General features: G+C 73.4%; 46 protein-coding genes and 5 tRNA genes (2 of these 51 only partly in view). 25 read left to right on the top strand and 26 right to left on the bottom strand.

Annotated elements, in window-relative coordinates; all coding sequences use genetic code 11:
* A protein-coding gene (locus ACFQ6N_RS03225) for a class I SAM-dependent methyltransferase (RefSeq protein WP_380646520.1) crosses the window boundary here: on the top strand, positions 1–36 show its 3' portion. 864 nt of this gene lie to the left of the window's left edge; the window shows 36 of its 900 coding nt (coding positions 865–900); the start codon falls outside the window, past its left edge; the stop codon is at positions 34–36.
* 79 nt (positions 37–115) lie between these two features.
* On the opposite strand, the gene ACFQ6N_RS03230 is transcribed toward ACFQ6N_RS03225, so the two are convergent.
* Positions 116–766 carry a response regulator gene (locus ACFQ6N_RS03230; RefSeq protein WP_380646521.1) on the bottom strand — a complete coding sequence of 217 codons (651 nt, stop codon included), beginning with the start codon at positions 764–766 and terminating at the stop codon, positions 116–118.
* The gene (locus tag ACFQ6N_RS03235; RefSeq protein ID WP_380646522.1) at positions 730–2,073 is read right to left on the bottom strand and encodes a sensor histidine kinase; all 1,344 of its coding nucleotides are present in this window, start codon (positions 2,071–2,073) and stop codon (positions 730–732) included. The genes ACFQ6N_RS03230 and ACFQ6N_RS03235 overlap by 37 nt, the downstream gene beginning before the upstream one ends.
* Positions 2,074–2,326: 253 nt before the next feature.
* On the opposite strand from ACFQ6N_RS03235, the gene ACFQ6N_RS03240 reads away from it, so the two are divergent.
* Complete coding sequence (locus ACFQ6N_RS03240; RefSeq protein WP_380646523.1) at positions 2,327–4,498, top strand: serine hydrolase domain-containing protein; 2,172 nt, start codon at positions 2,327–2,329, stop codon at positions 4,496–4,498.
* Positions 4,499–4,582: 84 nt separating this feature from the next.
* Here ACFQ6N_RS03240 and metG read toward each other — a convergent pair whose 3' ends face one another.
* From metG to ACFQ6N_RS03255, 3 genes are all read right to left on the bottom strand, one after another.
* The gene (gene metG, locus ACFQ6N_RS03245; RefSeq protein ID WP_380646524.1) at positions 4,583–6,316 is read right to left on the bottom strand and encodes a methionine--tRNA ligase; all 1,734 of its coding nucleotides are present in this window, start codon (positions 6,314–6,316) and stop codon (positions 4,583–4,585) included.
* 138 nt (positions 6,317–6,454) lie between these two features.
* The gene (locus tag ACFQ6N_RS03250) at positions 6,455–6,655 is read right to left on the bottom strand and encodes a DUF397 domain-containing protein (RefSeq protein ID WP_380646525.1); all 201 of its coding nucleotides are present in this window, start codon (positions 6,653–6,655) and stop codon (positions 6,455–6,457) included.
* Positions 6,652–7,500: a helix-turn-helix domain-containing protein gene (locus ACFQ6N_RS03255; protein WP_380646526.1), complete on the bottom strand. Its 849-nt coding sequence runs from the start codon at positions 7,498–7,500 to the stop codon at positions 6,652–6,654. The genes ACFQ6N_RS03250 and ACFQ6N_RS03255 overlap by 4 nt, the downstream gene beginning before the upstream one ends.
* 687 nt (positions 7,501–8,187) lie before the next feature.
* On the opposite strand from ACFQ6N_RS03255, the gene ACFQ6N_RS03260 reads away from it, so the two are divergent.
* Positions 8,188–10,380: a PQQ-binding-like beta-propeller repeat protein gene (locus ACFQ6N_RS03260; protein WP_380646527.1), complete on the top strand. Its 2,193-nt coding sequence runs from the start codon at positions 8,188–8,190 to the stop codon at positions 10,378–10,380.
* A 7-nt stretch (positions 10,381–10,387) separates the two neighbouring features.
* Here the strand turns inward: ACFQ6N_RS03260 and ACFQ6N_RS03265 are convergent, their stop codons facing one another.
* Both ACFQ6N_RS03265 and ACFQ6N_RS03270 read right to left on the bottom strand, forming a co-directional pair.
* Complete coding sequence (locus tag ACFQ6N_RS03265) at positions 10,388–10,990, bottom strand: GNAT family N-acetyltransferase (RefSeq protein ID WP_380646528.1); 603 nt, start codon at positions 10,988–10,990, stop codon at positions 10,388–10,390.
* Between the two features lie 146 nt (positions 10,991–11,136).
* Entirely contained in the window at positions 11,137–12,420 is a 1,284-nt protein-coding gene (locus ACFQ6N_RS03270; protein WP_380646529.1) for an adenylosuccinate synthase, read from the bottom strand.
* Positions 12,421–12,546: 126 nt separating this feature from the next.
* On the opposite strand from ACFQ6N_RS03270, the gene ACFQ6N_RS03275 reads away from it, so the two are divergent.
* From ACFQ6N_RS03275 to purM, 3 genes are all read left to right on the top strand, one after another.
* Positions 12,547–13,419, top strand: coding sequence for a diacylglycerol kinase (locus ACFQ6N_RS03275; protein WP_380646530.1), 873 nt, complete (start codon positions 12,547–12,549; stop codon positions 13,417–13,419).
* A gap of 235 nt (positions 13,420–13,654) precedes the next feature.
* The gene (gene purF / locus ACFQ6N_RS03280; RefSeq protein ID WP_380646532.1) at positions 13,655–15,238 is read left to right on the top strand and encodes an amidophosphoribosyltransferase; all 1,584 of its coding nucleotides are present in this window, start codon (positions 13,655–13,657) and stop codon (positions 15,236–15,238) included.
* Between the two features lie 100 nt (positions 15,239–15,338).
* Positions 15,339–16,421: a phosphoribosylformylglycinamidine cyclo-ligase gene (gene purM / locus ACFQ6N_RS03285; protein WP_380646533.1), complete on the top strand. Its 1,083-nt coding sequence runs from the start codon at positions 15,339–15,341 to the stop codon at positions 16,419–16,421.
* A gap of 156 nt (positions 16,422–16,577) precedes the next feature.
* Here purM and ACFQ6N_RS03290 read toward each other — a convergent pair whose 3' ends face one another.
* On the bottom strand, positions 16,578–16,838 hold the full coding sequence (locus tag ACFQ6N_RS03290; RefSeq protein ID WP_380646534.1) for a DUF3073 domain-containing protein: 261 nt from the start codon (positions 16,836–16,838) through the stop codon (positions 16,578–16,580).
* A gap of 386 nt (positions 16,839–17,224) precedes the next feature.
* The gene (locus ACFQ6N_RS03295) at positions 17,225–18,379 is read right to left on the bottom strand and encodes a Glu/Leu/Phe/Val dehydrogenase dimerization domain-containing protein (RefSeq protein ID WP_380646535.1); all 1,155 of its coding nucleotides are present in this window, start codon (positions 18,377–18,379) and stop codon (positions 17,225–17,227) included.
* 208 nt (positions 18,380–18,587) lie between these two features.
* Between ACFQ6N_RS03295 and ACFQ6N_RS03300 the strand changes: the two genes are divergently transcribed.
* A complete protein-coding gene (locus ACFQ6N_RS03300; protein WP_380646536.1) occupies positions 18,588–19,517 on the top strand; it encodes a hypothetical protein in 930 nt (309 codons plus the stop codon).
* 486 nt (positions 19,518–20,003) lie between these two features.
* Entirely contained in the window at positions 20,004–20,210 is a 207-nt protein-coding gene (gene bldC / locus ACFQ6N_RS03305; RefSeq protein ID WP_014137253.1) for a developmental transcriptional regulator BldC, read from the top strand.
* A 357-nt stretch (positions 20,211–20,567) separates the two neighbouring features.
* Here the strand turns inward: bldC and ACFQ6N_RS03310 are convergent.
* A tRNA-Asp gene (locus ACFQ6N_RS03310) sits at positions 20,568–20,641 on the bottom strand.
* 156 nt (positions 20,642–20,797) lie between these two features.
* Complete coding sequence (gene hrpA / locus ACFQ6N_RS03315; RefSeq protein ID WP_380646537.1) at positions 20,798–24,778, bottom strand: ATP-dependent RNA helicase HrpA; 3,981 nt, start codon at positions 24,776–24,778, stop codon at positions 20,798–20,800.
* Between the two features lie 486 nt (positions 24,779–25,264).
* Between hrpA and ACFQ6N_RS03320 the strand changes: the two genes are divergently transcribed.
* Complete coding sequence (locus ACFQ6N_RS03320; RefSeq protein WP_350636871.1) at positions 25,265–25,468, top strand: cold-shock protein; 204 nt, start codon at positions 25,265–25,267, stop codon at positions 25,466–25,468.
* Between the two features lie 201 nt (positions 25,469–25,669).
* On the opposite strand, the gene ACFQ6N_RS03325 is transcribed toward ACFQ6N_RS03320, so the two are convergent.
* The 4 genes from ACFQ6N_RS03325 to ACFQ6N_RS03340 all read right to left on the bottom strand — a co-directional run bounded on the left by ACFQ6N_RS03325 (position 25,670) and on the right by ACFQ6N_RS03340 (position 26,447).
* Positions 25,670–25,743: transfer RNA gene (locus tag ACFQ6N_RS03325), tRNA-Phe, on the bottom strand.
* Positions 25,744–25,770: 27 nt separating this feature from the next.
* Positions 25,771–25,844, bottom strand: a tRNA-Asp gene (locus ACFQ6N_RS03330).
* Between the two features lie 72 nt (positions 25,845–25,916).
* Positions 25,917–25,989 (bottom strand) — tRNA-Glu (locus ACFQ6N_RS03335).
* Positions 25,990–26,105: 116 nt separating this feature from the next.
* Positions 26,106–26,447: a metallopeptidase family protein gene (locus ACFQ6N_RS03340; protein ID WP_380646538.1), complete on the bottom strand. Its 342-nt coding sequence runs from the start codon at positions 26,445–26,447 to the stop codon at positions 26,106–26,108.
* Positions 26,448–26,517: 70 nt separating this feature from the next.
* Here ACFQ6N_RS03340 and crcB (ACFQ6N_RS03345) point away from each other — a divergent pair, with 70 nt between their 5' ends.
* From crcB (ACFQ6N_RS03345) to ACFQ6N_RS03370, 6 genes are all read left to right on the top strand, one after another.
* The gene (gene crcB / locus ACFQ6N_RS03345; RefSeq protein WP_380646539.1) at positions 26,518–27,057 is read left to right on the top strand and encodes a fluoride efflux transporter CrcB; all 540 of its coding nucleotides are present in this window, start codon (positions 26,518–26,520) and stop codon (positions 27,055–27,057) included.
* Complete coding sequence (locus ACFQ6N_RS03350) at positions 27,054–27,404, top strand: DUF190 domain-containing protein (protein ID WP_380646540.1); 351 nt, start codon at positions 27,054–27,056, stop codon at positions 27,402–27,404. Before crcB (ACFQ6N_RS03345) ends, ACFQ6N_RS03350 begins: the two co-directional genes overlap by 4 nt.
* The gene (gene crcB, locus ACFQ6N_RS03355) at positions 27,401–27,775 is read left to right on the top strand and encodes a fluoride efflux transporter CrcB (protein WP_380646541.1); all 375 of its coding nucleotides are present in this window, start codon (positions 27,401–27,403) and stop codon (positions 27,773–27,775) included. Before ACFQ6N_RS03350 ends, crcB (ACFQ6N_RS03355) begins: the two co-directional genes overlap by 4 nt.
* A 277-nt stretch (positions 27,776–28,052) precedes the next feature.
* A complete protein-coding gene (locus ACFQ6N_RS03360) occupies positions 28,053–28,715 on the top strand; it encodes a hypothetical protein (protein ID WP_380646542.1) in 663 nt (220 codons plus the stop codon).
* 196 nt (positions 28,716–28,911) lie between these two features.
* Positions 28,912–31,122 (top strand): DEAD/DEAH box helicase, encoded by a 2,211-nt coding sequence (locus ACFQ6N_RS03365; protein ID WP_380646543.1) that lies wholly within the window; start codon positions 28,912–28,914, stop codon positions 31,120–31,122.
* A 195-nt stretch (positions 31,123–31,317) separates the two neighbouring features.
* Positions 31,318–32,151, top strand: a complete 834-nt coding sequence (locus ACFQ6N_RS03370; RefSeq protein WP_380646545.1) for a TIGR02452 family protein — start codon at positions 31,318–31,320, stop codon at positions 32,149–32,151.
* A gap of 36 nt (positions 32,152–32,187) precedes the next feature.
* Here the strand turns inward: ACFQ6N_RS03370 and ACFQ6N_RS03375 are convergent, their stop codons facing one another.
* On the bottom strand, positions 32,188–32,526 hold the full coding sequence (locus ACFQ6N_RS03375; protein WP_380646547.1) for a hypothetical protein: 339 nt from the start codon (positions 32,524–32,526) through the stop codon (positions 32,188–32,190).
* A 21-nt stretch (positions 32,527–32,547) separates the two neighbouring features.
* On the opposite strand from ACFQ6N_RS03375, the gene ACFQ6N_RS03380 reads away from it, so the two are divergent.
* On the top strand, positions 32,548–33,117 hold the full coding sequence (locus tag ACFQ6N_RS03380; protein WP_380646627.1) for an RICIN domain-containing protein: 570 nt from the start codon (positions 32,548–32,550) through the stop codon (positions 33,115–33,117).
* A 36-nt stretch (positions 33,118–33,153) separates the two neighbouring features.
* Here ACFQ6N_RS03380 and ACFQ6N_RS03385 read toward each other — a convergent pair whose 3' ends face one another.
* On the bottom strand, positions 33,154–33,858 hold the full coding sequence (locus ACFQ6N_RS03385; RefSeq protein WP_380646548.1) for a tyrosine-protein phosphatase: 705 nt from the start codon (positions 33,856–33,858) through the stop codon (positions 33,154–33,156).
* A 107-nt stretch (positions 33,859–33,965) separates the two neighbouring features.
* Positions 33,966–34,727 carry an SDR family oxidoreductase gene (locus ACFQ6N_RS03390; RefSeq protein ID WP_380646549.1) on the bottom strand — a complete coding sequence of 254 codons (762 nt, stop codon included), beginning with the start codon at positions 34,725–34,727 and terminating at the stop codon, positions 33,966–33,968.
* Positions 34,728–34,886: 159 nt separating this feature from the next.
* On the opposite strand from ACFQ6N_RS03390, the gene ACFQ6N_RS03395 reads away from it, so the two are divergent.
* Positions 34,887–35,642: a DNA polymerase beta superfamily protein gene (locus ACFQ6N_RS03395; protein WP_380646550.1), complete on the top strand. Its 756-nt coding sequence runs from the start codon at positions 34,887–34,889 to the stop codon at positions 35,640–35,642.
* A gap of 47 nt (positions 35,643–35,689) precedes the next feature.
* Positions 35,690–35,762: transfer RNA gene (locus ACFQ6N_RS03400), tRNA-Lys, on the top strand.
* 111 nt (positions 35,763–35,873) lie between these two features.
* On the opposite strand, the gene ACFQ6N_RS03405 is transcribed toward ACFQ6N_RS03400, so the two are convergent.
* From ACFQ6N_RS03405 to ACFQ6N_RS03440, 8 genes are all read right to left on the bottom strand, one after another.
* Positions 35,874–36,620, bottom strand: a complete 747-nt coding sequence (locus ACFQ6N_RS03405) for a nucleotidyltransferase domain-containing protein (RefSeq protein WP_380646551.1) — start codon at positions 36,618–36,620, stop codon at positions 35,874–35,876.
* 31 nt (positions 36,621–36,651) lie between these two features.
* Positions 36,652–37,914, bottom strand: coding sequence for a cytochrome P450 (locus tag ACFQ6N_RS03410; protein ID WP_380646552.1), 1,263 nt, complete (start codon positions 37,912–37,914; stop codon positions 36,652–36,654).
* A gap of 103 nt (positions 37,915–38,017) precedes the next feature.
* Positions 38,018–39,031, bottom strand: coding sequence for an LD-carboxypeptidase (locus ACFQ6N_RS03415; RefSeq protein WP_380646553.1), 1,014 nt, complete (start codon positions 39,029–39,031; stop codon positions 38,018–38,020).
* 1 nt (position 39,032) lies between these two features.
* The gene (gene thrS / locus ACFQ6N_RS03420; RefSeq protein ID WP_380646554.1) at positions 39,033–41,042 is read right to left on the bottom strand and encodes a threonine--tRNA ligase; all 2,010 of its coding nucleotides are present in this window, start codon (positions 41,040–41,042) and stop codon (positions 39,033–39,035) included.
* 37 nt (positions 41,043–41,079) lie between these two features.
* The gene (locus ACFQ6N_RS03425) at positions 41,080–41,847 is read right to left on the bottom strand and encodes a class I SAM-dependent methyltransferase (protein ID WP_380646555.1); all 768 of its coding nucleotides are present in this window, start codon (positions 41,845–41,847) and stop codon (positions 41,080–41,082) included.
* Positions 41,838–42,866, bottom strand: a complete 1,029-nt coding sequence (locus tag ACFQ6N_RS03430) for a hypothetical protein (RefSeq protein WP_380646556.1) — start codon at positions 42,864–42,866, stop codon at positions 41,838–41,840. Before ACFQ6N_RS03430 ends, ACFQ6N_RS03425 begins: the two co-directional genes overlap by 10 nt.
* 2 nt (positions 42,867–42,868) lie before the next feature.
* On the bottom strand, positions 42,869–43,870 hold the full coding sequence (locus ACFQ6N_RS03435; protein WP_380646557.1) for an amino acid--tRNA ligase-related protein: 1,002 nt from the start codon (positions 43,868–43,870) through the stop codon (positions 42,869–42,871).
* Between the two features lie 74 nt (positions 43,871–43,944).
* Positions 43,945–46,257 carry a lantibiotic dehydratase gene (locus ACFQ6N_RS03440; protein ID WP_380646558.1) on the bottom strand — a complete coding sequence of 771 codons (2,313 nt, stop codon included), beginning with the start codon at positions 46,255–46,257 and terminating at the stop codon, positions 43,945–43,947.
* Between the two features lie 205 nt (positions 46,258–46,462).
* Here ACFQ6N_RS03440 and ACFQ6N_RS03445 point away from each other — a divergent pair, with 205 nt between their 5' ends.
* The 7 genes from ACFQ6N_RS03445 to ACFQ6N_RS03475 all read left to right on the top strand — a co-directional run.
* Positions 46,463–47,533 carry a serine hydrolase domain-containing protein gene (locus ACFQ6N_RS03445; RefSeq protein WP_380646559.1) on the top strand — a complete coding sequence of 357 codons (1,071 nt, stop codon included), beginning with the start codon at positions 46,463–46,465 and terminating at the stop codon, positions 47,531–47,533.
* Between the two features lie 83 nt (positions 47,534–47,616).
* Positions 47,617–48,474: an SDR family oxidoreductase gene (locus ACFQ6N_RS03450; RefSeq protein ID WP_380646560.1), complete on the top strand. Its 858-nt coding sequence runs from the start codon at positions 47,617–47,619 to the stop codon at positions 48,472–48,474.
* On the top strand, positions 48,467–49,429 hold the full coding sequence (locus ACFQ6N_RS03455) for an ABC transporter ATP-binding protein (protein ID WP_380646562.1): 963 nt from the start codon (positions 48,467–48,469) through the stop codon (positions 49,427–49,429). Before ACFQ6N_RS03450 ends, ACFQ6N_RS03455 begins: the two co-directional genes overlap by 8 nt.
* The gene (locus ACFQ6N_RS03460; protein WP_380646563.1) at positions 49,426–50,193 is read left to right on the top strand and encodes an ABC transporter permease; all 768 of its coding nucleotides are present in this window, start codon (positions 49,426–49,428) and stop codon (positions 50,191–50,193) included. Before ACFQ6N_RS03455 ends, ACFQ6N_RS03460 begins: the two co-directional genes overlap by 4 nt.
* Positions 50,190–50,993 (top strand): ABC transporter permease, encoded by an 804-nt coding sequence (locus tag ACFQ6N_RS03465; RefSeq protein ID WP_380646564.1) that lies wholly within the window; start codon positions 50,190–50,192, stop codon positions 50,991–50,993. The genes ACFQ6N_RS03460 and ACFQ6N_RS03465 overlap by 4 nt, the downstream gene beginning before the upstream one ends.
* Positions 50,990–51,820: a thioesterase II family protein gene (locus ACFQ6N_RS03470; RefSeq protein ID WP_380646565.1), complete on the top strand. Its 831-nt coding sequence runs from the start codon at positions 50,990–50,992 to the stop codon at positions 51,818–51,820. The genes ACFQ6N_RS03465 and ACFQ6N_RS03470 overlap by 4 nt, the downstream gene beginning before the upstream one ends.
* Positions 51,817–56,710 carry the 5' portion of an SDR family NAD(P)-dependent oxidoreductase gene (locus ACFQ6N_RS03475; protein WP_380646566.1) on the top strand. Its footprint extends 512 nt past the window's final position, so the window shows 4,894 of its 5,406 coding nt (coding positions 1–4,894); its start codon is at positions 51,817–51,819; its stop codon lies off the right edge, out of view. The genes ACFQ6N_RS03470 and ACFQ6N_RS03475 overlap by 4 nt, the downstream gene beginning before the upstream one ends.

The raw sequence follows: 56,710 nt of genomic DNA on the forward strand, positions 1-56,710 counted from the left end.
TCCGCCATGACCGTCCACACCGCCCGCAAGGCCTGAGCCCCCTGGTCCCCTTGGGCCCCCTGAGCCCCTGAGCCCCCTGATCCCCCGGGTCCCCGCTTCCACGGGGCCCGGGGGATCAGGGCGCGACCTCCAGGAAGGCCAGCACCGCGAGCACCCGGCGGTGGTCCTCCTCGGAGGGCGGCAGGTCGAGCTTGAGGAAGATGTTGGCGGTGTGCTTCTTCACCGCCCGCTCGGTGACCACCATCCGTTCGGCGATCGCCGCGTTCGAGCGCCCCTCCGCCATCAGGCCCAGCACCTCGCGCTCGCGCGGGGTCAGGCGGTCCAGCGGCTTGCTGCGCGCGGTGTTCCCGACCAGCATCGCGATCACCTGCGGGTCGAGCGCGGTGCCGCCGGCCGCCACCCGGCGGACCGTCTCCACGAACTCGTCGGGGTCGAAGACCCGGTCCTTCAGCAGGTAGCCGATCGCGCCGGTGCCGTCGGCGAGCAACTCCTTGGCGTAGAGCTGCTCGACGTACTGGGAGAGCACCAGCACCGGCAGTCCGGGGATCCGCCGGCGCGCCTCCAGGGCGGCCTGGAGGCCCTCGTCGGTGAACGTCGGGGGCAGTCGCACGTCGACGACGGCCACGTCCGGGCGCTCGGTGAGGAGGGCCTCCAGGAGGTCCGGTCCGGTGTCCACCGCGGCCACGACCTCGAAGTCGTAGGCCTGCAGCATCCGGACCAGCCCGTCCCTCAGGAGGAAGAGGTCCTCGGCGAGGACAACTCGCACGGCAGCTCCATCGTCAGGGTCGTGGGGCCGCCGAGCGGGCTGCGGACGGCCAGGACGCCGTCGAAGGTAGCAAGCCGCCGTTCCAGGCCGCGCAGCCCGGTGCCGCGCGAGGGGTCGGCGCCGCCGGTGCCGTCGTCGGTGACCTGGGCCTTCAGCATGCCGTTCTCGTACCAGAGTTGGACGTCCACGGCGGCGGCGCCGGAGTGCTTGGCCGCGTTGGTGAGGGCCTCGGAGACGGCGAAGTAGAAGGCGGACTCGACGGGGGCCTCGGCGCGGCCGGGCAGGTCGGCCGAGACGCTGACCTTCAGCGGGCTGTCCAGGCCCAACGCCCGGACGGCGTCGGCGAGTCCGCGGTCCGCCAGGACCGGCGGGTGGATGCCCCGGACCAGGTCCCGCAGCTCGTTGAGGGCGGTGGCGGAGGCGTTGCGGGTCTCGGCGAGCAGCTGCTTGGCGGCCTGCGGGTCCCGCTCGACCAGCCGCTCGGCGACGCCCAGGTTCATCCCCATGGCGACCAGCCGGGCCTGCGCGCCGTCGTGCAGGTCCCGCTCGATGCGGCGCAGTTCGGCGGCCTGGGCGGTCAGCGCGTCGCGCCGGGTCTCGGTCAGGTGGACGACCTTGCGCTCGGCCGCCAGCGTCTCGGCCCGCGCGGTCGGGCCGAGCAGTGACGCGGCGAACCGGGTGTGGCCGCGCAGCACGGCGGGGGCGACGGCCAGGCCGACCAGCGCGACCGGCACGGCGAGCAGCGCGCAGTACCGGGCGCTCTCGGCGTCGGTCACGTGGATCCACAGGTACCAGTTGTTGCCGCCGTGGGAGACGATCGGCTCCCAGAGCCACGGCAGCAGCAGGCCGAACACGCCCCACAGGACCATGCCCAGCGGGACCAGCGCCAGGCCCGCGCCGACGACCGGGTCGACGGACAGCCAGACCACGTCCCGCCAGGTGGCCGGGTCGGCGATCAGCGCCTGGCAGTGCAGCCACGTGCCCCGGAAGCCCGGCTCGACCGGCGGCTGCGGCAGGTACGGGTCGGCGATCCGGACACCGGACCAGCGGCCGGCCAGCTCGCGCCGCCGGTCGGCCAGCCGGCGGACCGCCATCACGGTCGGCACCACCAGCAGCGCGCCCACCCCGATGCCCAGCAGGCCGACGGCGAAGGAGGCGGCGACGAGCAGCAGCATCTGCGGCACCGCCAGCCCGGACAGTGCCGTGCTGCGCAGCAGGTCCCGGACGGACCGCCTCAGCAGGAGCGACGGGCTCCGCCCCGCGCCGCGCCCCTCGTTCCCGACCGTGGTGCCGGTGTCGCTGTCCATGACCGTTCCTCCCCCTTCGTGACGGCCTCGCGGCCGCCGTCCCGACCCTGCGGCAACCAGCCTGCCGCACCGGGGCCCGCCCGACACTGGGCCCTGGACCCCTCCCGGGGGTACCTGGGTACACCCCCCGGTCGACGCCCAGGGGCCATGCCGCGACCCCCGGCCACCGGCCTAGGGTCCGTGGTGTCCGGAAGCCGCCCGCCACGGGGCGCCCGGGCTTCCACAACCATCGCCGCTGTCAGGGGAGTTCGTCATGCCCAAGCGCTCCGCCCGCCGTCCGCTGATCCGCCTGCTCCTGGTCCTGGCCGCCATCGGACTGTTCCTCTACGGCCTCACCCCGGCCCGTGCCGCCGGCCGGCCGGACGCCGCCCCCACCGCTGTCCCCGCCGCCTCCGCCGCTGTCCCCGCCGCCCCCGTGGTCGCGGCCAACGGGTCTCCCCCCGACCGGACTTCGGCGACACCGCCGGACCCGGCCGAGGTCGGGGCACTGTTCGACCGGCTCCTCCCCGAGTTGCTCGCCGCCCACCGGATCCCGGGAGCCGCGGTGACCGTGGTGGCCGACGGGCGCGCGGTCTTCACCGGCGGCTACGGCGTCGCGGACGTCCGCACCCGCAGACCTGTGGACCCGGCCCGGACCGCGTTCTTCATGGGCTCCGACGCCAAGGTGTTCACCGCGATCGCCGTCCTCCAGCAGGTGGGTGCCGGGACCCTGGACCTGCGCGGCGACGTCAACCGGTACCTGACCTCCTTCAAGGTCCGGGACAGCTACCCGGGCCGCCCGGTCACCGTGGAGAACCTGCTCACCCACACCGGCGGCTTCGACGACGCCTTCATGGGCCTCGCGGAGGAGGGCCCCGGGCACGTCGGGAGCCTCGGCGCCTCGCTCGCCGCCCACCAGCCCGACCGGGTCCGGGCCCCGGGCACCGCCGCCTCGTACGACAACTACGGTGTGGCGCTGGCTGGTTACCTGGTCGAGACGGTCTCCGGACAACCCTTCGACCAGTACGTGGCCCAGCACATCCTGCAGCCGCTCGGCATGGACCGGACCACCTTCAGCCAGCCGCACCCGGTAGCCGTGGACGCCGAACTCGCCCACGGCTACCGCCCCGAGGGCGACGGCCAGACCGAGACCAAGGGCCTCTACGGTCCCTGGACCCCGACCGGCGCCGCCGCCGTCACCACCGCCGCCGACATGGCGAAGCTGCTGCTCTCCCAGCTCCCCCAGGGCGGGCCGGGCGGCCAGGGCGGGCCCGCCGGCCAGGCAACCCAGGCAACCCAAGGAGCCCAAGGAACCCAAGGAGCCCAAGGAGCCCAGGGAACCCAGTGGGCTCAGGACGGCCGAGCCGTCGGGCGGATCCTCGACCCGGCGCTGACCGCACAGCTGCTCGCCCGCCACTACGGCCCCGACCCGCGACTGCCCGGCATGGCCTACCTGCTGGAACAGCGCACCCGCAACGGCGAGCACCTGCTGGTCAAGGACGGCGACGTGCCCGGATTCCACAGCAACCTCGCGCTGCTGCCCGAGCGCGGCGTCGGCCTCTACGTGACCTTCAACGGCGACGGCACCGACGCGACCGGCGGCTGGGCCACCCAGCAGGTGCTGAACGCCTTCCTCGACCGCTTCTACCCGGCCGCCCCGCCCGCCGCGTCCGCGCCGATCACCGGCGGCCTGGACGCCTACACCGGCGACTACCGCTCCACCCGCACCGGCCACGCCGACCTGACCAGGGCCGCCGCCCTGCTGGCCTCCGTGCACGTCACCGCCGAGCACGGCCGGCTCACCGTCACCGGCCCGGTCGGCCGCGACCCGGAGGCCGGTGAGACGCACTGGGAGCAGGTCCAGCCCGGGCTGTTCCAGGAGGTCGGCGGCACCGCCCGGATCGCCTTCCACCGGGGCGCCGACGGCGAAGCGCTCTCCCTGCTCACCGACAGCGACCCGACCATCGCCTTCCAGCGGCTCGCCTGGTACCAGGCGCCCGGCCTGCACCGCCTGGTCGCCGCCGGCAGCCTGGTGGTCCTCGCCCTGACCCTGCTCGGCTGGCCGGTGGGCGCGCTGGTGCGCCGGGTGCGCCGCAGGGGCCTGGCCGACCGCCCCGCCGTCCGGCTGCTCGGCTGGACCACCGGCGCGCTGCTGTTCGCCGCCACCGGCTGCTTCGCCCTGCTGACGGCCGACCCCAACGCGCTCAACCAGACGCTGTTCCTCGGTGATTCGCCGCTGCTGACCGTGGTCCCGGTGCTGGTCGTGACCGCCCTGGTGCTCAGCCCGGCGATGGCGGTCTGCGCGGTGCTGGCGTGGCGCGGGCGCTGGTGGACCCTGTTCGGCCGGCTGCACTACACCGGGCTGACGCTGGCGGTGCTGCTCTTCCTGGTCCTCGCCGGGGCGTACGACCTGGCCGGGACGGGCGCGCTGGACCTGATCGGCTGACCTGATCGGCTGACCGGAGCGGGACGGGCGCGGGCGAGGGCGCGGGGCCGGGGCACCACCCCCGGCCCCGCGCCCGTCGGCGGCTCAGCCCTCCGAGCCGCCGAAGCGCGCCGACCAAGCCGCCAGGTCCTCGTCCGTGATCTTGGCGAACAGCACCGGAGGCACCGTGAACGCCGTCCCGGCCGGCACCTGGTCGAGTGCCCGCGCCTCCTGGGGGCCCACCCAGGCGCGGGTGGCGGCCGGGGAGTCCGCGGGCAGCGTGAAGGCCCCGCGCATCGCCGCCGCCGTGCTGGGGATGAACGGCTCGGACACCACCGCGTACAGGTGGATCAGGTTCATCGCCGTGCGCAGGGTCAGCGCCGCGGCCTCCGGGTCGGTCTTCACCTGGGTCCAGGGCGCCTTCTCGTCCAGGTACGCGTTGCCCGCGCTCCACAGCGCGCGCAGGGCCTGCGCCGCCTTGCGGAAGTTGAGCGCGTCCAGCTGGGCCTCGTACTCGGCGAGCAGCCCGGCGACCTGCTCGCCGAGGCGCTGCTCGGCCCCGCCCGCCGGGTGGCCGCCGGGGACGTCGTCGCCGAAGCGCTTGCGGCTGAAGGTCAGCACCCGGTTGACGAAGTTGCCGAGGGTGTCGGCGAGGTCCTTGTTGACCACCGAGGCGAAGAGGTCCCAGGTGAAGCTGGAGTCGTCCGACTCGGGGGCGTGCGCCATCAGGAAGTAGCGCCAGTAGTCGGCCGGCAGCAGCTCCAGCGCGACGTCGGTGAAGATGCCGCGCTTCTGGCTGGTGGAGAACTTCCCGCCGTAGTACGTCAGCCAGTTGAAGGCCTTGACGTAGTCGACCTTCTTCCACGGGCGGCGCGAGCCGAGGATGGTGGCCGGGAACATCACGGTGTGGAACGGGACGTTGTCCTTGGCCATGAACTCGGTGTAGCGGACGGTCGCGTCCGCCTCGTACCACCAGGACTTCCAGTCCCGCAGCTGCCCGGCGGGGGCGGCGTCCGCCCACTCCTTGGTGGCGCCGATGTACTCGATCGGGGCGTCGAACCAGACGTAGAACACCTTGCCGTCGGCGGCCAGTTCGGGCCAGACGTCGGCCGGCACCGGGACGCCCCACTCCAGGTCGCGGGTGATCGAGCGGTCGTGCAGGCCTTCGGCCAGCCACTTGCGGGCGATCGAGGAGGCCAGCACCGGCCAGGCGTCGGCGTGGGCGGCGATCCAGTCCTCGACCTCCTCGGTCAGCTTCGACTGGAGCAGGAACAGGTGCCTGGTCTCCCGGACTTCGAGGTCGGAGCTGCCGCTGATGGCCGAGCGCGGCTCCAGCAGGTCGGTCGGGTCGAGCACCCGGGTGCAGTTCTCGCACTGGTCGCCGCGCGCCTTGTCGTAGCCGCAGTGCGGGCAGGTGCCGACGATGTAGCGGTCCGGCAGGAAGCGGCCGTCGGTGTCGGAGTACACCTGGCGGACCGGGCGCTCCTCGATGAAGCCGTTGCGCTGGAGCTCGCGGGCGATTTCCTGGGTGATCTCCCGGTTCTGCGGCGAGGAGCTGCGGCCGAAGTGGTCGAAGGAGAGCCCGAAGCCGTCGTAGACCGCCTTCTGGGCGTCGTGCGCCCGGGCGCAGAACTCGGCGACGGGAAGTCCGGCCTCCTGGGCGGCCAGTTCGGCGGGGGTGCCGTGCTCGTCGGTGGCGCAGATGAACAGCACCTCGTGGCCGCGCTGTCGCAGGTAGCGGGAGTAGACGTCCGCCGGGAGCATGGACCCGACCATGTTGCCCAGGTGCTTGATCCCGTTGATGTACGGAAGGGCGCTGGTGACCAGGTGCCGAGCCATCCTCGGATGCTCCGATTTCTCCCGCACGCGCACCCCACCCGGAGTGCTGTGCCAGGCGCAGGGGTCCACTGTGGGCTGCCAAGCCTACCGCCGCGCCCTGCCCCGGACGGCTGTCGTCCGGCCGCGTCCCGGTGGTTCTCAGGGCCGGGTGAGGTCGCCGTACCGGTCGAACTCCCCGTCCTTCACGCCCCGGACGAAGGCGGCCCACTTGCGCGGCGTGGTCTGCACGATGACCTCGGGCCGGTCCGACTCCCGGATCTCCACCAGCCCGCCCGCCGCTCTGACCTCGACGCAGTCGGTGCTCTCTCCGCTGGCCGACGCCTTGCGCCACGTTGTCATGAGAAGTCTTTCAGTAAGGTCCGGATGAAGTCCCGGGACTCGTCCGGCCCGAGCGCGATCGCCGCAGTCTTCTCCTTGATCAGGCGGTAGGAGGCCAATTCCGCTTCGGAGTGCACGAACTTCGGCCCGTGGGAGAGGTCGATCTGGACGGTGTCGAGCTCCGGGACCGGCCCGCGGGCGAGATAGAGGCTCTCCCCGGAGCCCGTGTAGGTGGGGACGCTGAACGGGATCACCCGGATCTCCACCCCGGGCCGCTCGGAATTCTCCAGCAGGTTCCGCAACTGCTCGCGCAGCACTTCGGGACCGCCGAACTGCATGCGCAGCGCGGACTCGTGCAGGAATGCGCTGTACGGCTTCGGATGGTCGACGAAGATCTGCTGGCGCCGAATCCGGAATGCCTTCCGGACCTCCGCCTCCTGCCGGTACTGCGGGGGGAGGCGCTCGAACACCGCGGCGGCGTACGCCGGGGTCTGCAGCAGGCCGGGGATGAAGGTGCTGTTCAGGATGGACAGGGAGGCCGCGTGGTGCTCCATCTCCGCGATGTCGATGATCGCGTTGGGCAGCCGGCCGCGGTAGCTGTCCCACCAGTACTTGCGCCGGTCCTGTGTCATCGAGATCAGCGCGTCGAGGTAGGGTCCGTCCTCCCAGCCGCAGGTGCGGGCCCAGGTCCGGAGCCGCTCGGCGCTGATGCCCGACTTCCCGTTCTCCATCTGGGAGATCTTGGGCAGGTCGGTGCCGATGGTGGCGGCCAGGCTCTTGGGCGTCACGCCCACGCGTTCGCGCATCTTGCGCAACTCGATCCCGAGGCGCTGCTGGCGCACGGTCGGCGACAAGCGGGGTGGCATGACTCTCTTCTCCGGGTCACGGCTGCGGGCGATGCTTCCGGTGAAGTGTGCCGCGCATACCGGGCCCTAGCTACCGAATTGGGGGATACCCCACGATGGAGTGAACGTTCTCCGGCTCGGTAGCAACTCTGGCACCCTGACCCTATGGTCGTCGTGTCACTCGCTGACTTGTTGTCGTCTAAACAGTCGTCAATCAGCCGTAATTACACACCAGATGCATGGTCACGGCACCCGACATCACCGACCGGAGACAGCCATGCCCCTTCACTCGCCTCTCCGTCTTCCCCACCCTCCCCATCCTCCCCGCCGCATTTCCGTATCCCGGTGAATGCGCTTCTCGTCGCCGCATTGTCCGCGCTCCTCCTCGCCGTCCTTTTCGTCGGCTGGCTGGTCTGGCTGGTGAACCTCCAGCCCAGGGAGCCCCGTCCGGCGAAGCGCGGGTTGGCGACCGGTCATTCCGTCGGCGGCAAACGGGAATAGCGGCCGGTCCGGAGCACCGCCGGCGACCATGGCGGTGACCACGAAGGCGGCCGGTCCGGAGCACCGCCGGCGACCGCGGCGGCGACCACGGCGGCGACCGGCCACGGCCTCGGCACCCCACCGGGGTGGTCCGGCCGCGGGCTCTCGTAGCATCACGGGCGATACCGCCCGGCGTCCCAGCCGGCGGACGTTTGCCGGGGGGACGACATGGAGCCGCTGCACACCGACGACCCGGAGACCGTCGGGCCGTACCGGCTCTTCGCCCGGCTCGGGTCGGGCGGGATGGGCGTGGTGTACCTCGCCCGCTCGGCCGGCGGCCGCACCGTCGCGGTCAAGGTGGTCCGGTCCGACCTCGCCCGGGACGAGGTGTTCCGCGGCCGCTTCCGCCGGGAGGTGGCCGCCGCCCGGGCCGTGGAGGCCGCCCACACCGCCCCGGTGGCCGACGCCGACCCGGACGGCCCGGTGCCCTGGCTCGCCACCGCGTACGTCCTCGGCCCCTCGCTGGCCCTGGCCGTCCGCGAGCACGGCCCGCTGCCGGAGGCCTCGGCGCGCACCCTCGGGGTCTCGCTGGCCGAGGCGCTGGAGTCGATCCACGGCGCCGGGCTGGTGCACCGCGACCTCAAGCCCTCCAACGTCCTGCTCGCCGCCGACGGCCCGCGGGTGATCGACTTCGGCATCGCCCGGGCCCTGGACGACGACGACATGACCAGGACCGGCGGCGTGGTCGGCTCGCCCGGCTTCATGTCCCCCGAGCAGGCCGGGGGCCTGACGACCGGCGCCCCGGGGGACGTCTTCTCGCTCGCCTCCGTGCTGGTCTTCGCGGTGAGCGGGCACGGCCCGTTCGAGAGCTCCGCCGGTGTCGCCGCCCAGATCTACAAGGTGGTGCACGCGGAGCCCGACCTCACCGGCGTCCCGGCCGGGCTGCGCGGGATCCTGACGCGGTGCCTGGACAAGGACCCGGCCCGGCGCCCGCTCCCGGCCGAGCTGCGCGCCGAGCTCGCCGCCGGCGCCGCCGGTGCCGAGTGGCTGCCCGCGCCGGTGGCCGCCGGTCTGGCCCGCCACGCGGCGGGGGTGATGAACCTGGAGGTCCCGCTCCGCTCCGACGGGGGGCCGTCGGAGGCCCCGACGATCGTCCACAACCGGACCCGGGTGGACCTGACGGGCCCGCCGGCGACGTTGGCGACGCCGGCCGAGCAGACCCCGCAGGCCCCGGCAGACGGGGCCGCAACCCGCCCGGGCGCCTTCTCCCGCCGCCGGCTGCTGCTGTCCGGCGGCGCCCTGGCCGCCACCGCCGCGGCGGGCGCCGCAGCCTGGGCCCTGACCCGCTCGGACGGTGCGGGCAGCAGGCCCGGGGCCTCGCCCAAGCCGCTCTGGACCGTCACCACCGAGGGCGCCGACGCGGGCCTGCGCCCGGGGCTGGTGGTCGACGACCTGCTCCTGCTGCACGCCGACACCCTGCTCGCGGTGGACGCCGGCTCCGGCGAGGGCCGCTGGGAGCACAAGGTCGCCGGTACCAGCACGTACCTGGCGGACGGCGGCGACTTGTACGAGCTCTCCGGCGGGCTGCGGGTGCTCGCCACCGGGAACGGTTCCACCAGCCGGACCGCGTTCGGCATGCTGGGCGACGACCGGAAGGTCACCTTCGAGTGCCTGCTGGCCGCCGCCGACCAGCGGGTCTACGCCAAGGTCACCGCGGCGCCGCCGAGCGGCGCCGCCACCACCGGGATCCTGGCCCTCGGCCGGGACCTGGCCACCCGGTACTGGTTCCAGGAGGACGCGGACTCCTCCGACCTGGCCGTGCCCGGCGCGGTCGGCGGCGGCGTCCTGCTGCACCTCGACAACAGGAACGGGGTGGTCGCCCGCAGCATCGAGGAACGCGGCCGGGAGCTGTGGCGGGTGGAGACCGGCAGCTCGGCGCCCTGGCCGGTCCGGTGCGACGAGCAGCGGGCCTACTGCGCGGTGGACGGCACGAGCCTCCAGGCGGTCGACCTGGAGGACGGCAAGCAGCTGTGGCGGCTCGACCCGCAGACCGGCCGGGTCGGCAGCGTCGCGGTGGGCGACGGCACCCTGTACCTGAACCTCGGCACCCAGTCGGTCTCCGCCGTCGACGCCGAGACCGGGAAGGTCCGCTGGACCTGCGCGCTGCCGGGCTACCCGGTCGCGTCCGAGGCCCCGGTGCTGGCCGGGGGCACCGTCTTCGTGCCCGCCGGCATCCCGCACGATCCGCGGGCGGTGCCCAGCGTCCATGCCGTGGACGCCGCCACCGGGCGGTTGAAGTGGACCTTCACCGACCCGGCCCACCAGTCGGGCGACGAGCAGGTCAGCTGCCGGCTGAGCACCGACGGCAAGGCCGTGTTCGCCCGGATCGGGACCACGCTGTCCGCGCTGCCCATATCCTGACGGTCCGTCAGGCGCGCGAGAGCCGTTCCGCCAGGCGGGCCTTGGCGGGCGGCCACTCGTCGGCGAGCATCGAGAAGTAGGCGCTGTCCCGCCAGGTGCCGTCGGCGCGGCACTTGTGCCGGCGGTGGATGCCCTCGAACCGGGTGCCGAGGCGCAGGATCGCGGCGCGGGAGCGCTCGTTGAGCGCGTCCGTCTTCCAGAAGACCCGGCCCATGCCGAGGTCTTCGAAGGCGTGGGTGAGCAGCAGCAGCTTGGCCTCGGTGTTGACCGCCGTGCGCCAGGCCGAGCGGGCGTACCAGGTGCCGCCGATCTCCACGGACTCGTCGCGCGCGCTGAAGTCGTGGTAGCCGGTGACGCCGACGGCCCGGCCGCTCGCGAGGTCGACGACGGCGAAGTTCACCGACTCCCCCGCCTCCTCGTCGGCGATGCGGACGTCGAGGACGGCGCCCATCTCCTCCTCCGACGCGGGCGGGAAGGAGGGGAGCCAGCGCCAGACCTCCGGGTCGGGGCCGACGGTGGCCCAGAGGTCGGCGCGGTGGCGGCGTTCCAGCGGCTCCAGGCGGATGTGGCGGCCGGTGAGGGTGAGGGGCGTGGGCAGCTTCGCGGTCATGATCCGAACGTAGCGGCGCTCTGCACTAGATGCAAGAGGTGTATGCACTAGTACAAAACTCGGAACGGAGAGCGGACGAAGGGCCCCGCGGGACGGATCCCACGGGGCCCTTCAGGTCCGGTCGAGGCCGGAGCGCTCTACCGGCCTCAGACGAAGGAGTTGATCTCGATCGTCTCGTTGCGGCCCGGGCCGACGCCGATGGCGGAGATCGGGGCGCCCGACATCTCCTCCAGGGCCTTCACGTACGCCTGGGCGTTCTTCGGCAGGTCGGCGAAGGTCTTCGCCTTGCTGATGTCCTCGGTCCAGCCCGGCAGCGTCTCGTAGATCGGCTTGGCGTGGTGGAAGTCGGACTGGTTGTACGGGAGTTCCTCGACGCGCTTGCCGTCGATCTCGTACGCGACGCAGACCGGGATCTGCTCCCAGCCGGTCAGCACGTCCAGCTTGGTGAGGAAGAAGTCGGTGAGGCCGTTGACCCGGGTCGCGTAGCGCGCGATGACCGCGTCGAACCAGCCGCAGCGGCGGTCGCGACCGGTGGTGACACCGCGCTCGCCGCCGATCCGGCGCAGGGCCTCGCCGTCCGCGTCGAGCAGCTCGGTCGGGAACGGGCCGGAGCCGACGCGGGTGGTGTAGGCCTTGAGGATGCCGATGACCCGGTCGATCTTGGTCGGGCCGATGCCGGCGCCGGTGCAGGCGCCGCCCGCCGTCGGGTTCGACGAGGTCACGAAGGGGTACGTGCCGTGGTCGACGTCGAGCAGGGTGCCCTGGCCGCCCTCCAGCAGGACGACCTTGTCGGCCTTCAGCGCCTGGTCCAGGACGAGGGTGGTGTCGGCGAGGAAGGGCTTGATCTTCTCCGCGTAGCCCAGGTACTCCTCGACCACCAGGTCGGCCGGGATGGTGCGGCGGTTGTAGAGCTTGACCAGGATCTGGTTCTTGTCGTGCAGCGCCGCCTCGATCTTCTGGCGCAGGATCGACTCGTCGAACAGGTCCTGGACCCGGATGCCGACGCGGTTGATCTTGTCCGCGTAGGTCGGGCCGATGCCGCGGCCGGTGGTGCCGATCCGACGCTTGCCGAGGAAACGCTCGGTGACCTTGTCCAGGGTGCGGTGGTACGGCGTGATCAGGTGGGCGTTGCCCGAGATCAGCAGCTTGGAGGTGTCGATGCCGCGGTCGTTCAGACCGGCCAGCTCGGAGAGCAGCACGGCCGGGTCGATCACGACGCCGTTGCCGATCACCGGCGTGACGTTCGGGCTGAGGATTCCGGAGGGGAGCAGGTGCAGGGCGTACTTCTGGTCGCCGATGACCACCGTGTGACCGGCGTTGTTGCCGCCCTGGTAGCGGACGACGTAGTCGACGGAGCCGCCGAGGAGGTCGGTGGCCTTCCCCTTGCCCTCGTCCCCCCACTGAGCGCCAACGAGCACGAGTGCCGGCACAGGCGTACACCCCTTCCGGTTGGGGCATCCTGCGTAGGCCGCAGTCTGCCCCGAGATAGACGAAGCCCCTGGCGCAATGGCGCAAGGGGCTCTTGCACCGAGAGATTACCTGAGGAAGGACCGGTCGTGTCGTCCCTGTCCACGCCCGCAACCGGCGGCCCCGAGCCGCTTCTGCTGCTCCTCGACCCGGTGGCCCGGCGGACCGACGGGGAGTCGGTGCGGATCGCGAAGGACGTGCTCTGCGGGGGAGCGGACGTCAAGGTGGTCTTTCCGGAGAGTCCTTCCGAGCTCGACCGGGTGCTTTCGCACCGGGGTCGGCGGCGACCGGTGGTGATCGGTTCCGACCTCGCCCTGCAACGGGTGCTCCAGGCGCTGCATCGGCAGCGTGAGCTGGGCTCGGAACCGGTGGGGATGGTTCCGGTCGGCCGCGCGGGGGAGCTGGCGACGGCCCGCGCGCTGGGCGTGCCGGTGGAGCCGGTCCGGGCCGCGCGGGCGGTGCTGTCGGGTGCGCCGCGCCGGCTGGACCTGCTGGTGGACGACGGTGGCGGAGTGGCGCTGGGCGGGGTGCGGATCACGGGCGGCGGCACCCGCGGGCCGGCGGGCCGCTCGGGCGGCTGGCGTTCGCTATGGGCGAAACTGGCTGCGGCTGAGCAGGCGAACACACTCACTCCCGAGGGGGCCGACCACAGCCCCCGGGTCCGGGTCGAGGCCGACGGCCGGCTGCTCGCGGACGTCCACCGGCCGGTCCGGCTGGTCCAGGTCACCCTGCCGTCCGGCGCGTCCGACGGCACCGGCGAGATGGAGGTCGTGGTCCGGGCCTCCGGCGCCCTGGTGCGCGCCCGGGCCGCCAGCGTCTCGGTGGCCGGCCGGGGCTTCGGCTACGAGGCGGACGGCCACCCGGTCGGCCCGGTCCGGGCCCGGACCTGGACGGTGCACCCGGCCGCCTGGGGCCTGCTGCTGCCCGTCACGTGGAGCGCGGAGCCCGCCGTACCGGCCTAGGTGAACGCCGGGTGAGCAGGCTCACGTTCGGCGGCCCCCCGGCACCCGCCGCTCCGTACACGGAATTCCCCAACAGGCGCGAACCGCAAGGCCAACCGCCGCCCGCCGGAATTCCGGCGACCCGAAATGCCCACCCCGTAAGGGGTTTTGTCTACGCGCGTTACTCGCCGACTGTCCGACAAACCCGGGATCCCGCGTTCCGGAAGCGTGTGCCAACTGCCCTAGACTCGAAGGCGTGCCACGTGGTGACGGAAGACTCAACCACGATCTTCTTCCCGGCGAGAAAGGCCCCCAGGACGCTTGCGGCGTCTTCGGTGTCTGGGCTCCCGGCGAGGAGGTCGCCAAGCTCACGTTCTTCGGCCTTTACGCCCTGCAGCACCGCGGTCAGGAATCCGCGGGCATCGCAGTGAGCAACGGCTCCCAGATTCTCGTCTTCAAGGACATGGGGCTCGTGTCCCAGGTCTTCGACGAGGCCTCCCTGGGGTCGTTGCACGGGCATATCGCCGTCGGACACGCCCGCTACTCGACCACCGGTTCCTCGGTCTGGGAGAACGCCCAGCCGACCTTCCGGGCGACCGTCCACGGTTCGCTGGCCCTCGGGCACAACGGAAACCTGGTGAACACCGCCGAACTGGCGGCCATGGTCGCCGAACTGCCCGGTGAGGAGCACGTCTCCCGCTCGGGCCGGACCGCCGCGACCAACGACACCGACCTGGTGACGGCGCTGCTCGCCGGCCACCCGGACCTCTCCATCGAGGAGACGGCCAAGGTCGTGCTGCCCAAGGTCAAGGGCGCGTTCTCGCTCGTCTTCATGGACGAGCACACCCTCTACGCCGCCCGTGACCCGCAGGGCATCCGCCCGCTGGTGCTCGGCCGGCTGGAGCGCGGCTGGGTGGTCGCCTCCGAGACGGCGGCGCTGGACATCTGCGGCGCCTCCTTCATCCGCGAGGTCGAGCCCGGCGAGCTCATCGCCATCGACGAGAACGGCATGCGCACCTCCCGCTTCGCCGAGGCGAAGCCCAAGGGCTGCGTGTTCGAGTACGTCTACCTGGCCCGCCCCGACACCTCCATCGCCGGTCGCAACGTGCACCTCTCCCGCGTGGAGATGGGCCGCCGCCTGGCGAAGGAGGCGCCCGTCGAGGCCGACCTGGTGATAGCGACGCCCGAGTCCGGCACCCCCGCCGCGATCGGCTACGCCGAGGCCAGCGGCATCCCGTACGGCTCCGGCCTGGTGAAGAACGCCTACGTGGGCCGCACCTTCATCCAGCCCAGCCAGACCATCCGTCAGCTCGGCATCCGGCTCAAGCTGAACCCGCTGCGCGAGGTCATCCAGGGCAAGCGCCTGGTCGTGGTCGACGACTCGATCGTCCGCGGCAACACCCAGCGGGCGCTGGTCAAGATGCTCCGCGAGGCGGGCGCCGCCGAGGTCCACATCCGGATCTCCTCGCCGCCGGTCAAGTGGCCGTGCTTCTTCGGGATCGACTTCGCCACCCGCGCGGAGCTGATCGCCAACGGCATGACCATCGAGGAGATCGGCCGCACCCTCGGCGCGGACTCGCTCTCCTACATCTCGATCGACGGCATGATCGAGGCCACCAAGCAGCCCAAGGACCGGCTCTGCCGGGCCTGCTTCGACGGCGAGTACCCGATGGAGCTGCCGGACCCGGCGCTGCTCGGCAAGCTCCTGCTGGAGGCCGAGATCAAGGGCGGGCAGCAGCAGCCGGCCGTCCGCGGCAAGCCGACCAGCGGCAGCGACCTGGACGGCGTCCAGTCGCTGCTCGGCGGGGCCGGCGCGGCCGACGCGCTGCGCCGCCCGTAGCGACACCGTGGTGGGGTCCCGCGAACCGGGGCCCCACCGCTGTTCCACCCCTCGCTGTTCCGAGGAACCACCCCCACCTGACCCGAAAGGGCCGCACGCAGTGACCACGAACCAGAACGGCGCCACCTACGCCGCCGCCGGTGTCGACATCGAGGCGGGCGACCGCGCCGTCGAGCTCATGAAGCAGTGGGTGAAGAAGGCCAACCGTCCCGAGGTGGTCGGCGGTCTCGGCGGCTTCGCCGGCCTCTTCGACGTGTCCGCCTTCAAGGACTACGAGCGGCCGCTGCTGGCCTCGGCCACCGACGGCGTGGGGACCAAGGTGGCCATCGCCGCCGCCATGGACAAGCACGACACCATCGGCCACGACCTGGTCGGCATGGTCGTCGACGACCTGGTGGTCTGCGGCGCCGAGCCGCTGTTCATGACCGACTACATCTGCGTCGGCAAGGTCGTCCCGGAGCGGGTCGCCGCGATCGTCAAGGGCATCGCGGAGGGCTGCGCGCTGGCCGGCTGCGCCCTGGTCGGCGGCGAGACCGCCGAGCACCCCGGCCTGCTGGGCCCGGACGAGTACGACGTGGCGGGCGCCGGCACCGGTGTCGTGGAGGCCGACGCGCTGCTCGGCGCGGACCGGGTCCGGGCCGGCGACGTGGTGATCGCGATGGCCGCCTCCGGCCTGCACTCCAACGGCTACTCGCTGGTCCGCCACGTGCTGCTGAACGAGGCCGGCTGGAAGCTGGACCGCAAGGTCGAGGAGTTCGGCCGCACCCTCGGCGAGGAGCTGCTGGAGCCGACCCGGATCTACTCGCTGGACTGCCTGGCGCTCACCCGGGCCACCGAGGTCCACGCCTTCTCGCACGTGACCGGCGGCGGCCTGGCGGCCAACCTGGCCCGGGTGATCCCGGACGGCCTGCACGCCCGCCTGGACCGCGGCACCTGGACCCCGCTGCCGGTCTTCCGGACCGTCGCCGAGGTCGGCAACGTGGCCACCCTGGAGATCGAGAAGACGCTCAACATGGGCGTCGGCATGGTCGCGGTCGTCCCGCCGCACTCGGTGGACGCCGTGCTGTCGATCCTGGAGGACCGCGGCGTCGAGGCCTGGCTGCTCGGTGACATCGTCGAGCGCGCGGACGGGCACGAGGGCGGCGCGGCCCTCTACAACGCCTACGAGGGCTTCCGGGCCTGACCCGGTCCCGACGGACGAGAGGGCCCCTCCGGCGCGCCGGAGGGGCCCTCTCGCGTCCCACGGGCGGCACCGGCCCCACCGGTCCCACCCGCCCGGGGGAACGCCGAAGACCGGCCCGGCGCCCTGGGCGCCCGGACCGGTCCGGTGGAGCTGCTGTTACGAGCGGCGGGAGGCCTGCGAGGCCCCGGGCCCCGGCTCGCTGTCGTCCTCGTCGTCGAGGTCGGCGTAGCGGGCGGCGTACTCCGCGTACGGGTCGTCGTCCTCCTCCTCCTCTTCGATCGGCTCCGGCTCGATCGGAGAGGTGGACGGCGATACGCCCAGCTCGTTGGACAGACGGTTAGCGTCGAACCCGCCGCTGTTGTACTTCAGCTCGCGGGCGACCTTCGTCTGCTTGGCCTTGGCCCGGCCGCGCCCCATGGGTCGACCCCCTCAACGATGGGGCTCACGGCCCCGAGTCTGACACGTGTTCATGATCAGGTGCGGCCTGTCCGAATGGGAGAGGCCGTCCCTTGGAGCATTAACGGTACCTGTTTCCGCCGCTGGACGGTACGTCGTCGGTGTGACGTGGCGCGCACCGACTGCACCCGAGACCAGGTCTTTCCAGGTCAAGGGAGGTTTTGCGGCGATTTTCGCGCTGTCCGGAGATGTCTGGGGTCCGTCGTTCCAGGACCGATTATCCCCCCTAGGGGGGCCTCGGATCACCCGTTCGGGCGGAGAAGTGAGAATCCGGTTCCACATCGTGATGCGCGAGGGGCCGTGGTGACGGCCCCCCGCGCATCCGGGGTCGGGCGGCGGCGGCCGGATCAGCCGCGGCGGGCGCCCGGCAGCAGGACCGTGCGCAGCGCGCTGATCTCGCGCATCCGCTTCTCGGCCAGGCGGTCGGCGGCGACCGCCGGGGGGACGCCGTCGACGGCGGCCCGGGTGAAGATCTCCAGGGTGGTGTCGAAGATCTTGGTGGCCTTGTTCTTGGCCCGCTCGAAGTTGAAGCCGTCGATCTCGTCGGCGACCTGGATGACGCCGCCGGAGTTCACCAGGTAGTCCGGCGCGTAGAGGATGCCGCGGTCGGCCAGGTCCTTCTCGACGCCCGGGTGGGCCAGCTGGTTGTTGGCCGCGCCGCAGACGATCGAGGTGCCGGACTCGCCCAGCGCGGCGACGACGCCGTCGGTCAGCGCGCCGCCGAGGGCGCAGGGGGCGTAGACGTCCAGCTTGGCCTGGAGCAGGGCGGCGGTGTCGGCGACCACCTCGACCTCCGGGTGGGCCGCGCGCACGCGGTTGACGGCGGCCTCGAAGGGGTCGGTGACGATGACGGTGGCGCCGTCCGCGACCAGGTGGCCGACCAGGTAGTGGCCGACCTTGCCGACGCCCGCGACGCCGACGCGCTTGCCGCGCAGGGTCGGCTGGCCCCAGCGGGCCTGGGCGGTGGCGCGCATGCCCTGGAAGACGCCGAAGGCGGTCAGGATGGACGAGTCGCCGGCGCCGCCGTGCTCGGGGGAGCGGCCGGTCACGAACTCGGTCTCGCGCGCGATGACGTCCATGTCCTGGACGTAGGTGCCCACGTCGCAGGCGGTGATGTAGCGGCCGCGCAGGGACTCGACGAAGCGGCCGTAGGCCCGGAGCATCGCCTCGTTCTTGTCCTTGTTCGGGTCGCCGATGATGACGGCCTTGCCGCCGCCGAGGTCCAGGCCGGCCAGCGCGTTCTTGTAGGACATCCCGCGGGACAGGTTCAGCGCGTCCTCCAGCGCCGCCTCCTCCGAGGCGTACGGGAAGAAGCGGGTGCCGCCGAGGGCCGGGCCGAGGGCGGTCGAGTGGATGGCGATGATCGCCTTCAGACCCGAGCTGCGGTCGTGGCAGAGGACGACCTGCTCGTGGCCGTCGCCGGCGCCGTCCTGCTCGGTGCGGAAGATCCTGCTGAGCACGCCGGGTGCGGGGTGCGTGGCGGGGGTCTGTACGTCGGTCACTGTGGTGACTCCAGTATCGAAGGCCCGCTGCTGTGGTGCGGGCGCCTGAGGGGAAGCGTAGTCGCGCGGGTGCCGCCGGTCGGCCCTCTTGTCCGAGCTTGTGCCGGTTGTCCGAGGAGTGAGACGGGACGGGTGCGCGCGGTACGGGCGCGAACGGTTCGGGGTCGCGCTCTCCCGGGCCCGGACGGTGCGTGCGACCATGCAGGACGTGACCGTCGTACGCACTTCCGTACAGCCGCCCTACGCCGCCCACCTGCGGGTCTACGAGCCCCTGGCGGCCTACCCGGAGCCCGAGCGGGCACGCTGGCAGGCCTACGCGGCGGAGCACGGCCCGGACGCCGGGGAGGCGGCCCGGCCGGTCGCGGCGGCGGTGCTGGAGGAGCAGCGGGCGGCGCTCGCGGAGCTGGCGGCCCGCACGCCCCGGGCGCTGCCCGAGCGGGAGAGCGGACGGGCGTACCTGCGGGTGGTGGACGGCGTCCTGTACGTCTGCCCGTGGGCGACCAGGCTGCGCAGCTGGCAGGCGCTGGAGGAGCTGCGGGCCGGGGCTCCGGTGGCGCTGGTGGACACCGCGCTGCCGCCGGCCGCCCGGGAGGCCGCGGAGGCGGACCGGGAGCGCTGGCGGGCCGAGCACCCGGACGCCCGGCCGTGGATCCTGACCAGCCGGTGGGAGGTGCCGGTGCGCTGGTTCCTGCCCTTCGGGGACGAGGACCGCTGCTTCGTGCCCGGCGGCGGCCTGCCGGACGGCGGAGGAGGGGAAGGGGAAGGGGGCGGCGGGGAGCGGCGGGACGGCCGCCCGGCGGCCCTGTTCTACCTGGTGCCGATGGCGCAGGCGCGCCGGCGGGTGGCGCGCGCCTACCGGGCGCTGCGCGAGGCGGTCCCGGACGGGGACCTGACGCGGGGGGCGGAGCGGGTCGGGCGGTGGCTGGAGGAGTTCCATCCGCGTTCGCTGGTGGAACTGGACTACGGGGGGCTGGTGCATCTGCTGGGGCCGGAACGGTTGTTGGCGGACCGTTCGGCGGGGGAGCTGGAGGAGGGGCTGCGCGCGCTGCGGGCGGGGGACACCGCGGAGGCGCTGCGGGTGCACGGGGAACTGACGGCGCGATGGCGCCGGGTGCTGGCGCTGCGGCACGCGAACTGATGTCCGACGGCCCGTGTATGACTGTAAGAGGTCCAAGGGCCGCACCTGCGATGACCAAGGTCCCGGTTCGGGTCAATAGCTGCCGAACGTGACACTACTCACCGTTGACGCGAACTTACCCCTATGTGCAAAAATGGGACAACCAGCCCAACTTCACGTGAGCGTGCCCACTTTTGGGTGGTTCTGGAGTCGATGCGTGCTTTGCGGGGAAACGGAGGGTCTGGTCCCCTCGTAACCGGATGTCATCGTCGTGTGACTGTCCGCTATGGGGTGGTCCATCGCCATCCGTCGGCCTTGAACCCGTGAGGGGTCAATTTTGGCGGTTTGGTCGATAGGGCTGGACGGATGGTGTAGTTGTAGACACCAGGACAAGCCGTTCGTCCTATAACCGACTCGGCCCGTCTATGCCATTTCGGGCATCGCGGGCCAAGGTGCAGAATTTGAAGGATAGAACCGCCCTGGTTCGGTTCTCCGAGGAGGCCGCTCATGACCGCTCGTACCCCTGATGCTGAGCCCCTGCTGACGCCGGCAGAGGTAGCCACCATGTTCCGCGTGGACCCGAAGACGGTCACCCGCTGGGCCAAGGCGGGCAAGCTGACGTCGATTCGCACGCTCGGCGGTCACCGCCGTTACCGTGAGGCGGAGGTGCGCGCCCTGCTGGCCGGGATTCCGGCTCAGCGCACTGAGGCCTGATAGGCCAAAGGCTCTTTAAAGGGGCTGCTTACCGGACTCCGCCGGGTCCGGTAAGCAGCCCCTTTGTCGTACCCCCGGCCGGGCTTCCGGTGCGGGCGGAACGGTCGGAATGTTGAACTCCGGATAACGATTTGATGCGTGTGGGGTGGGGGGGATTTACAGTGAATAGCTGTACAATTTTACATATTAAATTAATGGGGTTCGGGCGAGCCCGCGTCGGGGCGGGCTTCCGGGGAAGATGAGTGACGACCGTCACGCGGGCCGGCGGTTGTGGTCCGGACCGGGCCGGAGTAGGGACTCGACGGCCAAAAACGGAGAGGCCCGGAACCTGGCGGTTCCGGGCCTCTCACACTGCGGCGATCCTGACGGGACTTGAACCCGCGACCTCCACCTTGACAGGGTGGCGAGCTAACCAACTGCTCCACAGGACCAGAGTTTTCCGATCTCGTTCACTCGCTTGCCGCGCTGCGAACAAGACAGACTGTAGCCCATGGTGGGCCCCCAGGTCGAACTGGCTCCTGAAGGCCCACCCGCAGCTCAGACGGCGGGCGGGCCCGAGGCCGGGCGCCCGGGGCGGAGCGCCCGGGTCAGAGCGCCGCCCGGGCCGCCTCCATCGCCTTCATGATCCGCTTCTCCGACACCGGGCTCGGCGTGCCCAGCCCCTGGGCGAAGAAGCTGACCCGCAGCTCCTCGATCATCCAGCGGATCGCCAGCACCTCCCCGGAGGGCTGCTGCCCGGCCGGCACCGCCGCCAGCAGCTCCCCGTACGCCTGCTGCACCTGCTGCACCTTCAGCAGCTGCTGGGCGTCCCGCTGAGGGTGGTTGGGCAGGGCCTCCAGGCGGCGGTCCACCGCCAGCAGGTAGCGCTTGAGGTCCGGCAGCCGCTGCCAGCCGGTGGCCGTCACGAAGCCCGGGTGCACCAGCGAGGCCAGGTGCAGCCGGACGTCGTTCACCGCGTTCAGCAGCACCGGGCTGCTCACCGACTTCAACCGGGTCGACGCCTTGTGGAAGGCGATCAGCGCGGTGGCCGTCTTCAGCGTGGTGTCCGCGGACAGGTCGTACAGGTCCGCGCGCACCTTGTCGTGCAGCTTGCCGAAGGCCGTCGCGTCCCAGGCGGGGCCGCCCGCCAGGGTCATCAGCCGGTCCGTGGCGGCGGCCACGACGTCCTCGAAGAGGGCGGCGATCGAGCCGTGCGGGCTGTGCGAGAGCGCCAGCTTCGCCTGGTTGCCCAGCCGGCCCTGGATCGATTTGGCCGGGGAGGTGGTGGTCAGCGCCAGCAGCCGCCGGGTGCCCTCCCACATCGCCAGCTCCTGCGCCTGCGGGGTGTCGAACAGCTTGACGCCGACCGCGTCGCCCTCGTCCACCAGGGCCGGGTAGGCGCGCAGCGAGTGGCCCCGCGAGCGCTGCTCGAAGGTGCGCTGCAGGACCGGCAGGGACTCCGGCCAGGCGGTCAGCCCGCTCTGCTCGATGCCCTGGCCGGAGGCGGCCGAGGACAACGTCTCCTTGAGCTTCGGCTTGAGCTTCAGCCGCAGCTCCTCCAGGTCCTTGGACTCGGCGAGGTTGCGCTTCCCGTCCACCACCCGGAAGGTCACCCTGAGGTGGTCGGGCACCCGTTCGTCGTCCCAGGCCTCCGGCGGCACCGTGACGGCCGTCAGGCGCTTCAGGGCGTGCTCCAGGGACGGCAGCAGGGGCTCCTGGCGGTCCTTCACCGCGCGCAGCGCCGCCCTGGCGAAGTCCGGGGCCGGCACGAAGTTGCGCCGGACCGCCTTCGGCAGCGACTTGATGTACGCGGTGACCAGCTCCTCCCGCAGACCGGGGATCTGCCAGTCGAAGCCCTCCGCGGTGACCTGGTTGAGCACCGGCAGCGGGATGTGCACGGTCACGCCGTCCGCGTCGCTGCCCGGCTCGAACTGGTAGGTCAGCCTGAACCGCAGCTTGCCCTGCTGCCAGTGGTCCGGGTAGTCGGCCTCGGTGACGCCGCCGGCGGCGTCGTTGATCAGCATCGACTTCTCGAAGTTCAGCAGGTCCGGCTGCTCGTGCCGGGCCTTCTTCCACCAGGAGTCGAAGTGCCGGGTGGAGACGACCTCCTCGGGCAGCCGGGCGTCGTAGAAGTCGAACAGGGTCTGGTCGTCGACCATGATGTCCCGGCGGCGGGCCCGGTTCTCCAGCTCCTCGACCTCGCCGAGCAGCTTGCGGTTCTCCGCGAAGAACCTGTGGTGGGTCTCCCAGTCGCCCTCGACCAGCGCGTTGCGGATGAACAGCTCGCGACAGAGCTCCGGGTCGATCCGGCCGTAGTTGACCTTGCGCTGGGCGACGACCGGCATCCCGTAGAGGGTGACCTTCTCGTACGCCAGCACCGCGCCGGCCTTCTTCTCCCAGTGCGGCTCGCTGTAGCTGCGCTTGATCAGGTGGCCGGCCAGCGGCTCGACCCACTCCGGCTCGATCCTGGCGTTGATCCGGGCCCAGAGCCGGGAGGTCTCCACCAGCTCGGCCGACATCACCCAGCGCGGCGGCTTCTTGAACAGCCCCGAGCCGGGGAAGACCGCGAAGCGGGCGCCGCGCGCGCCGCCGTACTCGCGCTTCTCCACGTCGAACAGGCCGATGTGGGAGAGCAGGCCGGCCAGCAGCGACTGGTGGATCCGGTCCGCGTCCGGCTCGGCGTCGGGGTGGGGCTCCTCCATCGTCACGCCCAACTGCTTGGCCACGGTGCGCAGCTGGGTGTAGATGTCCTGCCACTCCCGTATCCGCAGGTAGTTGAGGAACTCCGCCTTGCACATCCGGCGGAACGCCGAGGAGGAGAGCTCCTTCTGCTGCTCGCGGACGTAGCGCCACATCGACAGGTAGGAGAGGAAGTCCGAGGTCTCCGAGGTGAACCGGCGGTGCCGTTCGTCGGCGGCCTGGCGCTTCTCGGCGGGGCGTTCGCGCGGGTCCTGGATGGAGAGCGCGGCGGCGATCACCATGACGTCGCGGACGCAGCCGTTGCGGTCCGCCTCCAGCACCATGCGGGCCATCCGCGGGTCCACCGGCAGCTGGGCGAGCTTGCGGCCCAGCTGGGTCAGGCGTTTGCGCGGGTCCTTCTCGTCCGGGTCCAGCGCGCCCAGCTCGTGCAGCAGGTGGACGCCGTCCTTGATGTTGCGCGAGTCCGGCGGGTCCAGGAACGGGAAGGCGGCGATGTCGCCGAGGCCGGCCGCGGTCATCTGGAGGATCACCGAGGCCAGGTTGGTGCGCAGGATCTCGGCGTCGGTGAACTCGGGCCGGGAGAGGAAGTCCTCCTCCGAGTACAGCCGGATGCAGATGCCGTCCGAGGTGCGGCCGCAGCGGCCCTTGCGCTGGTTGGCGCTGGCCTGGCTGACCGCCTCGATCGGCAGCCGCTGCACCTTGGTGCGGTGGCTGTAGCGGGAGATCCGGGCGGTGCCCGGGTCGATCACGTACTTGATGCCGGGGACGGTCAGCGAGGTCTCGGCGACGTTGGTGGCCAGGACGATCCGGCGGCTGTTCGACCGCTGGAAGACCCGGTGCTGCTCGGCCGAGCTGAGCCGGGCGTACAGCGGCAGGACCTCGGTGTTGCGCAGCCCCAGCCGGTTCAGCGCGTCGGCGGTGTCGCGGATCTCGCGCTCGCCGGAGAGGAAGACCAGGATGTCGCCCGGGCCCTCGGCCTGGAGCTCCTGGGAGGCCTCGCAGATCGCCTGGACCTGGTCGCGGTCGCGGTCGACCTCGTCCGGGTCCTCGTCGTTCTCGTCGAGGATCGGACGGTAGCGGACCTCGACCGGGTACGTCCGGCCGGAGACCTCGATGATCGGGGCGTCGCCGAAGTGCCGGGAGAAGCGCTCCGGGTCGATGGTCGCGGAGGTGATCACGACCTTGAGGTCAGGGCGCCGGGGGAGCAGCTGCTTGACGTAGCCGAGGATGAAGTCGATGTTGAGGCTGCGTTCGTGCGCCTCGTCGATGATCAGGGTGTCGTACTGGTGCAGATCGCGGTCGGTCTGGATCTCGGCGAGCAGGATGCCGTCCGTCATCAGCTTGACCAGGGTGTCCTGGCCGACCTGGTCGGTGAACCGGACCTTCCAGCCGACCGCCTCGCCCAGCGGACTGCGCAACTCCTCCGCGACCCGCTCGGCCACCGTGCGGGCGGCGATCCGGCGCGGCTGGGTGTGGCCGACCAGACCGCGCACCCCGCGGCCCAGCTCCAGGCAGATCTTCGGGATCTGGGTGGTCTTCCCGGAGCCGGTCTCACCCGCGACGATCACCACCTGGTGGTCCCGGATCGCCGCCAGGATCTCGTCCTTCTTCTGGCTGACCGGAAGCTCGGCGGGATACGTGATCGGGGGGACGGCTCCCCGGCGCCGCTCGACCAGCAGCTCGGCGCGGTCGATGTCGGCGGCGATCTCGGCGGCGACCTTCTGCCGGGCCTCGGGCTTGCGGACCCGGCGGGCGCCCTCCAGCCGGCGCCCGATCCGCACCTGGTCGCGCAGGGTCAGTTCGGGCAGGCGGGCGGCCAGCTCACCGATTCCGGGACCCTCGGCAGGCACAGGAGCGGACTGGACTGCGGGAGAACTCACTGCGGGCATCCCTCTAGGTTCGCAAGGAGGCACGGCGGAGCGCACCTCGGTTTTCGAGCCCCTCCAGTGTCACAGCCGCCGGTGGCGAATCGCGAACGGCTCCGGACGGCCCGGGGACGACCGGGACGGTACCCCCACGGGCCCGTGGCGCACCGGCGGGGAGCGGGGAAAGGGCCCGGAAGGAGGCGTCCCGCGCCGCCGCCGCCGGCGTGCCGGAACCGCCGCCCGGCGCCCCGGCACCGCCGCCGGCCCGCCCGACGGCCGGCCGTCGGCGCGTGGGTGAACGGACCGGGCCGAACTCCCCCGCTGTGGTTAGGCCCCTGCTACAGTTGTGGTAGTTGCAGTTGTGGTTCCCATGAACTTGTGTGCGCCTGCTGGTTGTGACGGCAGGCGCATTTTGTTTCCCGGCCATTTCCCCGGGTGGGTCATCATCGCGGCGACGCGGAACCTACGACCTGTGGGTTCTCGGAACGTCCCATTCGAAGGATAGTTTTCATGGCTAACGGCACCGTGAAGTGGTTCAACTCGGAAAAGGGCTTCGGCTTCATCGAGCAGGAGGGTGGCGGCCCGGACGTCTTCGCCCACTACTCGAACATCAACGCCAGCGGCTTCCGCGAGCTGCTTGAGGGCCAGAAGGTCGAGTTCGACGTCACGCAGGGCCAGAAGGGCCCGCAGGCGGAGAACATCCGTCCGCTCTAGTCTTTTCCGCTGCACGGCACCTGTCGAGCGGCACCGGGGCCCGCACCGCGCGCACGCGCACGGTGCGGGCCCTTCGCTTTGCCTTGGGGCCGGCTCCCGGCTCCTGCGGCTGGGGGAGGTGGCCGGGGCTTGGGTCCCGGGGACACGAAAACGCCCCCGAAGCTGACTGCTTCGGGGGCGTCGTGCCTTTTCAGGCGGTTGTGGCCAGGGCCGGGGTCGAACCGGCGACCTTCCGCTTTTCAGGCGGACGCTCGTACCAACTGAGCTACCTGGCCGTACTACACCGTCTCTTGCGAGACGAGCGATCCCGACGGGACTTGAACCCGCGACCTCCACCTTGACAGGGTGGCGAGCTAACCAACTGCTCCACGGGACCTGGTAGTGGCGAACCACTAAGGTCTTGCGGCACTGCACTTTACTACGGGTACTGCGTTCCTGCGGTACTGCGTGCCCCCAACGGGATTCGAACCCGTGCTACCGCCTTGAAAGGGCGGCGTCCTGGGCCACTAGACGATGAGGGCTTGCGGCCTGTCCTGCTGTTCCCAGCGTTCGGGGACGTCGAGAAGCATATGGGATGTCGGGCGGATCGCCAAAACGGGTTCCGGGCCGGCCGACCGGGCGGGCCCGCGCAAGGGCGTCAGGACCAGCCGAGCTCGTCCAGCTCGTGGTCGTCGAAGCCGAAGTGGTGGGCGACCTCGTGGATCACCGTGGTGCGGACCTCCGCGACCACCTCGTCGTGGGTCTCGCAGTGGCGGAGGGTGGGGCCGCGGTAGATCAGGATGCGGTCGGGCAGGACGCCCGCGTACCACTCGCCGCGTTCGGTGAGCGGGGTGCCCTCGTAGAGGCCGAGGAGTTCGGGGTCGCCCGGGTCGGGCTCGTCCTCGACGAAGACCGCGACGTTGTCCATCATGGCCGCGAGCCGCGGCGGGATCTGGTCGAGCGCGTCGCCGACCAGCGTCTCGAACTCTTCCCGGGTCATCTCCACCGGATCATTGTCGGGTCTGGGGTGACGGGGTGCCAGGTGGCGGAGGCCGGTGTTTGATGGCGCTATGACGACCTCGGAGGGCACGGTGGACGACCCGGTGGACGACCCGCCCCGGGCGCCGCAGGCCGCGGCGCGGGTGCGGCAGCGGCCGCCGGTGCTGCGCGGGCAGGGCCCGGCGGTGGCGGTGGTCGCCGTCGGCGGGGCGATCGGGGCGGTGGCCCGGTACGCGGCCGGGCTCGGCTGGGAGACCGGGCCGTCGGCCTTCCCGTGGACGACGCTGCTGATCAACGTGGTCGGCTGCGCGGTGATCGGGGTCTTCCTGGTGGTGATCACCGAGGGCCGGCAGGCGCACCCGCTGGTGCGGCCGTTCTTCGGCACCGGCGTGCTCGGCGGGTTCACCACCTTCTCGACGTACGCGGTGGACGTCCGGCGGCTACTGGAGGAGGGCCGGCCCGGGCCCGCGCTGGCGTACCTGGGGCTGACGCTGCTGGGCGCGCTGCTCGCGGTGTGGGCGGCGGCCGGACTGACCCGGCGGCTGGTCCACCGGGCGGTCCGCCGGGGTGCCGCCGAGGGCGGCGCCACGGCGGGCGGGGGTGCGCGGTGAGCCGGCTGGGCGGGCCCGCGCTGCGGCTGACGGTGCTGGTCGGCGAGAGCGACCGCTGGCACCACCGCCCGCTGTACAGCGAGGTCGTGCACCGGGCGCGGGCGGCCGGGCTGGCCGGGGCGAGCGTGTTCCGGGGGATCGAGGGCTTCGGGGCCTCGTCGCTGGTGCACACGACGCGGCTGCTGTCGCTGAGCGAGGACCTGCCGGTGGCGGTGGTGATCGTGGACGGGGAGGAGCGGGTGCGGGCCTTCCTGCCGCAGCTGGACGGGCTGGTGGCGGAGGGCCTGGTGCTGCTGGACCGGTGCGAGGTCGTGACCTACGCGGGGCGGGGAGGGGCGGCGGAGTGAACTGGCTGCTGGTGGTGGTGGGCGCGGTGGTCGGCGCGCCGTTGCGGTACCTGACCGACCGGGCGGTGCAGTCCCGGCACGACTCGGTGTTCCCGTGGGGGACGTTCACGGTGAACGTGGTCGGCTGCCTGATCCTCGGCACGGTGACCGGGGCGGTGACGGCCGGCGCGGCGTCCTCACAGGTCCAACTGCTGCTGGGGACCGGGCTGTGCGGAGCGCTGACCACCTATTCGACCTTCTCGTACGAGACGCTGCGGCTGGCCGAGACCGGTGCCGGGCGGTACGCGCTGGCCAACGTGGCCGGCAGCCTGGCGGCCGGGCTGGCGGCGGTGTACGCGGGGGCGGAGCTGGCCGCGGCGCTCTGGGGCTGACGGTGCCGGGGCCGATGACTCCGAGGACTCCGGGGCCGAGGGTCCGGGGCTGACGGTGCCGGGGTCGAGGGTTCCGGGGCCGGTGGGGTGCCCCTGACGGCCGGGGCCGGGGGAACTGGTGTGCTGCCCGTGTCCCGCCGGGGCGGGCGCGCGTTGGGCACCGAAAGCGGCCGCGCGCGCGTGGGCGGCCCGGGTGGGGCGGTAGAGAGGGACCTCGGTGGCTTCGGTGCGGGCGGTACGAGCGGTTCGGGCAGTGCGGGCGGTCCGGTCGGCGCGGATGCGGGATGCGGCGGTCCTGCGCTCGCGCGCGGTCCGGGCGGCGGCGGTGCTGACGGTGGCCGGCCTCGGGCTGACCGGGTGCATGTCGGTCGGCCCGGCGGCGGAGGAGAAGCACGGCGGGGTGGCGCCGGTCGGGCAGGCCGGTCCGGCGGGCAAGCCGGGGGCGCCGGTCGGGGCCTCGGCCTCGCCGGGAGCCGGGCACCCGGGGGGCGCGTCGGGGCACCCGGAGCGGCCCGGGGGGCTCCAGGCGGAGAGCGGGGCGGGCGGGGCCACGGCGATGGCGCCCGGTGAGGCGGCACCCGGCGCGAACGGCGCGGTGGCCGGCGTGGTGCCGGTGCCGGGGGCGGGAGCCGCGGACGGCGCGCCCGGCGGGGGCGCGGCGGGCGGCGTGAACACCAGCCCCGCGCCGCACCCGGGCGGTGGCGCCCCGGGCGGTCCCGGCGGCACGGCGGGCTCCGGTGGTACGGGCGGGGCGGGCGGCACCGGCGAGGGCCGCTCCGGCGGCTCGGCGGGCACTCCCTCGTCGACCCCGAGCGGCCGCCCGTCGAGCACCCCCGAGCCCGAGCACAGCTCGCCCGCCGCGACCGTCCCGCCGGGCCCGGAGCCCTCCAACGGCAGCTCCGGTTCGTCGGCCCCCAGCCCCCGGGCGGGCGCCCACTAGGGGGTTGGCCTGGGTATTTGCCTCTGATCCCCAGGTTCCTCTATGGTGGTAGATCGTTCGTTTGATTCATTTGATTGGCGCCCTATTCCCATCTGGCGCCCTTGGCGCGTTCCGGCGATCCGTGGCTGACCGCATAGAGGCGGTTGTGAAACAGAACCCCCGGACTTTGGCGCGTGCCACTTCCGGAAGGTTTTGCATGTCTCTCGTTGACGACGCCCGCTTCGCCATGCCCGCGAACGAGGCCGCCGCCGATGTCACCGACACCGTCGACACCGACACCACCGTCGACACCCTCGGTACCGCCCCCGACACCGCCCCGGACGAGGTGATCGCCGAGGCCGAGGAGGCCACCGAGGAGGCGGCCGCCGAGCCGACCATCACCTTCGGCGACCTGGGCCTGCACGACGACGTCGTGCGCGCCCTCGCCAAGCGCGGCGTCACCACCCCGTTCCCGATCCAGGCCGCGACCATCCCGGACGCCCTGGCCGGCAAGGACGTGCTGGGCCGTGGCCGCACCGGCTCCGGCAAGACCCTCAGCTTCGGCCTGCCGCTGCTGACCCGCCTCGCCGACGGCGAGCGCACCAAGCCCAAGCACCCGCGCGGCCTGATCCTGGTCCCGACCCGCGAGCTGGCCATGCAGGTCGCCGACGCCCTGGAGCCGTTCGGCTCGGTGCTCGGCCTCAAGCTCAAGGTCGTCTGCGGCGGCACCTCGATGTCGAACCAGATCTACGCGCTGGAGCGCGGCGTCGACGTCCTCGTCGCCACCCCCGGCCGTCTGCGCGACCTGCTGAACCGCGGCAGCGCCAAGCTCGGCGACGTCCGCACCGTCGTGCTCGACGAGGCCGACCAGATGGCCGACATGGGCTTCCTGCCCGAGGTCACCGAGATCCTCGACCAGGTGCCGGCCGGCGGCCAGCGCCTGCTGTTCTCCGCCACCCTGGAGAACGAGATCGACACCCTGGTGAAGCGCTACCTGAAGAACCCGGTCACCCACGAGGTCGACCCGTCGGCCGGCGCCGTCACCACCATGACCCACCACATCCTCGTGGTGAAGCCCAAGGACAAGGCGCCGATCACCAACGCGATCGCCGCCCGCAAGGGCCGCACGATCATCTTCGTCCGCACCCAGATGGGCGCCGACCGCGTCGCCGAGCAGCTCATCGAGGCCGGCGTGAAGGCCGACGCGCTGCACGGCGGCATGACCCAGGGCGCCCGTACCCGCGTCCTCGGCGACTTCAAGGACGGCTACGTCAACGTCGTCGTCGCCACCGACGTCGCCGCCCGCGGCATCCACGTCGACGGCATCGACCTGGTCCTCAACGTGGACCCGGCCGGCGACCACAAGGACTACCTGCACCGCTCCGGCCGCACCGCGCGTGCCGGCCGCTCCGGCGCCGTCGTCACCCTGGTGCTGCCGCACCAGCGCCGCGGCGTGTTCCGCCTGATGGAGGACGCGGGCGTCGACGCCAGCCGCCACATCCTCGACCACGCCTTCGACGCGGAGGTCGCCCGGATCACCGGCGCCCGCTCGCTGACCGAGGTCCAGGCCGAGAGCGCCGCCAACATCGCCGGTGCCGCCGAGCGCGAGCTCGCCGACATGACCCGCCAGCTGGAGCGCGCGCAGCGCCGCGCCACCGAGCTGCGCGAGGAGGCCGACCGCCTCTCCGCCCGTGCGGCGCGCGAGCGGGCCGACCTGGGCATCGAGGACGAGGAGCCGGCCGCCGCCGAGGAGACCGCCGAGTCGACCGAGGCCGCCCCGGCCGCCTCCGAGGCCCCGGCCGCCGCCCCGCAGGCCGAGGAGCGCACCCCCTCGTACCGCGAGGCGCGCACCGAGCGTCCGGCCTTCGGCCGTGACCGTGACCGTGACGACCGTCGCTCGGGCGGCTTCGACCGCGACCGTGGCGGCGACCGCGGTGGCGACCGTGGCGGCTTCAACCGTGACCGCGGTGGCGAGCGCGGCGGCTTCAACCGTGACCGTGACGACCGTCGTTCGGGCGGCTTCGACCGCGACCGTGGCGGCGACCGTGGCGGCTTCAACCGCGACCGCGGTGGCGAGCGCGGCGGCTTCGGCGGCCGTGACGACCGTCGCTCGGGTGGCTTCGACCGTGACCGTGGCGGCGACCGCGGTGGCGACCGTGGCGGCTTCAACCGCGACCGCGGCGGCGAGCGCGGCGGCTTCGGTGACCGTCCGGCCCGCTCCTTCGGTGACCGTCCGGCCTTCGGCCGCGACCGTGACGAGCGCGGTGCCAGCACCAGCCGTCCGTTCTCGCGCCGCGACGACCACCGCTCCGGCGGCCGTCCGCAGTCCGGTGGCTTCAACCGTGACCGTGGCGGCGAGCGCGGCGGCTTCGGCGGCGAGCGTGGCGGCTTCAACCGCGACGACCGCAAGCCGCGCTGGAAGAACTGACGCCGCACCGGTAGGCCGTAGGCCGCCGGACCGGCTGAACCGTACGTAACGAAGGGCCCGCTCCGTCCCCCGGAGCGGGCCCTTCGCGTTCCCCCGATACCCCCCGACACCTCGTCGTGCTCCCCCCGAGGTGTTGTTCTGGAAGTGAGAATAACCTGTGGCGGTCGGGCGCGGTAGTCCCGTAGCGTCCCGGACATGAGCAGCAGACTGCACGAAGTGGCACGGGTGAACGAGGAGATCGCCGGGCGGGGGGAGTACCGGACGGCCGGTGGTGAACTCGTCCGGGTGGGGCCGGAGTCGACGGCGGCGCGGGCCGGCACGGTCTCGTACCCGCCGCAGGCGCTGGACGCGCTGGTGGCGGCCGGCGGGCCGGGGGCGGGGCCCCGTGCGGGCGTCGAGGTCACGGCCGAGGGCAGCATCGGGGCCGCCCGGCGGCTGGTCGAGGCCGGGGCCGGACCGGTCGGGGTGCTGAACTTCGCCTCCGCGCGCAACCCCGGCGGCGGCTACCTGCGCGGCGCCCGCGCCCAGGAGGAGGACCTGTGCCGCAGCGCGCTGCTGTACAGCTGCCTGCTGGAGGCGCCGGACTACTACGAGGCGCACCGCGCCTCCACCGACCTCCGGTACAGCCACCGGGTGATCGTCTCGCCGGACGTGCCGGTGATCCGGGACGGCCGCGGGGACCTGCTGGCGCGCCCCTACCCGGTCACCTTCCTGACCTCGCCCGCGCCCAACGCCGGTCAGCTGGACCGGCGTTCGGCCGGTACGGACGTCCGGGGCGTGCTCGCCGAGCGGGCCGAACGGGTGCTCGCGGCGGCGGCCCGGCACGAGGTGCGCGCCCTGGTGCTCGGCGCCTGGGGCTGCGGGGTGTTCCGCAACGACCCGGCGCAGGTCGCCGAGGCCTTCGAGGGCGCGCTGGCCCGGTACGGGGCGGCCTTCGAACGGGTGGTGTTCGCGGTCTGGGACCGCTCACCGGTCTCCGCGAACCGGGCCGCGTTCGAGGCCCGGTTCGGCGCGGCGGGCCGGGCCTGAGGGCCCGGCTGCAGGGCCCCGCTGGAGGGCCCGGCTTCAGTGGCCCTTGCGGGCGCAGAGCGCCGTCGCGGCCGTGGAGGCCGCCGCGACCACGCCGGTGACCGCGAAGACCGACGGCCAGGCACCGATCTTCTTCGCCAGCGGGTGCGAACCGCCGAAGGCCGCCACGTACAGGCCGGTCAGCGCCGCCGCCGCGCCCGTGCCCGAGCTGCGGCGCCACTGTGCGGCCGCCCCGGCGCCGGCCACCGCCAGCACCGCGCCGCCCAGTTCGCGCCGGCCGGTCCAGCGGGCGACGCCGTAGCCGCCGACCAGACCGCTCGCCGCGGTCAGCGCGGCGGGTGCGGCGGCCGCGAGCACGTTGGGGACCTTCGCCATCGTCGACTCCACTCCTCGGGGCTGTGTCGGTCTCCCGACCATAACCCGGCCGGGCCGGCGGGCTTCCGGGGCCTCCGGGCGGCGGGCCGCCGGCGGTGCGACGGCACCGGGTCTGTCGGTGCCCGGTGGCAGACTCGACCCGTGACCGACGACGCCATCACCGACGGCAGCTACCTCATCCGCAACGTCGGCAGCGGCCTGCTGCTGGAGGTCGCCGCCGCCTCCCGCCGCAGCGGCGCCCGGATCGTCCTGGGGGCGGACGCCGGGACGGACGCCCAGCTGTGGCGCCTCACCGCCGTCCACCCGGGCGGCGCGCTCTTCCACGTCGAGAACGCGGGCAGCGGCAAGCGCCTCGACGTCACCGGCGCCTCCCCGGACGACGGCGTCCCGATCCAGCAGTGGTCGGCCAACGCCTTCGGCGCCCAGGAGTGGCTGCTGGAGGCGCATGTGGACGCCCCGGGGACGTACACCGTCACCAGCTTCGTCAGCGGCAAGCCGCTGACGGCGCCGGACGCCCCGGACGGGGTCGTCCACCAGTGGGAGGACGTCGACGCGCCCACCCAGTGGTGGCGCTTCGAGCGGCGCGGGTAGCGGGTAGCCGGTGAAGGGCGGCGGGTGAAGGGCGGCTCAGGCCGCGAGGTTGGTGCGGAGGGCGTCCAGTTCGGGGTCGGTGACGCCGTGGTGCCGCAGGTAGCCGGGAACGCTGCCGTGGTGGTCCTCGATCCAGCCCAGGGAGGAGGCGAGGAGTTCGGCGCCGACCGGCCGGGAGAGCCGCTCGCTGCCGGTCTCGTCGAGGTAGGGGACGGGCCCCTCGTCGAGGCCGAGACCGAGGTTGGAGAGCAGGAAGTCGGCGGTGATCTCGGCCTCGGAGGCGTCCAGCAGGGACTGGAGGACGGCGATGGTGAGCCCGGTGCGGTCCTTGCCGACGGCGCAGTGGACGACGGCGGCCAGCGACCCGGGCGCGGCGAGGCGGCGGACGACGGCGGCCAGCGAGGGGCCGGCGCTCTCGGCCATGAACGGGTAGAGCGCGGACTGGTCCTCGGGCCAGGGCCGGTCGCCGCCGTCCTCCGGGGTCGGGTGCGGCGGCAGGGTCGGCAGGCTGAGGGTCTCGTGGTCGAGGCCGTGCCGCTGGTCCGGCCAGGCCTCCAGCTCGAACGCGCTGCGCAGGTCGAACACCGTCCGCAGGCCGAGGCCCTTGAGCCGTCGGGCGCCCTCCTCGGTGAGCGTGTGGAAGGACCCGGAGCGGTAGAGCACGCCCCGGCGGAGGGCGCCGATCCCGCCCGCGTCACGGAAGTTGCGCACACCGGGGATGTCGATGAAGGCGTCGGTCATGGCCACCACCGTACGGGCGGAGGCGGGCGCGCGGAAGGAAACCGGAGCGGGCGCTTCGATGGCGGGGCGGCGCTGTCCGAAACCGGCCCCCGGCGGCCGGCGGCGCCTCAACGGCCGCCCGAGACCTCCAGGAACGCCCCGGTGGTGTACGAGGCGGCCGGGGAGAGCAGGAACAGGATCGCCTCGGCGACCTCCTCCGGCTGCCCGCCGCGCCGCATCGGCAGGCCGGGGGCGACCCGGTCGACCCGGCCGGGCTCGCCGCCGAGCGCGTGGATGCCGGTGTGGATCAGGCCCGGGCGGACGCAGTTGACCCGGATCCCCTCGGCCGCGACCTCCAGGGCGAGGCCGCGGGTCATCGAGTCCACCGCGCCCTTGGCGGCCGCGTAGTCGACGTACTCGTTGGGTGAGCCGATCCGGGAGGCGGCCGAGCCCACGTTGACGATCGCGCCGCCGCGACCGCCGTGCCGGGTGGACATCCGGCGGACGGCCTGGGCCGCGCACAGGAACGGGCCGGTGATGTTGGCGGCCCAGATCCGGTTCAGCCGGTCCTCGTCGATGTCCTCCAGCCGGCACTGCCGCTCCAGCGTGCCCGCGTTGTTCACCAGGCCGGTGAGCGGCCCGAGTTCGGCGTCCACGGTGGCGAACAGCCGTTCCACCTCGGCGGCCCGGCTGACGTCGGCGCGTACGGCGAGGGCGGTGCCGCCCTCGGCCCGGACCGCGTCCACGACGGCGGCCGCCGAGGCCTCGTCCGTACGGTAGTTGACGCAGACCCGGTGGCCTCGGCGGGCGGCCAGCAGCGCGGTGGCGGCGCCGATGCCGCGGCCGGCGCCGGTGACGAGCAGGACATCGTCGGTGGTGGTGGTCGACATGGCCGGTACGCTACCCGGCCGCCCGGCCGGCCACCGCCGGACCCGAATCCGGTCACCCGGCGCGGACCGGAATTCGTTGGCCCGGCGCGGCCCGGACCAGGGAGGATGCCGGTACCCGTTCCGCGGCCCGTCCGCGCACCTCCCGGGAGGAGACCGCCCGTGCCCGCCGCCGCCCCCGGCACCGTCCTGCTCTCCGGCATCGTCGGATCCACCGCGTACGGCTTCGCGCACGCCGGTTCCGACATCGACCGGCTGGGCCTGTTCGCCGTCCCCACCGAGGAGTTGCACGGCCTGCACCGCCCGGCCGAGTCGCACGTCGGCACCGCGCCGGACGTCACCCTGCACGAGGCCGCCAAGTGGTGCCGGCTCGCGCTGGGCTGCAACCCGACCGCCTCCGAACTCGTCTGGCTGCCGGACGGGCTGTACGAGACCCGCACGCCGCTCGGCGAGGAACTGATCGGCATCCGCACCGCCTTCCTCAGCGCGACGGCCGTCCGGAACGCCTATCTCGGCTACGCCGACCAGCAGTTCCGCAAGCTGCTGACCCGCGACACCGCCGACCCGGACACCCGGCGCCGCGCCGCCAAGCACGCCCGGCACCTCGTCCGGCTGGTCGAGCAGGCCGTCCGCCTGCACGAGACCGGCCGCAACCTGATCCGGCTGCCCGACCCCGAACGGATCCGCGACCTCGGCGAACGCATCGCCGACCGCCCCGCCGTCGCCGAGTCGTTGCTCGCCGACGCCGCCGACCGCCTGGCCGGCCCCGGCGTCCTGCCCGCCGCTCCCGACCCGCGCCCCGTCGAGGACTGGCTCCGACGGGTCCGGGCCGCGCACTACACACCGCCTCGAGAAGCGCTCCACGGTTCCGGCGCGTCCGCGCAATCCACTGGCGGAGCCGTGGGCCCCACCGGGTAGGATCGCCGTGGCCCTCCCCACCAGGCACCAACGGGACCAAGGGCCTCGGGGCACTAGCTCAATTGGCAGAGCTGCGGACTTTTAATCCGTAGGTTCAGGGTTCGAGCCCCTGGTGCCCCACCGACGAAGAGCCAGGTCAGGCCGCAGCCGACCTGGCTCTTTCCGTTGCCGGACGCCGGACGGTGCCCGGCGCCCGGCGGACGACGCGTGTCGCGTGTCGGGTGTCGCGGTTCAGCGGCCGGCGCCGGTGGCGACGGACTCGATGACGCCCTGCCAGACCCGGCGGTAGCCCCCGCGGAGCGGGCCGCCGGCGAGGTCGAGGATCTCCGAGGCCGCCTCGACCAGTGGTGCCGGGTCCTGTGAGGCGCCCAGCCGGGCGTGGGCCTCCAGCAGGGCGGTGCCGCGCGAGGGGTCGGCCTCCAGCAGGCGGCGCGGAAGCCACTTGCCGCTGCCCGTCCAGGCCCGGTGGTGGTCGCACAGCAGGTCGGCGGCGGTGGTGACGACGAACCCGGCGACAGCCAGCCGTTCGAACGGATCGGTCGCGTCGCGCAGGTCGTCCAGGGCGTCGGTCAGGCCGTAGCGCTTGGTCTCGACGACGTCCGGTCCGAGCGCGGCCGGGCCGCGGCGGAGGTCCTCCTCCGCCAGCGCCCGGGCGCGCCCGGCCTCGCCGTCCACGTCGACCAGGACCAGGCCGGTGGCGTACATGCTCTGCAGGACCGCCCGGCGGGTGTCGGCGTCCACCGCGAAGAGGTCGCGGAGCCCGGCCCGGGTGTGGACGAAGAGCTCCACGACCCGTCCCTCGAAGTGGAGCGTCTCCCGGTAGGTCTCGCCGCCGCTGGCGACCAGGACGGCGAGGTCCAGGTCACTGCTCGCGGTCGCCCGTCCCGAGACGGTCGATCCCGCCAGGACCACGGCGAGGGCGCCGGGGAACCGCTCCTGGACGAGACGTCGTGCTTGATCGATCGGATCGTGTCGCATCCGACCACGGTGCCACGGAAGGACCGGGCCGTCACACCGCGTCCCGGTAGACGGAGGCGCCCAGGGCCGGGAGCCGCTCGACCGAGTCGATGTCCGGCCCGGCCGGCCCGCCGTGGACGAGGACGCTCCGCAACGCCTCCTCCAGTGCCACCTGGGCGATCCCGGCCCCGAGGCAGAAGTGCCGCCCGTGGCCGAACGCCAGTGAGGCACCGCTGCCCCGCGGGGAGTGCGCCGAGGCCGGGGCGTCGTCGGCCGGGGCGTCTTTGGCCGGGGTGTCATCGGCCGGGGTTTCGACCGCGGCGGCCCAGGCCAGCACGCCGACGACCCGTTCCCCCGCCCCGATCCGCCGGCCGCCGAAGTCGATCGGGCAGCCGGAGCGGCGGGGCGCGAAGTGGAACCCGGTGTCCCGGCCCAGGCACAGGTCGACCAGTCCGGCGAAGTCGCCGGCGCCGGCCGCCTCCTGGGCCCGCGGCAGGTGCCGGAGCGAGCGCAGCGCGCCGGTCAGCGCGTGGGAGGTGGGGTCCAGGGCCCCGGTGACGATCTGCATGTAGACGGCGGCCAGTTCGCGCCCGGACAGCCGCACCCCGGCCGCGGTCAGCTCGTTCAGCAGCCAGTCCGCTCCGCTGCGGCCGCGTGCGGCCAGCCACTCCTCCAGTTCCGCGAGCCGGTCCAGGGCGGCCCGCGCCATCCCGATGTCCTGACCGTCGTTGGACAGGTAGCCGATGGTCGGCGCGGTCATCGCGCGGAGCCGCTCCACCTCCTCGGCGGGCAGCCGCAGCAGGAGGGAGAGCATCGCCTCGCTCACCGGACGGGCGAAGGTGGCGACCGGGCGGCGGCCGTCCATCCGCCGGACGATGTCCGCGAAGGCGGTGCGGAAGGCCGGCCGGAGCTGCTCGGCCCGGGCCCGGGAGAAGGACCTGCGCAGCGTCCGGCTGGCCGCGCGCTGCGCGGGCGCGTCCGAGAACACCGGCCAGCACCCCAGGAAGGCCTCCAACTCCTCGACGGTCTCGGCCCCGGGGGCGCCCACCAGCGCGGGCTCCAGCGGGGAGGCGCCGCGCGCGACGAAGCGGTGGTCGGTCAGCATCTCCCGCACCCGCACCGGGTCGGTGACGTACCAGGACCGGGTCGGCTCGTGCCAGACGGCCGCCTCGCCGGTGGCCCACAGCAGTTCGTAGGCCTGGTAGGGGTCGCCGGTGAGCAGCCGGTCGACGTTCCCGTGCGCCGGGCAGCCGCCGCCGCTGGGTGCCGTCCGTGCGGTGTCGGCCTCGTGGGCCGGTCCGGAAGTTCCGGGCATGGGCTTGGGTGAACCTTTCTCGCTGTTCGGTTGCTCCGCTGTTCGGTTGCTCCGCTGTTCCGGTGCTCCGCCGTTCGGTTGCCCCGCTGTCCGGTTGCCCCGGTCAGGCTCCCCGGACGGCGCCGAAGCGCAGTGACACCTGCCCGTTCGACGCCGCCGTCAGTTCCGCGGCCCGGCCGAGCGGGACCGACATGATGGGGTCGACGTGGCCGAACGGGAGGTCGGCCACCACCGGTACCGCCAGCCCGCCGGTCACTTCGCGCAGCCGCTTGAGGACCGTCTGCGGGTCGATCTCGACGCCGCTCGGGATGCGCCCGAGGGCGAGCCCCGCGATCCGTCCGAACTCCTCCTGCCGGCTGAGCTGGTGGAGGAGCCGCAGGGCCTGCCATTCGAGCGCGCTGTCGGAGATCTCGACCAGCAGGACGCGGTCGGAGAGCCGGGGCCAGTACGGCGTCCCGGCGTGCGACATGAGGGTCTCCAGGTTGAGCGCGAGGACCTCGCCGCGCCCGACCCCCGGCCTGATCACGAGCGGGGCGGAGGCCCGCACCGCGGCCCGCCGTACCCCGTCCCCGGTCTCCCAGCGGGGCCGCTCGTCGACCCGGACGTCGGTCCAGGACGCCTGGTAGGCCTCGCGCCGGGTCGCTTGCAGCAGGGACTCCAGGGAGTACCGCGGCACTCCCCCGAACTCGCCGAACTGGGGCAGCACCGCCGGACCGTAGATGCTCGCCAGCCGGGCCCGCTCGCTCAGCAGCAGGTGGAACGAACTGGTGTCGCTGTACCCGACGAACCACTTGGGGTTGGCGCGGACCAGCTCCAGGTCCACCGAGTCCAGCACCTGGTGCGAGGCCCAGCCCCCGATCGCCGACACGATCGCCGAGACGTTCGGGTCGGCGAACCCGCGGTGCAGGTCCTCCAACCGGGAGGCGACGGTCTCCTCGCCGGGCTTGCGGCGGTCGGAGACGTGGCCGCCGAGCCGGACCCGGAACCCGCTGCGCTCCAGTTCCTCGACACCCCGCCGGAGCCTGCGGCCGAACCTGGACGGGGTGTTGGAGGACAGCGACACCACCAGGATCTCGTCACCCCGCCTCAGCGGCGGGGGGAAGGCGACTCCCGGCATGTCACTCGTCCCGGCCCGCCCGCGGCGCGGCGGCGGGGCTCGCCGTCTCGCGGGAGGCGAGGGTGCGCCGGATCCGGTCGGCGACCTCCGGGAGCGGGACGTCCGTCTCCTGCGAGCCGTCGCGGAACCTGAGCGCCGCGGTGCCGGCGGCCACGTCCCGGTCGCCGGCCACGACGACGAAGGGGGCGCGCAGCCGCTGGGCGTTGAGGATCTTCTTCGGCAGCCGGTCGCCGGAGGTGTCGAGCTGGGTGCGTACGCCGGACTCCAGGAGTTCGGCGAGGAAGCGCGAGAGGTACTCGGTGTGACCCGACTCGGCGTCGGCGCGCACCGGCACGCCCGCCACCTGGACGGGGGCCATCCAGGCCGGGAACTGCCCGCCGTAGTGCTCGATCAGGACGCCCAGGAACCGCTCCAGGGATCCGAAGAGCGCGCGGTGGATCATCACCGGGCGCACCCGGGAGCCGTCGGCGGCCTGGTACGACAGTTCGAACCGTGCCGGGGTCTGGAAGTCGAGCTGGATGGTCGACATCTGCCAGTTCCGGCCCAGCGAGTCGCGCACCTGGACGCTGATCTTGGGACCGTAGAAGGCCGCGCCGCCCGGGTCCGGCACCAGGTCCAGTCCGGTGGACTCGGCGGCGGCGACCAGCGCCTCGGTGGCGGTGCCCCAGTCCTCGTCGCTGCCGATGAACTTGTCGGAGTCGTCGCGGGTCGAGAGCTCCAGGTAGAAGTCGTTCAGGCCGAAGTCGCGCAGCAGGTCCAGCACGAACGCGAGGACGGTCTTCAGTTCCTCCTGGATCTGCTCCTGGGTGCAGAAGATGTGGGCGTCGTCCTGGGTCATGTTCCGGACCCGGGTCAACCCGTGCAGGGTGCCGGACCGCTCGTACCGGTGCACCGATCCGAACTCGAAGAGCCGCAGGGGCAGTTCCTTGTAGGAGCGGCCGCGGTTCTTGAACACCACCGCGTGCATCGGGCAGTTCATGGCCTTGAGGTAGTACTCGCTGCCGTCCACCGCCATGCCGGGGAACATGCCGTCGGCGTAGTAGGGCAGGTGGCCGGAGCGCAGGAACAGCTCCTCCTTCGCGATGAAGGGGGTGTTGATCAGCGTGTACCCGGACCTGCGGTGCTTGTCGAGCGAGTAGCGCTGCATCTCGTCGCGGATCGCCGCGCCGTTCGGCAGCAGGATGGGCAGGCCCGGGCCGATCTCGTCGGCGAAGGTGAACAGTTCCATCTCGGAGCCGAGGCGGCGGTGGTCCCGCCGGGCGGCCTCCGCCAGGAACTCGCGGTGGCGGGCCAGCGCGTCCTCGTCGGCCCACGCGGTGCCCTTGATCCGCTGGAGGCTCTCGTTGGCCTCGTCCCCCCGCCAGTACACGGCGGAGGAGGCGGTCAGCTCGAACGCGGTCAGGTAGCCGCTGTCGGGGGCGACCACCTCGGTGCCGAGCCCGGTCCACAGCGGTTCGGCGCCCTCCGGGCCGACCGGGTGGCGGAAGGCGTTCGGGGCGTCCTGGCCGAGCCGCTCCCCGGCGATCTCCCTCAGGAACCGGTTGCCGGCCGCCGCGGCGTCGGCCTCCTCGGCGGAGGTGATCGGGAAGGCGTCGAGCGGCAGCCGGCGCTTGACGATGCGGCGCATCCGCTTGTCGAGTCGCTTGAGCACCTCGGGGGTGACCGGTTCGAGGCCGGCGAAGTCGGCGTGGAAGCCGTCCTCGGCCTGGTCGGAGCCGGCCGGCAGGGCGTCCGGGAACTCCTCGCGGACGGCCATGGCCAGGACCAGCGCGGCGGTGGCCCGCAGGACCCGCAGACCGGCCTCGCTCCCGGCCGTCAGGACCCGGGCCTCGCCCGGCTCGTCGGCCGGCCGGCGCAGCGACCGGACCCGGCCGCCGGTCTCGACCGCGACGGCGGTGCCCGGGCGGCCGGGGGTACGGGCGTCCTTCGGCAGGGCGGAGAGGGGGGAAGCGTCGGCTTCCACGTGGAGGGGGAGGTGGAGGTCCTGGTCCAGGACCGGTGCTTCAGCCATTGTTCTGTGACTCCGTCGCGGTGACTTTGACTTGTCGTTACTTGCGCACGAGGTGGAACACGAGGTCGCCGGGGTACTCCCCGTCGCCGTACGGGGTGCCCCGGTAGTCCGAGTCGATCCGGACGACCTCGAATCCCGCGCGCTCGATGAGCGGGACCACTTCCCCGAGGAAGTAGTAGCGGGTGCGGTAGTGCCAGTGCAGGTCGTAGCTCTCGCCCTCGGGCGTGGTGACCGTGTAGTCCTCCTCGACGAGCTGCGTCTGCCGGAAGTGGTCCCGGTCGTCGACGGTGACCACGCGCTCGATGCGGTGGCCCTCGGCGTCCTCGAAGACCTGGGTGGCGATGACGCCGGTCTTGGCGAGCAGGGGGATCGAGGGGTTGAACAGGTCGAAGACGAAGGCGCCGCCGGGCCGCAGGCTCCGCGCGACCGCCCGGAGGCAGGCCTCCAGCTCGGCCGGGTCGGTGACGTGCTGGAACACCCGGAAGGGGGCGATCGCCAGGTCCAGGTCCTCGCCCCGGAAGTCCTGGATGAGCTCGCAGCGGGCCTCGACGGTGTCGATGCCCCGGGCGCGCAGACCCTCCGCCAGGACCTCGACCTCGTCGGCGTCCATGTCCACCGCGACGATGCGGGTCTGCGGCAGGCGCTCGGCCAGTCCGAGGGTCACCCGCCCGGTTCCGCAGCCGAACTCCGCCAGGCGGCGCGGCGCGGCCCGGACGGCCTGCTCCAGGTAGAACTCCACGTCCTCGGTGCGCGTCTCGTAGACGAGGTCGTACACGGAGGCGACGTTCTTGTACTTCAGGTCCACAGGTTGGTCTCCAGGTGTTCTGACCAGAGGGTGTCGAGGCCGGCCAGGGCGGGGCCCTCCGCGGCGTGGAGGCCGTCCAGCCACGTGCGGAGCTCCGTCCGGCCGACGCCGGAGCGGGTGACGGCCGTGCGGCAGGCCTCCAGGTACTTGCGCATGAGCTTGGTCCTGGCGTCCCGGTTGGACGGTCGCAGCCCCTCGGTCCAGAGCACCGAGGCGACCAGGAAGGCGTCCTGCAGATGGCGGTCGGCCCAGTGGTCGCCGGTGGGCCCGGCGGGGAAGGGGAAGGCGTCCAGTACGTGGTCGAGGCCCAGCCGGGCCCGCAGGACGGTGGTGTCGCCGAACCCGATCTCGGTGAACGGCCCGGTGGCGTGCTCCGCCTCGTCGCAGGTGAAGTCGATGTAGTTGCCCACGTCGTCGTACTCGCCGGTCCCGGGGTGGCGCAGTGCGACGTTGAAGTTCACCCCGTGGACGCCGGGGATGCCGATGGTGTGCGTGTAGTACTCCGGCGGCCGGCTGTCCCACTCGACCCGGACCCGCTGCGCGAAGACCTCGACCGCCCGGGACAGGCCGCGGTGCGCGCGGCTCGCGCGGACCAGGACGTCCTCGGGGGCGAACCCGCAGCGGTCCAGGAAGAAGGCCAGGGTCTGCCGGGCCGGGACCGGCCCGTCGTCGGCCGGGAGGACGATCGAGAAGTTGGTGAAGTGGCCGCCCCAGCCGAACGGAGTGGTGCAGTCGCCGAGCGTCCGGAGGTTCTGGGTGCGGACCGCCGGCTGGACCGCCAGCACCCCGCCGGTCGGGACTCCCCACGGGATCCAGGGCTTCAGCGCGCTGATCGACGATCCGATGAGGTGGACCGAGCGGTCGGCCCCGGAGGAGATGCCCACCGCGGGCACCCGTCGGGCCTGCGGGAAGGAGTCGACGAAGTCGTCGGCGATCCGCCGCCGCAGGGCCGTGACGGGGTGTGCGCCGCCATCGGATCCCCGCCGTCGGGCGGGGGCGAGGAGTACGGGCCCGGCCACGGCTAGGGGGCCAGGGTCAGGCCGTTGAGGCGGGGCACCAGCTGGAGGTCACGGATGTCGTCGTGGCGCAGCAGCCACATCAGCCAGCGCTCGACACCGAGACCGAACCCGGAGGTGAGCATGGGGCGCTCGGACTTCATCCGGACGTACCACTCGTACTCCTCCTCGGCGACCTCGTGCTGGGCGAGCGCCTTGCGGGTCTGCTCGCCGTCGACGTGCCGCTCGCCGGCGCCGGCGACCTCGCCGATGCCGAGCAGCAGGTCGGCGCAGCGGGCCTTGTCCGTGCCGGGCTCGTAGGCCTGGTAGAAGGGCACCGACAGGTGGTCGAAGTGGGTCAGCCAGAGCACCGGGCTGATCTCGTCCATGAGCCGGCGCTCGCCGGCGCGGGTGATGGTCCGGAAGCCGGCCGGGTCGTGGCGCACGCAGGCCGGGTCGTTGCGGAGGTGGTCGACGGCCTCGTCCACGCTGATCTGCGGGATGACCTCGGTCTCGGCCATCCGGACGATGTGGTCGACGGAGCCGGCCACCGCGGCCAGCTCGCCCTCGAACTCGCGCAGCGCGGCGCGGGCCAGCGTGCGGGTGTACTGGCCGACCACGTCCTGGACGTCGGTGAGGCCGCCGAGGATCTCCGCCTCGCTGTGGAAGAACTGGTTGAGGTGGGTCTTGTCGGCGTCCTCGCCGCGGAAGCTGGGCATCAGGTACCAGGCGCCCTCGGGGGCGATCCGACAGCCGTACTCCAGCAGGAACTGCATGGAGTCGGCCAGGTAGACCTTCTCGCCGAACAGGTCGATCCGGACGGGCAGGCTGTCGCTGCCCAGCCCCATCGGGCTGGAGACCGAGCCGGTGGTGATCGGCAGGTGCAGGTTGAGTGCGCGGCGCTCCTTCCAGAACTCGGCGGTGGTGTGGAGGAGTTGGTCCTGCAGCCGGACCAGGAGCTGCATGGCCGGGTCGTCGAGGATCTTGATGAAACGGTCCGGGTCGGTCACCGCGGCGGTGGGCTTCATTCCTGAGCCTTTCAGAGGGATTACGGGAACAGTACAGATGTCATGACTTAGTGGTCAATAAAAAAGTCATGCGGTCATTCGGTCTTGTCGACGGCTACGACGCGGAATTCTGCGGTATATCTTTCGCCGTTGCCGTCGCTCAGCCAGGTGTCCGGGTGGTCCGGCAGCAGTTCGGTCAACCCGAGCCGTGCGGACGGGAGTTCGGCGGCCCGGCGGGCCGTCCTGGCGAACAGGTTGACGAGTGGGAGGCTCTCGAAATCGAGGAAAGCGGGCTTGTCCTCGGTGGGGGAGCGGTAGAAAAGCCGTTCCGGCAATCCGGCCGCCGCCCGCCAGGCCCGGGCGGCCAGGAAACGCTCCGCCTCGTCGGATACGGCCGTCCACGCCAGGTCCGTCGCGTCGACGGACCAGGACTCCCGGGCGACGACCAGCCGGTCGATGACCACCCGGGGCCGGTGCGCGGCCGCGGCGAAGGGCTTGAAGCTGTTGACCGCCACCCCGGACAGCAGCTCGCCCAGCATCTCCAGCAGGTCGCAGCGGAAGTCGCCGGCCGCCGACCGGACGACGAGCCCGCCGTCCTCGCGGTGGACGGACAGGTCGGCGAGCGTCAGCACCGGGCCCGTGGGTTCGACGCTGGGCGAGCGGAGCGTCCAGTACGTGTACTCGGGGGACAGCAGCGCGGAGGGCGGTGCCAGCCGTGAGGTGACGGTGGGCCAGTCCTTCGGCGGGACCAGGTAGACCCGTCGGCCGGCGTGGTCGGCCGCGTCCGCCGCGCGCAGCCGCGCCGGTTCGGGGTGCTGCTCGACGAACACCCGGCTCTCCAGGGTGTTGAGCGCGGTGTGGAGTTCGCCGAGCACGGCCAGCCAGCGGCCCGCCGCGATGTCCGCCGCGCCGGGCGCCGCGATCATGAGGTCGGGGGAGTGGTGGACGGCGGCGGCCCAGGGCGGCCGGACCGCCGGGAACTCCCGCGCGAACCGCTCGGCCAGCTCCGCGGCGGTGAATTCGCGCGGCCCCGGCCCGTCCGCCTCGCCGAGCGCCCGTGCCCACCGCTCCTGGAGCTCGGCGACGGCGGCCCGGACGGGGGCGGGCAGGGCCCGTGCGGAGTAGAAGAGGTGAGGGGTGGCCGAGGCCAGCAGGCGGGCGAGCGGCATCGCCGGCTCCCCGCTGCGGGCCGACCAGCGCTCGGCGATGCCCAGGAACAGGGCCCGGTACTCGTCGGCGATCCGGCCCACCAGCCAGCGGGCGCTGTCCAGGACCAGCCCGAGCGGAGCGGCGAGCCCGTCGCGCAGGTCCGTGCCCAGCCGGACCTCCACGTCGCGCACGCAGTCCTCGTAGACCAGCGTCCGGCCGGCGTAGTTGCGTCCGTGGTGGCGTTCGGCCGCCGTTCCGGTGGCGCTCAGGAAGGCGTCGTTGAGGTCGTCCATGGCGTCGGCGAGCGCCCGGGCGTCCCCGGCCGCCGCCGCGACGGCGTCGCGGGCCCGGCAGAGCCGGTCGAGGACGGCCAGCGCGCGCCCGCGCACCGCCGGGTCGCCGATCCGGTCGAGCCTGGCCCGCAGGGTCAGCTCCGGCCGGGCCTCGACCGGCCCCTCCAGGCCGAGCGTGACCAGGTCGCGGTCGCGCAGAGCGGTGAGCACGGCCAGGACCTCGGCCTCGGGGTGCGCGGCCGGGTCGGGCAGCGCGGCGTGGACCTCCCGGGCGGTGCGGGTGCCGTCGCAACGGGCGAGCACCGCGTGCTCCAGCGGGTCGAGCGGCTGATCCCCCTTCCCCGCCCGGTGCAGTACGCCCTCGCCGAGCCGGTCGGCGGCCGAGCGGCTCGGTATCAGCCAGGGGGCGAGGTCCGGATCGGCGCCGAGGGCCCGGGCGAGCGTGTCGATCGCCCAGGACTCGAAGTAGACGGTGCGCCGGGAGAGCGCCCCGCCGCCCGACTCGGCCGCGAGTGCCCGTGGTTCGTCGTCCCAGCGCGCCCAGCCGACCGGTCCGAAGAAGCCGATGGTGTCGTTCTTCATCGCGTACCGCTGCAGGTAGCTGGTGACGGTGAGTTCATGGGAGCGGCCGCGCGCGTTGCGCGGCTCCCCGGCGGCGGCCTTGTCCAGGCAGTCCGCGACCAGACGCCGGTTCTGCCAGGTGACGGCCTCCCGGAAGAGCGGGTCGCCCGCGGTGGCGCGCACCGCCGCGGACAGCCGCGCGGTCGCCTCCCCGAAGGCCTGCCGGTAGCCGTCCGGGGTCAGCGTGCCCGCGAGGGCGGCGTCGGCGGCGCAGGCCAGCGCGGGATCGGCCAGGGCGCGGATCCGCTCCGCCGGGAAGCCGGCGCCGCGCAGCACCGCCTCCCGCCACAGGCGCCAGCCGGTGCCGCCGAGCGGAACGGTGTGGTCGGTGGGCGACTCGGCCATGTCGGTCCTCGTGGTCGGGGCGGATGGATGGCGCCGGGGGCGGCCCGGCCGGGGTGGTCCCCGGGTGCCGCGGCTTCGGCGACCCGAACGATACGCAGAATATGACTCAATGGTCAATAAAACTTGTCAAGCTCCTTGAACCCGCCCTTCCGGGCTGGCATCGTGAACCCCCGGAAGAGATCTGCCACCGTTCGGAGGGTGAGTTTTGAAGGCGATACGGAATGCCCGTGACCGGGTCCTGGCCGCGATCGGGGAGGGCACCCACCTGGGCATCCAGCTGTATGTGTCACGACGCGGCGAGGTGCTGCTGGACGAGGCCTACGGCGAGGTCGAGCCGGGGGTGGCGCTGACCGTCGAGGACCGGCTGCCGTGGATCTGCTGCACCAAACTGCTGGGCGCCCTGGCGGTCGGGCAGCAGCTGCGGGCCGGGGCGGTCACCGCGGACACGCCGCTGGCCGAGCTGGTCCCGGAGTTCGCGGTGCGCGGCAAGGAGCGCGCGACCCTGGCCCAGCTGATGTCGCACGCGCTGCCGTTCCGGCCGGAGAGCGTCGCCCTCCCCTACTCGGGGCTGGGCCACCAGGAGGCCTTCGAGGCGGCCTGCGCCATCGAGCTGACCGGCGAGCCCGGCACCGGCGGCTGGTACAGCGCCATGGAGTCCTGGGTCGTCCTCGCCGAGATCGTGCGGCGACTGACCGGGCAGGACTACGCCGAGTACGTGGCCGAGCGGGTGCTGCGGCCGCTCGGCATGACCCGTACGGTGTTCGCCGAGGCCGGCACGCCGGAGGCCCGACCGCCGCGCGAGGTGGGCCTGTTCGAGCGGGTCGACGGCCGGCAGGTGCCGAGCGGCCGGGTCTCCGCCAAGGTGCTGGCGCCGCACCTGCCGGGCACCGGGGCCTGGGGGCCGGCGGCCGAACTGGCCCGTCTGGTGGAGTGCCTGGCCGCGCCGGAGCGCCACCCGGAGCTCGGGCTGGACCGCGCGACGGTGGACCTGCTCGCCGCCGACCACCGCAGCGGGCTGCCGGACCGCAACTTCGGCGACCTCGACCTCGCCTGGGGCCTGGGCATGTGCACCGACCGGGCCTGGTACTCCGCCCCGGCCGGGGCCCGGGTGGCCGGGCACACCGCCTACGGCTGCGGCATGGTCGTCGCCGACCTCGACCGGGACCTTGCGGTCTCCTTCCTCTCCAGCAGCGTGGTGCCGCCGGGCGGCAGCGGCAGCCGGCTGGAGAACCTCATCGTGCGCGACCTCTGCCGGGCGGTCCGGGAATCGGCGTGACCGCCCTGTCGTGAGATATTGACTCAGCAATATGACAGTTTGTAATGTCATTTCGTCATGAACTGATCGGAAGTGGGCCAGCCATGCCTCATTTCGCTGACGGCCTGTACGACTCGCAGACCGTGCTCATCACCGGCGGAGCCACCGGAATCGGCTTCGCCATGGCCCGGGCCTTCGGGCTGCACGGCGCCCAGGTCGTCCTCGCCTCCCGCAACGCGGAGCGGCTGTCCGCCGCCGCCGCACGGCTCACCGCCCTCGGGGTGGAGAACGACACCGTGGTCTGCGACGTCCGGGACGAAGCGGCGGTCAAGGCGGCCGTGGACCGCACGGTGACCCGGTTCGGAGGGGTCGACGTCCTGGTCAACAACGCGGCGGCCAACTTCTGGTCACCCGCCGAGACGATGTCCTCGCGCTCGTTCCGCACGGTCGTCGAGATCGACCTCTACGGCACGTTCCACTGCACCCGCGCCGTCGTCCCGTACATGATCGAGCAGCGCCGGGGCGCGGTCCTCAACGTCGCGATCACCGATCCGCAGCGCGGCCTGCCCTACTTCGCCCACGCCGCCGCCGCCAAGTCGGGGGTCCTGGCGCTCACCGCCACCTGGGCCGCGGAGTGGGGCCGGTACGGCATCCGGGTCAACGCCCTCGGGCCGGGCCCCACGCCCACCGAGAACGCGGTCGGCGGGATGGCGGTCGGCCGGTCCGACCACCCGCCGTCCTTCGAGCTCCAGCGGAGGCGGACACCGCTGCGGCGGCTCGCCACCCCCGAGGACTCCGCGTCCGCCGCGCTGTTCCTCTGCTCCGACGCCGCCGGGCACATCACCGGGGTCAACCTCCCGGTGGACGGCGGCATCTCCCTCCCCACGCCCAGCGGGGACCTGAACTTCGACCACGCCGCGGCCACCCCGCGCCACCACGAGGAGACGATCAAGAGTGAGTAGGGCGATCGAAGTCCGGGGGCTGACTCGGACCTATGCCAAGGGCCGGCGCCGCGGCGAGGCCGGCCAGGTCGTGACCGCACTGGGCGGCCTCGACCTCGACGTGGAGCGCGGAGAGATCCGCGGCCTGCTCGGCCCCAACGGCGCCGGCAAGACCACTCTGGTCAAGATCCTCTCCACGGTGCTGCTGCCCAGCGAGGGCAAGGCCACCGTGCTCGGACTGGACGTCGCGGCCCAGGCCCCGGCCCTGCGCCGGCGGATCGGCATCGTCTTCGGCGGCGAACGCGGCCTCTACGGACGGCTCACCGCCCGGGAGAACCTGGACTACTGGGCCGCCCTCTACGGGGTGGCCGGCCGCGACCGCGCCGCGGCCGTCACCGCGCTGCTGGAGCGCGTCGGCCTCGGAGACCGCGCCGACACCCAGGTCGACCGGATGTCCCGGGGGATGAAGCAGCGCCTCCACCTGGCCCGCGGCCTGGTCGGCGACCCCGAGCTGCTCTTCCTCGACGAGCCCACGGTCGGCATGGACCCGGTGGCCGCGCGGGAGTTCCGCAGCCTGGTCCGCGAGCTCCGCGAGGAGGGCCGCACCGTCCTGCTGACCACCCACGACATGCACGAGGCCGAGGCGGTCTGCGACCGGGTCACCCTCATGGACCGCGGCCGGGTGCTCGGGACCGAGGCCCCCTCCGAGGTCGGCCGGTGGATCACCGCCTACGAGCGGGTCGACGCCCGCGACGTGCCCGCCGGGCTGCGCCGCAGCATCGGCGACCTGGAGGGCGTGGCCGGCGTCGAGGAACTGCCCGACGGCTGGATCCGGATCGCCACCAGCGCCGCCGGCGCCGTACAGCCGGTCCTGCGCGCCCTGGTCGACGCCGACGTCACCATGGTCCGCACCTCGCTGCCGACCCTGGAGGACGTCTACCTGGAGGTCATCGGGGACCGGGGGCTGACGGTATGACCGAGATCCTCACCGGCGCCCGGCTGCAGCTGCGGCTGTTCCGCCGCAACGCCGGCCACCTGCTGGTCTTCGCCACCATCCCGTTCTTCACCGCCATCTTCCTGTCCTCGGTCCGGCAGGCCGACCGGCCGGACCTGGAGGCCTACGCCGTCCTGGCGCCGGCCCTGATGGGCCTGTGGCTGGTCTCGCTCGACCTGGCCGGCTCGGTCGTCGACGACGAGAAGCGCGGCGGCACCCTGGAGCTGTTCCTCGGCTCGCCGGCCGGGCTCACCCGGCTGGTCACCGGCCGGGTCGCCACCATCGCCGTCCTCGGCGTGGCGACCTTCGCCGAGTCCTGGCTCACCGCCACCGTCCTCTTCGGCGTCGACCTGCCGGTGCACCACCCCTGGCTGCTGGCCTGCACCCTGGCGGCGACGGCGCTCGCCACCCTCGGCACCGCGACCGTGCTCGCCGCCGCCTTCGTCACCGCCGGATCCGCCCGCCGCTACGCCAACGCGCTCGGCTACCCGTGCTACGTGCTCGGCGGCGTCCTGGTGCCGGTGACCCTGCTGCCCGGCTGGCTGCAGCCGCTCGGCAAGGTCGTCTACCTCTCCTGGGCCGCGGACCTGCTGCGCGCCGTCACCCGGCCCGAACCGGTCGAGGACTTCGGCTGGCGGCTCGCCGTGCTGCTGTTCCTGGGCGCGGCCGCGTACGCCGCCGGCACCGTTCTGGTGGACCGGATGATCACCCGTCTCAAGTCGGAGGGCACGGTGGGGCTTTCGTGAACACGCTCACCCGGTGGTGCTCCGTCGCCGCCACCGCTTCCAGGATCGGCTTCCGCGAGCTGACCACGTTCTACACCTGGCGCACCTGGCTGTTCGGCTGGTTCCTGCGGCTGATCGCCCAGGTCCTGTTCTTCGGCACCATCGGCATGCTCTCCGGCTCGCACGAGCGGGTGCGCTACCTCGCCGTCGGGAACGCGGCCGTGGTGGTGTGCATCGAGGCCATGGTGGTCATCACCACCACCGTGCGCGAGCGGGGCCAGGGCACCCTGGCGCTCCAGGTCGCCGCCCCCGCCCCGTTCGCCCTGACGTACCTGGCGCGCGGCGCCTACTGCCTGCTGGTCGGCATCGTCAGCAGCACCGGGGTGTTCGCCGTCGCCGCGGTGGTCTTCCGGCTCTCCATGCCGTTCCCCGAGGTCCTGCTCGTGCCGGTCTTCCTCGCGGTCGCCGGCTGCTCCGCCTACGGGCTGGGCACGGCCGTCGGCGCCCTCGTCCTGCGCCGCCCCGGACTGCAGTGGCTCGCGCTGAACACCGGCTACATGTCGCTGATGACCTTCTGCGGAGTGAACGTGCCGGTCGACTACTGGCCCGCCCCGGTCGCCGCCATGGCCCGGCTGCTGCCGCTCACCCACGGCCTCCAGGCGCTGCGCGACCTGCTCGCGGGCGCGCCGGCGGCGACCGTGCTCGGCGGCCTCGGCAGCGAACTGCTGGTCGGCCTGGCCTGGACCGCCCTCGGTGTGGTGCTGCTCAGGCAGGCCGTCACCGGCGAGCGGCACCGGGGCACGATCGAGCTGTCGGCATGAGCACCGCGACCGCGACCGCGACCGCCCGCCCGGCGCGCCCCGCCCTGGTCCGCTTCCCGGCCGCCGCCGAGCCCCGGGCGCACCTGGTCTGCTTCGCCCACGCCGGTGCGGGCGCCGCCCCCTTCGCCGGCTGGGCCGGCCTCCTCCCGGAGTGGGTGTCGGTCAGCGCCATCCGGCTGCCGGGCCGGGAGAGCCGGCTGCGCGAGGAGCCGCTCACCTCGCTGGACGCCGTCGCCGAGGCCGCCGCCCGGGAGATCGCCGCTCTGTCCGGCCCGGTGGTCCTCTTCGGGCACTGCTTCGGCGCGGTGGCCGCCTACCGGACCGCCCGGCTGATGGAGGCGGACGGCCGGGCGGACGTCCGGCGGCTGATCGCCGCCGCCGCCCCGGCCCCGGACGGCACCGTCGGCGGCACCACCCACCTGCTGGACGGCGAAGGCCTCTTCGCCGACCTCGCCCGCTACGGCGCCGTCCAGGACACCCCGGCGGCTCGGTCGCTGTTCGCACTCGCCGAACCCGCGATCCGTGCGGACTTCCGGGCGCTGGAGACCTGGACCGTGCCCGAGCCCGCCGACCGCCCCCTGGCGGCGCCCGTCCTGGAGATCCGCGGCGACCACGACCGGGTCCTCGACCCGGACGGCCCCGGCTGGTCCGCCTGGACCACGGGCGGCCACCGCCGGGACACCGTCCCCGGGCCGCACCACCTGCTCGGCCACGCCACCGACCCCCTGCTCACCGCGATCACCCGGCAACTGGCGGACGACCTCGCCCCCGCCGACCGCCCCCGCCCGCCGGCCACGGCGGCACCCAGCCTTGGAGGTATCCGATGAACCGCGTTGCGGACGACGACCGCATTGCCGTGATCGGGATGGCCTGTCGCCTCCCGGGCGCGCCCGACGTCGAGAGCTACTGGTCCAACCTGCTCACCGGCACGGTCAGTCTCACCGAGCTGTCGGACGACACCCTGCGCAACGCCGGGGTCGCCGAGTCCGCCATCGCGGACCCCCACCACGTCAAGCGGGCCCCGCTGCTCGACGACGTCGCCGGCTTCGACGCCCGCCTGTTCGGCTTCACCCCGCGGGAGGCCGAGCTGCGCGACCCGCAGCAACGGATCTTCCTCGAAGTGGCCTACGGAGCGCTGGAGGACGCGGGCGTCCGGACCGACGGCCCGACCTCGGTCGGCGTCTTCGCCGGTGGCGCGACCAACCGCTACGCCGAACTGAACGTCCGGCGCAACGCCGCCGCGGTGCGCAACTACGGCGAGGTCGGCATCCAGGCGGGCAACCACAACGACTACATCGCGACGATCGTCTCCTACAAGCTCGACCTGCGCGGCCCCGCCTTCACCGTCGCCACCGCGTGCTCCACCTCGCTGGTCGCGCTGCACCTGGCCTGCCAGGCCCTGCGCAACGGCGAGTGCGACGTCGCCGTCGCGGGCGGCGTCCAGCTGGAGCTGCCGCACGGCGCCGGGCACCGCTGGGTGGACGGCGGCATCTTCTCCCGGGACGGCCGTTGCCGCCCCTTCGACGCCGCGGCCGACGGCACGATCTTCGGCGACGGCGCCGGCGCCGTCGTCCTCAAGCCGCTCGCCGACGCGCTGCGCGACGGCGACCGGGTGCTCGCCACCATCCGCGGGTCCGCCGTCAATAACGACGGCAACCGCAAGGCCGGATTCGCCGCCCCCAGCGCCGAGGGCCAGTTCGCGGCCGTCTACGAGGCGCTCGCCGTCTCCGGCGTCGCCGCCGAGCAGGTCGGCTACCTGGAGGCGCACGGCACCGGCACCGCCATCGGCGACCCGATCGAGGTCCAGGCGCTCAGCCGCGCCTACCGCGCGCACACCGACCGCACCGGCTACTGCCTGCTCTCCTCGGCCAAGGGGAACATCGGCCACCTCGGCCCCGCCTCCGGCATCGCCGGGTTCATCAAGGCGGTGCTGGCCGTCAACCGCGGCATCGCCCCCGGCACGGCCAACTTCACCGAGGCCAACCCGCTGATGGAACTGGCGAGCACCCCGTTCACGGTCCGCTCCCAGGCCGGGTCGTGGCCGATCGAGGGCCCCCGGATCGCGGGCGTCAGCTCCTTCGGCATCGGCGGCACCAACGCCCACGTCCTGGTGGAGCAGCCGCCCGCCGAAACGGCCGGCGGACCGAGCCCGGCCCGCCGGCGCACCGCGGTCCTCCCGCTCGCCGCGGCCTCCGCCCCGTCGCTGCGGGGCATGGCGGAGAAGCTCTCGGCCCACCTCGCCGAGGAGGACACCGACCTGCACCGGGCCGCCCGCACCCTCCAGCGCCGGCCGCTGCGCCACCGCCACCGGATCGCCGTGGTCGGCGAGGACGCCGCCACCCTGTCCGACGCCCTCGCGGACCTGGCGGCCCGCGGGGGGAACCCGGGGACCCCGGCCACCGGCGCGGTCTTCCTGTTCCCCGGCCAGGGCACCCAGCACCCCGCCATGGCCGCCGAGCTGTACGCCCACGAGCCGGTCTTCCGAGCCGAACTCGACCGCTGCCTGGAGCACTTCGGGGCCACGGTGGCCGACGCGCTGCGGGCCGCCCTGCTGCGGGACGCGCCCGACGCCGCGGACCGGCTGCGCGACACCGCGCTGACCCAGCCCGCGCTCTTCGCGGTGGAGTGGGCGCTGGCCCGGCTGTGGGCCTCCTGGGGCGTCCGGCCGGTCGCGATGATCGGCCACAGCGTCGGCGAGATCACCGCCGCGGCGCTCGCCGGGGTCTTCGAACTCGCCGACGCCGCCCGCCTGGTGGTCCGTCGCGGCGAGCTGCTCGCGGCCGCTCCGGCCGGGCGGATGGTCGCGCTGGCCATGCCGGCGGCCGAGGCCGCGCCGCTGCTGGAGGGACGCGATGTCTGGCTCAGCGCCGACAACGGCGAGCGCAGCTGCACCGTCGGCGGCCCGGTCGAGGCCGTCGAGGAGCTGACCGCCGTGCTCACCGCGCTCGGCCGGCGCTGGGTGGCCCTCGACGTCGAGCGGGCCTTCCACACCCCCGCCACCGAGCGTGCGGCCGAGGAACTCGCGGCCTTCGTCGGCGAGTTGACCCTGAAGCAGCCGTCCGTCCGGTGGGTCTCCAACGTGACCGGCGACTGGATCACCGACCGGCAGGCCACCGACCCGCAGTACTGGGCCGACCACCTGCGCAGCCCCGTCCGGTTCCGCGAGGGCGCCGCACGGGCCGCCGAGGTCGAGGGCGCCGTGCTGCTGGAGGTCGGACCCGGCCAGGCGCTCACCCAACTGGTGCGCCGGGTCAGGACGGCCGCCGGCCACCGCCCGCTCGCCTCGCTGCCGCCGGCCGGCGACGACACCTCGGCGACCACCGTCCTCTACCGGGCGGTCGCCGCCCTGTGGCAGGCCGGACTCGACGTCGACTGGCGTGCGCTGCTGGAGCACGAGCAGCTCACCCCGGTCCCCCTGCCCGGCTACGCCTTCGACCGCGAGCGGTACTGGATCTCCCCCGACCCGCAGACCGCCGCCCAGGCCCCGGCGGCCCGGCCGCAGGCCGCGCAGGAGCCGCGGCCCGCAGCCGAGGACGACCGGATCACCGTGCCCGGCTGGACCTCGGCCCGGCCCGCCGAGGCCGAGCCCGTGCCGGCCGGCCGCCGCTGGCTGGTCCTGGCCGACGACGCCGGGCAGGCCGCGCCGCTGCTCGACCGGCTGGCCGCGGCCGGCATCGCCGCCGACCTGGTCAAGGCGGACGACGTGGAGCCCAAGCGCCTCGGCGCCGCGCTCCTGCCGCACCTGCGCGACCACCACGAGCCGCTGGAGATCGTCCACCTGTGGCTGACCGGTCCGGGGCCGGACGGTGCCGGGGCCGGCCGGACCGCCCGGCACTGGCTCGACCGGGGCTTCCGCGCGACCCAGCGGATCGTCCAGGACCTCACCCGGCACTGCCCGGACCGCCCGGTCCGGATCACCGTGCTCGCCGACCGGCTCTGGGACGTCTCCGGCTCCGAGCCCGTCGAGCCGGCCAAGTCGCCCGTGGCGGCCCTGCTGCACAGCGCCGTCCGGGAGCACGAACACCTGCGCGCCCGGGTGGTCGACGCGCCCGCCGACGCGCTGAGCGGGACCGACCGGACCACGGCCGAAGCGCTGTGGGCGCTGCTGGGCGGCGACGACGGCGACGACTTCACCCGGATCGCGCTGCGCGGCCGGCGCCACTGGCACCCGGCCTTCCACAGCGTGCCCGAGCCCGCCGTGCCGTCCGCCCCGGGCGCCCTCGCGGACGCCGTCGACGGCACCTGGCTGATCACCGGCGGCTTCGGCGCCCTCGGCCTGGTCGCCGCCGAGCGGCTGGCCGCCCGCGGCGCCACCGGGATCGCCCTGCTCGGCCGCTCCGGACTGCCGGAGCGCGGGCGGTGGGACGACCCGGCGCTGGGCGAGGGCCCGCGCGCGGCGGTCGAGGCGGTGCGCCGGATGGAATCGGCGGGCTGCCGGGTGCTGCCGCTGGCCGCCGACGTGGCCGACCGGGCCTCGCTGACCGGAGCGGTCCAGCGGGTGCGCGCCGACCTGGGCCCGATCCGCGGGGTCATCCACGCGGCCGGACTCGCGGGCGGCGGCATGCTCGCCGTCAAGGACGCGGCGGTGGCCGAACAGGTCCTGCGGCCCAAGGTCAACGGCACCCTGCTGCTGGACGAGATCCTCGGCGACGAGCCGCGCACCTTCGTCCTCTACTCCTCGGTCGCCGCCGTCACCGGCCAGTTCGGCCTGTCGGACTACGGCGCCGCCAACGCCTTCCTCGACGCCTTCGCGCACGAGCGCTCGCGCCGCCGGCCCGGCCGCACCCTGTCGGTCAACTGGCCGTCCTGGGACGGCGCCGGCATGGCGGTGGAGGCCGCCGCCAAGCACTCCCGGTTCCACGCCGAGCGCCCGAACCGCGAGCCCGAACTGGTCGCCGCGCCCGCCGGGGGAGCGGGCCACGCCTTCACCGTCCGGCTCGCCCCGGACGTCTGGATGGTCGACGAGCACCGCATGGGCGAGACCCCGGTGCTCCCCGGCACCGGCTACCTGGAGCTCGTGCTCCGCGCGGTGCGCACCTTCCACACCGGCCCGGTGCGGCTGGCCGACGTCGCCTTCACCGCCCCGCTGGCGATCGCCGGACCGCTCGACCTGACCATCACCTTCGAACCCGACCGCTCCGGCTGGCGCTTCCGCGTCGAGTCCCGGGCCGAGGGCGCCCGCGCCGCCGTTCAGCACGCCGGCGGCAGTGTCACCCCGTACGAGGACACGGCCCCGCGCCACGACCTGGCGGCGCTGCGCGCCGCCCACACGGTGCCGCTCGCCGGGCCCCGGCTCAACGACGGCTCCGGGCTGATGACCGTCGGCGCGCGCTGGCACACCGTCGAGCGGGTGAGCGGCGGCACGGACAGCGTGCTCGCGGAGCTGGCCCTGCCGGCCGCCCACCGCGGCGACGCGGCGGCCAACCTGCTCCACCCGGCTCTGCTCGACTGCGCCACCTCCTTCCTGCTGCCGCTGCCGGAGGGCGTCAACGCGCTGCCGTTCAGCTACCGCGCCGTGGTGGTCCGGGGCCCGCTCCCGGCCCGGGTGACGGCGCTGGTCCGGCCCTGGCCCGAGCAGCCCAAGGGGGCCGTCGTCCGTGACATCTCCCTGATCGACGAGGCCGGTCGCGAGGTCGTCACGATCAGCGGGTTCACCCTGCTGCACGTCGACCGGGCGACCGTGGCGGGCAACGTCCGGCCGGGCGGTGACGCGGAGC

Source organism: Kitasatospora sp. NPDC056446 (assembly GCF_042796115.1).
Lineage (GTDB): Bacteria > Actinomycetota > Actinomycetes > Streptomycetales > Streptomycetaceae > Kitasatospora.

Excerpts from the sequence above, each read along its gene's own strand:
- ACFQ6N_RS03235 (WP_380646522.1), bottom strand. The coding sequence starts at position 2,073 with ATGGACAGCGACACCGGCACCACGGTCGGGAACGAGGGGCGCGGCGCG.
- ACFQ6N_RS03240 (WP_380646523.1), top strand. The coding sequence starts at position 2,327 with ATGCCCAAGCGCTCCGCCCGCCGTCCGCTGATCCGCCTGCTCCTGGTC.
- metG (WP_380646524.1), bottom strand. The coding sequence starts at position 6,316 with ATGGCTCGGCACCTGGTCACCAGCGCCCTTCCGTACATCAACGGGATC.
- ACFQ6N_RS03250 (WP_380646525.1), bottom strand. The coding sequence starts at position 6,655 with ATGACAACGTGGCGCAAGGCGTCGGCCAGCGGAGAGAGCACCGACTGC.
- ACFQ6N_RS03255 (WP_380646526.1), bottom strand. The coding sequence starts at position 7,500 with ATGCCACCCCGCTTGTCGCCGACCGTGCGCCAGCAGCGCCTCGGGATC.
- ACFQ6N_RS03260 (WP_380646527.1), top strand. The coding sequence starts at position 8,188 with ATGGAGCCGCTGCACACCGACGACCCGGAGACCGTCGGGCCGTACCGG.
- ACFQ6N_RS03265 (WP_380646528.1), bottom strand. The coding sequence starts at position 10,990 with ATGACCGCGAAGCTGCCCACGCCCCTCACCCTCACCGGCCGCCACATC.
- ACFQ6N_RS03290 (WP_380646534.1), bottom strand. The coding sequence starts at position 16,838 with ATGGGGCGCGGCCGGGCCAAGGCCAAGCAGACGAAGGTCGCCCGCGAG.
- bldC (WP_014137253.1), top strand. The coding sequence starts at position 20,004 with ATGACCGCTCGTACCCCTGATGCTGAGCCCCTGCTGACGCCGGCAGAG.
- hrpA (WP_380646537.1), bottom strand. The coding sequence starts at position 24,778 with ATGCCCGCAGTGAGTTCTCCCGCAGTCCAGTCCGCTCCTGTGCCTGCC.
- ACFQ6N_RS03320 (WP_350636871.1), top strand. The coding sequence starts at position 25,265 with ATGGCTAACGGCACCGTGAAGTGGTTCAACTCGGAAAAGGGCTTCGGC.
- ACFQ6N_RS03340 (WP_380646538.1), bottom strand. The coding sequence starts at position 26,447 with ATGACCCGGGAAGAGTTCGAGACGCTGGTCGGCGACGCGCTCGACCAG.
- crcB (WP_380646539.1), top strand. The coding sequence starts at position 26,518 with ATGACGACCTCGGAGGGCACGGTGGACGACCCGGTGGACGACCCGCCC.
- ACFQ6N_RS03360 (WP_380646542.1), top strand. The coding sequence starts at position 28,053 with ATGCGGGATGCGGCGGTCCTGCGCTCGCGCGCGGTCCGGGCGGCGGCG.
- ACFQ6N_RS03365 (WP_380646543.1), top strand. The coding sequence starts at position 28,912 with ATGTCTCTCGTTGACGACGCCCGCTTCGCCATGCCCGCGAACGAGGCC.
- ACFQ6N_RS03370 (WP_380646545.1), top strand. The coding sequence starts at position 31,318 with ATGAGCAGCAGACTGCACGAAGTGGCACGGGTGAACGAGGAGATCGCC.
- ACFQ6N_RS03375 (WP_380646547.1), bottom strand. The coding sequence starts at position 32,526 with ATGGCGAAGGTCCCCAACGTGCTCGCGGCCGCCGCACCCGCCGCGCTG.
- ACFQ6N_RS03385 (WP_380646548.1), bottom strand. The coding sequence starts at position 33,858 with ATGACCGACGCCTTCATCGACATCCCCGGTGTGCGCAACTTCCGTGAC.
- ACFQ6N_RS03390 (WP_380646549.1), bottom strand. The coding sequence starts at position 34,727 with ATGTCGACCACCACCACCGACGATGTCCTGCTCGTCACCGGCGCCGGC.
- ACFQ6N_RS03405 (WP_380646551.1), bottom strand. The coding sequence starts at position 36,620 with ATGCGACACGATCCGATCGATCAAGCACGACGTCTCGTCCAGGAGCGG.
- ACFQ6N_RS03410 (WP_380646552.1), bottom strand. The coding sequence starts at position 37,914 with ATGCCCGGAACTTCCGGACCGGCCCACGAGGCCGACACCGCACGGACG.
- ACFQ6N_RS03415 (WP_380646553.1), bottom strand. The coding sequence starts at position 39,031 with ATGCCGGGAGTCGCCTTCCCCCCGCCGCTGAGGCGGGGTGACGAGATC.
- thrS (WP_380646554.1), bottom strand. The coding sequence starts at position 41,042 with ATGGCTGAAGCACCGGTCCTGGACCAGGACCTCCACCTCCCCCTCCAC.
- ACFQ6N_RS03435 (WP_380646557.1), bottom strand. The coding sequence starts at position 43,870 with ATGAAGCCCACCGCCGCGGTGACCGACCCGGACCGTTTCATCAAGATC.
- ACFQ6N_RS03440 (WP_380646558.1), bottom strand. The coding sequence starts at position 46,257 with ATGGCCGAGTCGCCCACCGACCACACCGTTCCGCTCGGCGGCACCGGC.
- ACFQ6N_RS03450 (WP_380646560.1), top strand. The coding sequence starts at position 47,617 with ATGCCTCATTTCGCTGACGGCCTGTACGACTCGCAGACCGTGCTCATC.
- ACFQ6N_RS03460 (WP_380646563.1), top strand. The coding sequence starts at position 49,426 with ATGACCGAGATCCTCACCGGCGCCCGGCTGCAGCTGCGGCTGTTCCGC.
- ACFQ6N_RS03470 (WP_380646565.1), top strand. The coding sequence starts at position 50,990 with ATGAGCACCGCGACCGCGACCGCGACCGCCCGCCCGGCGCGCCCCGCC.